General features: G+C 62.4%; 58 protein-coding genes and 1 pseudogene (2 of these 59 cut by a window edge). 32 read left to right on the forward strand and 27 right to left on the reverse strand.

The window, feature by feature from the left end; genetic code table 11:
• Positions 1-405: the 5' portion of a LacI family DNA-binding transcriptional regulator gene (locus NKG60_RS08195; protein ID WP_352862986.1), read on the reverse strand. 702 nt of this gene lie to the left of the window's left edge; the window shows 405 of its 1107 coding nt (coding positions 1-405); the start codon lies at positions 403-405; the stop codon falls past the left edge of the window.
• Positions 406-840: 435 nt separating this feature from the next.
• Here NKG60_RS08195 and NKG60_RS08200 point away from each other — a divergent pair, with 435 nt between their 5' ends.
• The 4 genes from NKG60_RS08200 to NKG60_RS08215 all read left to right on the forward strand — a co-directional run bounded on the left by NKG60_RS08200 (position 841) and on the right by NKG60_RS08215 (position 5161).
• Positions 841-1803 (forward strand): sugar-binding protein, encoded by a 963-nt coding sequence (locus tag NKG60_RS08200; RefSeq protein WP_352663557.1) that lies wholly within the window; start codon positions 841-843, stop codon positions 1801-1803.
• Positions 1804-1915: 112 nt separating this feature from the next.
• Positions 1916-3460: a sugar ABC transporter ATP-binding protein gene (locus tag NKG60_RS08205; RefSeq protein ID WP_352663555.1), complete on the forward strand. Its 1545-nt coding sequence runs from the start codon at positions 1916-1918 to the stop codon at positions 3458-3460.
• A 23-nt stretch (positions 3461-3483) separates the two neighbouring features.
• Positions 3484-4479, forward strand: coding sequence for an ABC transporter permease (locus NKG60_RS08210; protein ID WP_352663553.1), 996 nt, complete (start codon positions 3484-3486; stop codon positions 4477-4479).
• A 151-nt stretch (positions 4480-4630) separates the two neighbouring features.
• On the forward strand, positions 4631-5161 hold the full coding sequence (locus NKG60_RS08215) for a DUF2231 domain-containing protein (RefSeq protein WP_352862987.1): 531 nt from the start codon (positions 4631-4633) through the stop codon (positions 5159-5161).
• Positions 5162-5244: 83 nt separating this feature from the next.
• On the opposite strand, the gene phnN is transcribed toward NKG60_RS08215, so the two are convergent.
• The 9 genes from phnN to NKG60_RS08260 all read right to left on the reverse strand — a co-directional run bounded on the left by phnN (position 5245) and on the right by NKG60_RS08260 (position 14747).
• Positions 5245-5874: a phosphonate metabolism protein/1,5-bisphosphokinase (PRPP-forming) PhnN gene (gene phnN, locus NKG60_RS08220; RefSeq protein WP_352862988.1), complete on the reverse strand. Its 630-nt coding sequence runs from the start codon at positions 5872-5874 to the stop codon at positions 5245-5247.
• Positions 5871-7010 carry an alpha-D-ribose 1-methylphosphonate 5-triphosphate diphosphatase gene (locus NKG60_RS08225; protein ID WP_352862989.1) on the reverse strand — a complete coding sequence of 380 codons (1140 nt, stop codon included), beginning with the start codon at positions 7008-7010 and terminating at the stop codon, positions 5871-5873. Before NKG60_RS08225 ends, phnN begins: the two co-directional genes overlap by 4 nt.
• Before the next feature lie 96 nt (positions 7011-7106).
• On the reverse strand, positions 7107-7814 hold the full coding sequence (locus tag NKG60_RS08230) for a DUF1045 domain-containing protein (RefSeq protein WP_352862990.1): 708 nt from the start codon (positions 7812-7814) through the stop codon (positions 7107-7109).
• Between the two features lie 153 nt (positions 7815-7967).
• Entirely contained in the window at positions 7968-8780 is an 813-nt protein-coding gene (iolB, locus tag NKG60_RS08235; protein ID WP_352862991.1) for a 5-deoxy-glucuronate isomerase, read from the reverse strand.
• 2 nt (positions 8781-8782) lie between these two features.
• Positions 8783-9001 carry a DUF3329 domain-containing protein gene (locus tag NKG60_RS08240; RefSeq protein ID WP_352974778.1) on the reverse strand — a complete coding sequence of 73 codons (219 nt, stop codon included), beginning with the start codon at positions 8999-9001 and terminating at the stop codon, positions 8783-8785.
• A gap of 44 nt (positions 9002-9045) precedes the next feature.
• Positions 9046-9963, reverse strand: a complete 918-nt coding sequence (gene iolE / locus NKG60_RS08245; RefSeq protein WP_352974780.1) for a myo-inosose-2 dehydratase — start codon at positions 9961-9963, stop codon at positions 9046-9048.
• Positions 9964-10004: 41 nt separating this feature from the next.
• Entirely contained in the window at positions 10005-11849 is a 1845-nt protein-coding gene (gene iolD / locus NKG60_RS08250) for a 3D-(3,5/4)-trihydroxycyclohexane-1,2-dione acylhydrolase (decyclizing) (RefSeq protein WP_352862993.1), read from the reverse strand.
• 34 nt (positions 11850-11883) lie between these two features.
• Positions 11884-13818 carry a bifunctional 5-dehydro-2-deoxygluconokinase/5-dehydro-2-deoxyphosphogluconate aldolase gene (locus tag NKG60_RS08255; RefSeq protein WP_352862994.1) on the reverse strand — a complete coding sequence of 645 codons (1935 nt, stop codon included), beginning with the start codon at positions 13816-13818 and terminating at the stop codon, positions 11884-11886.
• 200 nt (positions 13819-14018) lie between these two features.
• Positions 14019-14747, reverse strand: coding sequence for an SDR family oxidoreductase (locus NKG60_RS08260; protein ID WP_352862995.1), 729 nt, complete (start codon positions 14745-14747; stop codon positions 14019-14021).
• Between the two features lie 137 nt (positions 14748-14884).
• On the opposite strand from NKG60_RS08260, the pseudogene NKG60_RS08265 reads away from it, so the two are divergent.
• Both NKG60_RS08265 and NKG60_RS08270 read left to right on the forward strand, forming a co-directional pair.
• A pseudogene (locus NKG60_RS08265) lies at positions 14885-15334 on the forward strand (AraC family transcriptional regulator); the annotation flags it as partial.
• A gap of 67 nt (positions 15335-15401) precedes the next feature.
• A complete protein-coding gene (locus tag NKG60_RS08270) occupies positions 15402-15761 on the forward strand; it encodes a helix-turn-helix domain-containing protein (protein ID WP_352974783.1) in 360 nt (119 codons plus the stop codon).
• A gap of 7 nt (positions 15762-15768) precedes the next feature.
• Here the strand turns inward: NKG60_RS08270 and NKG60_RS08275 are convergent, their stop codons facing one another.
• Positions 15769-16614: a MurR/RpiR family transcriptional regulator gene (locus NKG60_RS08275; protein WP_352663941.1), complete on the reverse strand. Its 846-nt coding sequence runs from the start codon at positions 16612-16614 to the stop codon at positions 15769-15771.
• Positions 16615-16768: 154 nt separating this feature from the next.
• On the opposite strand from NKG60_RS08275, the gene NKG60_RS08280 reads away from it, so the two are divergent.
• Positions 16769-17878 carry a Gfo/Idh/MocA family protein gene (locus tag NKG60_RS08280; protein WP_352974785.1) on the forward strand — a complete coding sequence of 370 codons (1110 nt, stop codon included), beginning with the start codon at positions 16769-16771 and terminating at the stop codon, positions 17876-17878.
• 46 nt (positions 17879-17924) lie between these two features.
• Here the strand turns inward: NKG60_RS08280 and NKG60_RS08285 are convergent, their stop codons facing one another.
• Positions 17925-18626, reverse strand: coding sequence for a helix-turn-helix transcriptional regulator (locus NKG60_RS08285; RefSeq protein WP_352863100.1), 702 nt, complete (start codon positions 18624-18626; stop codon positions 17925-17927).
• A gap of 126 nt (positions 18627-18752) precedes the next feature.
• On the opposite strand from NKG60_RS08285, the gene NKG60_RS08290 reads away from it, so the two are divergent.
• Positions 18753-19388, forward strand: a complete 636-nt coding sequence (locus NKG60_RS08290; RefSeq protein ID WP_352663531.1) for a LysE family translocator — start codon at positions 18753-18755, stop codon at positions 19386-19388.
• A 56-nt stretch (positions 19389-19444) separates the two neighbouring features.
• On the opposite strand, the gene NKG60_RS08295 is transcribed toward NKG60_RS08290, so the two are convergent.
• The 7 genes from NKG60_RS08295 to NKG60_RS08325 form a co-directional block, all read right to left on the reverse strand.
• Complete coding sequence (locus NKG60_RS08295) at positions 19445-20536, reverse strand: 3-deoxy-7-phosphoheptulonate synthase (RefSeq protein ID WP_352862998.1); 1092 nt, start codon at positions 20534-20536, stop codon at positions 19445-19447.
• A gap of 350 nt (positions 20537-20886) precedes the next feature.
• Positions 20887-21681, reverse strand: coding sequence for an SDR family oxidoreductase (locus tag NKG60_RS08300; RefSeq protein WP_352974788.1), 795 nt, complete (start codon positions 21679-21681; stop codon positions 20887-20889).
• A gap of 23 nt (positions 21682-21704) precedes the next feature.
• Complete coding sequence (iolG, locus tag NKG60_RS08305; protein WP_352863000.1) at positions 21705-22706, reverse strand: inositol 2-dehydrogenase; 1002 nt, start codon at positions 22704-22706, stop codon at positions 21705-21707.
• Between the two features lie 63 nt (positions 22707-22769).
• On the reverse strand, positions 22770-23537 hold the full coding sequence (locus tag NKG60_RS08310) for an ATP-binding cassette domain-containing protein (RefSeq protein WP_254815918.1): 768 nt from the start codon (positions 23535-23537) through the stop codon (positions 22770-22772).
• Positions 23538-23539: 2 nt separating this feature from the next.
• Positions 23540-24616, reverse strand: coding sequence for an ABC transporter permease (locus tag NKG60_RS08315; protein WP_292655972.1), 1077 nt, complete (start codon positions 24614-24616; stop codon positions 23540-23542).
• A 115-nt stretch (positions 24617-24731) separates the two neighbouring features.
• A complete protein-coding gene (locus NKG60_RS08320) occupies positions 24732-25673 on the reverse strand; it encodes a sugar ABC transporter substrate-binding protein (protein ID WP_352863001.1) in 942 nt (313 codons plus the stop codon).
• A gap of 309 nt (positions 25674-25982) precedes the next feature.
• Entirely contained in the window at positions 25983-27014 is a 1032-nt protein-coding gene (locus NKG60_RS08325) for a LacI family DNA-binding transcriptional regulator (RefSeq protein WP_352863002.1), read from the reverse strand.
• 118 nt (positions 27015-27132) lie between these two features.
• Here NKG60_RS08325 and NKG60_RS08330 point away from each other — a divergent pair, with 118 nt between their 5' ends.
• Genes NKG60_RS08330 through NKG60_RS08340 form a run of 3 tightly spaced genes read left to right on the forward strand, consistent with a single transcriptional unit; the run spans position 27133 to position 29868 of the window.
• Complete coding sequence (locus NKG60_RS08330; RefSeq protein WP_502911840.1) at positions 27133-28281, forward strand: fatty acid desaturase family protein; 1149 nt, start codon at positions 27133-27135, stop codon at positions 28279-28281.
• A gap of 40 nt (positions 28282-28321) precedes the next feature.
• A complete protein-coding gene (locus NKG60_RS08335; protein ID WP_352974792.1) occupies positions 28322-28636 on the forward strand; it encodes a MocE family 2Fe-2S type ferredoxin in 315 nt (104 codons plus the stop codon).
• A 2-nt stretch (positions 28637-28638) separates the two neighbouring features.
• Positions 28639-29868 (forward strand): NAD(P)/FAD-dependent oxidoreductase, encoded by a 1230-nt coding sequence (locus NKG60_RS08340; protein ID WP_352863104.1) that lies wholly within the window; start codon positions 28639-28641, stop codon positions 29866-29868.
• A gap of 34 nt (positions 29869-29902) precedes the next feature.
• On the opposite strand, the gene NKG60_RS08345 is transcribed toward NKG60_RS08340, so the two are convergent.
• The 5 genes from NKG60_RS08345 to hslV all read right to left on the reverse strand — a co-directional run bounded on the left by NKG60_RS08345 (position 29903) and on the right by hslV (position 34063).
• Positions 29903-30862, reverse strand: coding sequence for a DUF1402 family protein (locus NKG60_RS08345; RefSeq protein WP_352863003.1), 960 nt, complete (start codon positions 30860-30862; stop codon positions 29903-29905).
• Positions 30863-31045: 183 nt separating this feature from the next.
• Positions 31046-32359 carry an ATP-dependent protease ATPase subunit HslU gene (gene hslU, locus NKG60_RS08350; RefSeq protein ID WP_254815924.1) on the reverse strand — a complete coding sequence of 438 codons (1314 nt, stop codon included), beginning with the start codon at positions 32357-32359 and terminating at the stop codon, positions 31046-31048.
• A 4-nt stretch (positions 32360-32363) separates the two neighbouring features.
• On the reverse strand, positions 32364-32960 hold the full coding sequence (locus NKG60_RS08355; RefSeq protein ID WP_352863004.1) for a DUF2585 domain-containing protein: 597 nt from the start codon (positions 32958-32960) through the stop codon (positions 32364-32366).
• Between the two features lie 4 nt (positions 32961-32964).
• Entirely contained in the window at positions 32965-33522 is a 558-nt protein-coding gene (locus tag NKG60_RS08360) for a GNAT family N-acetyltransferase (RefSeq protein ID WP_352663512.1), read from the reverse strand.
• Complete coding sequence (hslV, locus tag NKG60_RS08365; protein WP_352663510.1) at positions 33512-34063, reverse strand: ATP-dependent protease subunit HslV; 552 nt, start codon at positions 34061-34063, stop codon at positions 33512-33514. The genes NKG60_RS08360 and hslV overlap by 11 nt, the downstream gene beginning before the upstream one ends.
• 226 nt (positions 34064-34289) lie before the next feature.
• Here hslV and hisB point away from each other — a divergent pair, with 226 nt between their 5' ends.
• From hisB to NKG60_RS08435, 14 genes are all read left to right on the forward strand, one after another.
• Entirely contained in the window at positions 34290-34889 is a 600-nt protein-coding gene (hisB, locus tag NKG60_RS08370) for an imidazoleglycerol-phosphate dehydratase HisB (RefSeq protein WP_352863005.1), read from the forward strand.
• 4 nt (positions 34890-34893) lie between these two features.
• Positions 34894-35367 (forward strand): DUF2628 domain-containing protein, encoded by a 474-nt coding sequence (locus NKG60_RS08375; RefSeq protein ID WP_352863006.1) that lies wholly within the window; start codon positions 34894-34896, stop codon positions 35365-35367.
• Between the two features lies 1 nt (position 35368).
• Positions 35369-36019, forward strand: a complete 651-nt coding sequence (gene hisH / locus NKG60_RS08380; RefSeq protein WP_352505976.1) for an imidazole glycerol phosphate synthase subunit HisH — start codon at positions 35369-35371, stop codon at positions 36017-36019.
• A gap of 3 nt (positions 36020-36022) precedes the next feature.
• A complete protein-coding gene (locus tag NKG60_RS08385) occupies positions 36023-36313 on the forward strand; it encodes a DUF1330 domain-containing protein (RefSeq protein WP_352464684.1) in 291 nt (96 codons plus the stop codon).
• 2 nt (positions 36314-36315) lie between these two features.
• Positions 36316-37065 (forward strand): 1-(5-phosphoribosyl)-5-[(5-phosphoribosylamino)methylideneamino]imidazole-4-carboxamide isomerase, encoded by a 750-nt coding sequence (hisA, locus tag NKG60_RS08390; protein ID WP_352663500.1) that lies wholly within the window; start codon positions 36316-36318, stop codon positions 37063-37065.
• Positions 37062-37898 (forward strand): arginase family protein, encoded by an 837-nt coding sequence (locus NKG60_RS08395; RefSeq protein ID WP_352663498.1) that lies wholly within the window; start codon positions 37062-37064, stop codon positions 37896-37898. Before hisA ends, NKG60_RS08395 begins: the two co-directional genes overlap by 4 nt.
• Complete coding sequence (gene hisF, locus NKG60_RS08400; protein WP_352863106.1) at positions 37895-38689, forward strand: imidazole glycerol phosphate synthase subunit HisF; 795 nt, start codon at positions 37895-37897, stop codon at positions 38687-38689. The genes NKG60_RS08395 and hisF overlap by 4 nt, the downstream gene beginning before the upstream one ends.
• 36 nt (positions 38690-38725) lie before the next feature.
• Positions 38726-39052, forward strand: coding sequence for a phosphoribosyl-ATP diphosphatase (locus tag NKG60_RS08405; RefSeq protein ID WP_292660336.1), 327 nt, complete (start codon positions 38726-38728; stop codon positions 39050-39052).
• Between the two features lie 18 nt (positions 39053-39070).
• Entirely contained in the window at positions 39071-40030 is a 960-nt protein-coding gene (gene coaA / locus NKG60_RS08410) for a type I pantothenate kinase (RefSeq protein WP_352663496.1), read from the forward strand.
• Between the two features lie 77 nt (positions 40031-40107).
• Positions 40108-41115 (forward strand): glycosyltransferase family 2 protein, encoded by a 1008-nt coding sequence (locus NKG60_RS08415; RefSeq protein WP_352863007.1) that lies wholly within the window; start codon positions 40108-40110, stop codon positions 41113-41115.
• Entirely contained in the window at positions 41115-41885 is a 771-nt protein-coding gene (locus NKG60_RS08420) for a class I SAM-dependent methyltransferase (RefSeq protein WP_352863008.1), read from the forward strand. The genes NKG60_RS08415 and NKG60_RS08420 overlap by 1 nt, the downstream gene beginning before the upstream one ends.
• Positions 41886-41892: 7 nt before the next feature.
• Positions 41893-42288 (forward strand): GtrA family protein, encoded by a 396-nt coding sequence (locus NKG60_RS08425; RefSeq protein WP_023677541.1) that lies wholly within the window; start codon positions 41893-41895, stop codon positions 42286-42288.
• 91 nt (positions 42289-42379) lie between these two features.
• Complete coding sequence (locus NKG60_RS08430; RefSeq protein WP_352863009.1) at positions 42380-43852, forward strand: hypothetical protein; 1473 nt, start codon at positions 42380-42382, stop codon at positions 43850-43852.
• 88 nt (positions 43853-43940) lie between these two features.
• The gene (locus tag NKG60_RS08435) at positions 43941-45554 is read left to right on the forward strand and encodes a hypothetical protein (protein WP_352863010.1); all 1614 of its coding nucleotides are present in this window, start codon (positions 43941-43943) and stop codon (positions 45552-45554) included.
• Here NKG60_RS08435 and NKG60_RS08440 read toward each other — a convergent pair.
• From NKG60_RS08440 to NKG60_RS08450, 3 genes are all read right to left on the reverse strand, one after another.
• Positions 45517-46134, reverse strand: a complete 618-nt coding sequence (locus NKG60_RS08440) for an alpha-ketoglutarate-dependent dioxygenase AlkB family protein (RefSeq protein ID WP_352863011.1) — start codon at positions 46132-46134, stop codon at positions 45517-45519. The two genes, NKG60_RS08435 and NKG60_RS08440, sit on opposite strands and share 38 nt — an antisense overlap.
• Before the next feature lie 130 nt (positions 46135-46264).
• Positions 46265-46702 carry an alternative ribosome rescue aminoacyl-tRNA hydrolase ArfB gene (gene arfB / locus NKG60_RS08445; protein ID WP_352663484.1) on the reverse strand — a complete coding sequence of 146 codons (438 nt, stop codon included), beginning with the start codon at positions 46700-46702 and terminating at the stop codon, positions 46265-46267.
• A gap of 79 nt (positions 46703-46781) precedes the next feature.
• On the reverse strand, positions 46782-48392 hold the full coding sequence (locus tag NKG60_RS08450; RefSeq protein ID WP_352863012.1) for a phosphoenolpyruvate carboxykinase: 1611 nt from the start codon (positions 48390-48392) through the stop codon (positions 46782-46784).
• Positions 48393-48734: 342 nt separating this feature from the next.
• Here NKG60_RS08450 and NKG60_RS08455 point away from each other — a divergent pair, with 342 nt between their 5' ends.
• From NKG60_RS08455 to NKG60_RS08485, 7 genes are all read left to right on the forward strand, one after another.
• Entirely contained in the window at positions 48735-49436 is a 702-nt protein-coding gene (locus NKG60_RS08455) for a response regulator transcription factor (RefSeq protein ID WP_023677547.1), read from the forward strand.
• Positions 49437-49579: 143 nt separating this feature from the next.
• The gene (locus NKG60_RS08460) at positions 49580-51364 is read left to right on the forward strand and encodes a sensor histidine kinase (protein ID WP_352663480.1); all 1785 of its coding nucleotides are present in this window, start codon (positions 49580-49582) and stop codon (positions 51362-51364) included.
• A gap of 174 nt (positions 51365-51538) precedes the next feature.
• Positions 51539-51985, forward strand: coding sequence for an HPr kinase/phosphorylase (locus NKG60_RS08465; protein ID WP_352863013.1), 447 nt, complete (start codon positions 51539-51541; stop codon positions 51983-51985).
• A 164-nt stretch (positions 51986-52149) separates the two neighbouring features.
• Positions 52150-52551 carry a PTS sugar transporter subunit IIA gene (locus NKG60_RS08470; RefSeq protein WP_254815942.1) on the forward strand — a complete coding sequence of 134 codons (402 nt, stop codon included), beginning with the start codon at positions 52150-52152 and terminating at the stop codon, positions 52549-52551.
• Positions 52548-52844 carry an HPr family phosphocarrier protein gene (locus tag NKG60_RS08475; RefSeq protein WP_023677551.1) on the forward strand — a complete coding sequence of 99 codons (297 nt, stop codon included), beginning with the start codon at positions 52548-52550 and terminating at the stop codon, positions 52842-52844. The genes NKG60_RS08470 and NKG60_RS08475 overlap by 4 nt, the downstream gene beginning before the upstream one ends.
• Before the next feature lie 156 nt (positions 52845-53000).
• The gene (ahcY, locus tag NKG60_RS08480) at positions 53001-54401 is read left to right on the forward strand and encodes an adenosylhomocysteinase (protein WP_352863014.1); all 1401 of its coding nucleotides are present in this window, start codon (positions 53001-53003) and stop codon (positions 54399-54401) included.
• A gap of 188 nt (positions 54402-54589) precedes the next feature.
• A protein-coding gene (locus tag NKG60_RS08485; RefSeq protein ID WP_352863015.1) for a sensor histidine kinase crosses the window boundary here: on the forward strand, positions 54590-55976 show its 5' portion. 1175 nt of this gene lie beyond the right edge of the window; only the first 1387 of its 2562 coding nucleotides appear in the window; its start codon is at positions 54590-54592; the stop codon falls past the right edge of the window.

The following is a 55976-nucleotide window of genomic DNA, read 5'->3' on the forward strand; positions in this document are numbered from 1 at the left end:
CACCTCGTCGCCCATGGTCTGCGCCACCAAAAGCACATTGCCGGCGTTCCACGAGGCTTGCCGCGCCCCTTCGATGGCGACGACCGCCTCCGGGCTGGTCGCCAGTTGGTCGACTGCGAAGCCGATCACCCCATCCAGCCCGTCGAATGCGGCAACAGGAGCTCGCAAGGCAGAAAACACCGGGGGCGAATAGCCTAGCGTTCGCGCGGTCTCAATCACCCGCTCTCGGGTTTGCTGCGACAGCCTGATGCCCGGCGTGTTGTTGAGGACGAACGAGACCGTCGCCTGCGAACAGCCTGCGGCCCTGGCGATGTCGGTCATGGTGACGCGGCCCTTGGGTTTTTTCCCGGACGGCTTGCGCCGTCTGGTACCCTGAAGGACCGCATCCCGAAGTGGTTCGTTCATGTTGTTGGTCCTTCGAATTTCGCCTATATAAGGTAAAGCGCTACTAATAGATATAATCGACCCTCTTTGGCGATTAGTCGCCAATCCCACACGGTATCGTGGCGAGAATCCCGATCAACTAATACTCTTTACTAATATCTGGCATCCCTATAACGTCAATCCGTCATGCTCGGACGACATCGGACCGCGCATGTTCGGAACGCAAGCCAGCCTGGTATCGGACCGTTTCCGTCAGCCGAAGCTCGCCTGCCGTTCCGGGGAAATGTCAGACAAATCGGACTATTTACGAACGGCGAATGAGTCTCTAAAGTCGATGATCGCGGCTGGAATGGCGTCGTTCCTCGCTGCCGGAACCCTGAGGAGGAGGAGGGCGTCCAAGCCGCGTCGGCACGTTCATCATCAGCGAAAATCACTGAGTCAAATGGGAGGTTGAACATGAAATCTGTAATACGAAATGCTTCCGTCGCCGCTGCGGCCCTGCTGCTCGGCTTGTCCGCCAGCGCAATTGCGCGAGCCGACGACAAGCCGACACTGGCCTTCGTCGTCAACGGCGCTTCCGATTTCTGGAAGGCGGCCGAAGCCGGCGTCAAGAAGGCTCAAGCCGAACTGCCCAATTACAATCTGGAACTCAAATATCCGGAGCAGTCCTCGGTCGCCATCCAGCAGCGCCTGATGGACGATCTTGTCACGGCCGGCGTGAAGGCGATCATGGTCTCGGCCGTCGATCCCAAGACGTCGACCGACGGACTGAACAAGATCGCCTCGCAAACGGCGTTGTTCACCACCGACAGCGACGCACCGCAGACCAAGCGTGTCGCCTATATCGGCTCGTCCAATGTCGATGCCGGCAAGCAGGCGGCAGAGATCGCCAAGAAGGCAATGCCTGACGGTGGCAAGTGCCTCGGCTTCGTTGGCCTGCTCGGTGCCGACAATGCCAAGGAACGTATCCAGGGCATGAAGGACGGCCTCGCGGGCACCAAGATCGAATTGGTCGACGTGCGTGGCGACGACATCGATCAGGCTCGCGCCAAGAAGAACGTCGAGGACGCGCTGGTCGCCAGCCCCGACGTCACCTGCATGGTCGGCTTCTATTCCTACAACACGCCGCGCATCTATGAAGCGCTGCGCGATGCCGGCAAGCTCGGCCAGATCACCGTCGTCGGTTTCGATGACGATCCGATCACGCTGGGCGGCGTCAAGGAAGGCACCGTCGCCGCCACCGTCGTGCAGCAACCCTTCGAATGGGCCTATCAGGGCATGAAGCTGATGGCTGCCTATCTCGAGGGCGACAAGTCGGGCATTCCTGCCGATGGCCTGATCATCATCCCGACCAAGATCATCGGCAAGGACGATGTCGACGCCTACGCCGCCAGCCTTAAGGCGATGTCTGGAAAGTGAGCGAATTAGGTTACGCCGGCTCAAGGTTCGCCTTGAGCCGGCGTTCTATTGACGGGCTTCGCGAGGCCCGTCAGTCTGAGACCAAACGGCTCACCGGCTGCTGTCAGGCGTGATGAATTATTCCGACCCATCCATCGTTGCATCTACGGACGCTCCGTTCCTGAGCCTCGACGGTGTGCGCAAGACCTATCCCGGCGTCGTCGCGCTGGACGGATTCTCGATCGACGTAAGGCCCGGCGAGGTCATCGGCCTGGTCGGCGAAAACGGCGCCGGTAAATCGACGCTGATGAAGATCCTCGGGGGCGTGACCAGGCCGGACACCGGCACCATCACCGTCGATGGCATCGCCCATGACGGGCTGACCGTCGAGGCCAGCATCGGCTCGGGCATCGCTTTCGTCCACCAGGAACTCAACCTGTTCGAAAACCTCGACGTGGCCGCCAACATCTTCTTCGGCCGCGAACCGCTGCGCGCCGGGCCGCTCAAGCTGGTCGACCGCGCCAGGCTGCGAGCGCAGGCGGCGCCGCTGCTCAAACGCGTGGGCGCCAATTTCTCGGCCGATACGCCGGTGTCGGCGCTGTCGCTGGCGCAGCAGCAAATGGTCGAGATCGCCAAGGCGCTGTCGATCGAGGCACGGCTGGTTATCCTCGACGAACCGACCTCGAGCCTTCCGATCGCCGAAACCGACAAGCTGCTTGGTGTCATCAAGGCGCTGAAGGCAGACGGCATCAGTGTCATTTTCATCTCGCACCGCCTTCACGAGGTCGAGCGCGTCGCCGACCGCGTCGTCGTGCTCAGGGACGGCATGCTCGCCGGAACCTTGCCGAAGAGCGCCATCAATCACGACCAGATGGTCAAGCTGATGATCGGCCGCATGCTGAAGGAGCGCGAGAAGGCCGCGGAATCGGCGCGCCCGCCGGGCTCTGTCGCGCTGTCGGTAAAGGCCATTCGCACCGCCGCCTATCCTGACCGGCCGGTCGACCTCGACGTCAGGCATGGCGAGATCCTCGGCCTCGCCGGCCTCGTCGGCTCCGGCCGGACGGAGCTGGCGCGCGTCCTGTTCGGCATCGACAGGAGCTTTGGCGGCTCGTTCCAGCTTGACGCAAGAGATCTGGTTCTTGGTTCGGCCGCCGACGCAGTGGCCAACGGAATTTTCCTCGTCCCCGAGGATCGCAAGCTGACCGGCATCCTGCTCGACCTGTCGATCGCCCAGAACATCTCGCTGCCCAATCTGCCGGCGCATTCGAGGCGCTCGCTGGTCTCGGCCAGTGCCGAGGCCGCCACCGCCGAGAAGCAGAAGACCGATCTCGGCATCAGGGCGCCCTCCGTGCAGACGCGTACCGGCACGCTGTCGGGCGGCAACCAGCAAAAGGTCGTGCTGGCCAAATGGCTGGCGATGAAGCCGAAGGTGATGATCCTCGACGAACCGACGCGCGGTATCGATATCGGCGCCAAGGCCGAAATCTACGGGCTGATGCGGGCGCTGGCCGATGCCGGCGTCGCCGTGCTGATGATCTCCAGCGACATGGAGGAGGTGATCGGCGTTTCCGACCGCATCGCCGTCATGCATGAGGGCCAGATCTCCGGCATTCTCGACAAGGACCGGTTCAGCCAGGAAAACGTGCTGTTGCTGGCGGTCGGCAAGCAGCCGAAGTAATTCGCAGGCATTGGGAGAAGACGATGAGCAAGAAAGATCTCGGCCTGCTGATCCTGATCCTGGTGGTCGGCGCGGTGGTGGCGATCATCAACCCGCGCTTCCTGCTGCCGATCAATCTCGCCAACACCTCGAACCTGATCGGGCTGTTCGGCATCCTGTCGATCGGCCAAGCCTTCGTCATCATCACCGGCGGCATCGAATTGTCGGTCGGCTCGGTGGTTGCGCTGCTCGGGACGCTGTTCGTCGATTTCATCGCCGTGCGAGAGATGGAGTGGCCACTGGCCTTTGTGCTGATCATCGCGCTTGGCGCCGTCATTGGGCTGGTGCATGGCTGGTTGATCACCCGGCTGAAACTGCAGCCCTTCGTCGTCACGCTATGTGGCCTGCTGATCTATCGCGGCGTGGCGCGCTTCTACACCGCCGACGGCACTGCCGGTTTCGCCTTCGGCCAGAACTTTCCGGAGCTGGAATTCCTGACCGCCGGCCGGTCGTGGGGCGTACCGAACAGCTTTTTCGCGCTGATCGTCATTGCCATCGTCATGTGGGTGGTGCTGCACCGCTCCGTATTCGGTCGCTATCTCTACGCCATCGGCAAGAACGAGGAAGCGGCGAAATATTCCGGCATCCGCACCGGCCGCATCGTCATGGCCGCCTATGTCATCTGCGGCGTGCTGACGGCGCTGTCGGCGATCTATTTCGCCATGTACACACGCTCGATCTCGCCGGCCAGCCACGGCCAGTTCTACGAGCTCTACGCCATCGCGGCAGCGGTGCTCGGCGGCTTCTCGCTGCGTGGCGGCGAAGGCTCGCTGATCGGCGTCCTCCTCGGCACGGTGCTGCTGCAGGAGCTGCAGAACCTCGTCAACCTGCTCGGCATCCCGTCCTCGCTCAACTTCGCCGTCATGGGCGGGGTGATCCTCATCGGCGTGCTGGTCGACCAGCAATGGGGCGTGTTCAGGGCGCGGCGGCGGATGCTGGAAGCTACCCGCAAGGGCGTGGCGGGTGCTGCCGCGGAATGACGCAAAAATAGCTGGATGAAATACGCCGACTGCCATTGGCAGGCATGAAAAGGTCAGCCTGAGCTTCGCGACAGCAGTTCAGGTTAATCTCTATTTGGAACGAAACCCGTATTTGAGCGTTTATTTAAGCTTTGCTACGCGGAGGCGTCCCATGCCCACGAATCCAGTAAGTACCGCAAAGGTAGGAACTCACCCCCTCCACCCGATGCTGATACCTTTTCCTGTCGCGTTTCTTGTCGGCGCCTTTGTCACCGACCTGGTTTTCTGGGGAACTGCCGATGCCTTCTGGGCACGGGCATCGATGTGGCTGATCGGGGCAGCCATCGTAATGGCCCTTCTCGCCGCGACAGCCGGTTTTATCGACTTCCTCAACGAGCCGCGCATTCGCGCCTTGTCGGACGCCTGGTACCACATGCTGGGCAATCTGACCGCGGTCGTCGTGGCACTGATCAATTTCTATCTTCGCTATGCGCAAGGCGCCGAGGCCGCGGTCCGCCCATGGGGTGTGCTGTTGTCGTTCATAGTGGTCTGCATACTGCTGTTTACCGGCTGGAAGGGCTGGGAAATGGTGTATCGCCATCACGTTGCAGTTCTGGATACACCAGCGGATGCGCCCGCGAAGCCTTCGACAACCACTGGCACAGATACTCATCACGCTGGTCGGGACCGGCACGCCGCATGAGGCCATAATCCCGAAAAGTGGATAACCGGTTTCCAAAAAGATATCGGTTAGGCCCATCCCGATTGCATCGGGGTGGGCGCGCTTTAGATAAGGCCCGACATATCGGAGAAGGCCATGGCCTTGCGCAGCACCTCGCCGAAGCGCTCGCCGGCGGCTTCACGAGGACCGCTATTGTCGATTGAGGTGACACCCGGTCCGGATAGCGCCAAATTGGCATTGCGCGCCAGCCGTGCCAGCACTTCGCCGCGCGACTCGCGACCGCGCAATGCCAGCCGCTCGGCCAGGATCTCCGGTGTAGCCGTGATCTCGACGACAGCCAGATTGGCGTAGCGCTCCCGCAGCGCCGGGATGATCGCGCGCGAGACGTTGGCAATCGCGACACGGCCGTGGGCGACCGACCAGTCGACTTCGGCCGGGATACCATAGCGCAGGCCATGCGCCTCCCAGGAAATCGCGAAGGCGCCATCCGCTTCGGCCTCGACGAAGGCCGCGTCGGCGAGCGTATCGTGATCCTCAGTGGCCGCATCGCTCGGCCGGGTGATCACCCGGCGCACGAACTCCAGCCGGCTCTCGTCGGCAAACACGGCGCGCGCATAGCCGATCACCGTGTCCTTGCCGGCACCGCTCGGCCCGACGACGGCGACGAAGACGCCGTCGCGGATCGGAAATCCCGCGGCGGCCAATTCACGTTCGACCGATGCCGACACCATCACGCGACCCGGCGTCCCTGCCGCCAGACCGTGCGGACAACCGGAACATGGTCGTCGACGCGCACGCGAACCAGATCGGCGCGCCGGCCGGGCTCGATGACGCCGCGATCGGTGAGGCCGACCGCCTCGGCCGGGTTCTTCGAGACCATCGCCACCGCCTGAGGCAAGGAAATGCCCTCGACCACGTCGCCGAGGAAGAAGGCCGACTGGACCAGGCTGAACGGAATGTAGTCCGACGACAGGATGTCGAGCAGGCCGTTGCCGGCCAGCGTGCGGGCCGAGACATTGCCCGAATGCGAGGCGCCGCGCATGACATTCGGCGCGCCCATCAATACGCCGAGCCCTGCCTCCTTTGAAGCCCGTGCCGCCTCCTCGGTGGTCGGGAACTCGGCGACGCGCACACCTTGCTCGATCGCTTCATCGACATGGCCGACGGTTGCGTCGTCATGGCTGGCGAGCACGATGCCGCGCTCCTGGCAGGCAGCGGCGATGAAGCTGCGGTTCGGGCTTGAGTTCCTCGCCGATTCCGCCATCCGCTTTTCGCAGAATTTCTGGAAATCGCGATCGGTCAGCTTCAGCTTGCGCTGGTAGTAATAGGCGTAGGTTTCCAAATTGACGAACTGGCGCTGTCCGGGCGCATGGTCCATCAGCGACGCCAGCCTGACCCGCTCGTCGCCGTCGAAATTGGCGAAGGCCGTGAGGCAGTCCGGCGCCGAGACCTCGCAGCGCAGATGGAGGAAATGGTCGGCCCTGAGCCGGTCCTGCTGCACGCTGTCTTCGATCGCGTCGGCCAGCTTGCGTATGTCGGCGGCCGTCAGGTCGGCATCCTCGTCCATGCCGACACGCAAGGCGTCGAGCACGGTGGTGATGCCGGCGGTCGCCACCTGCGCGTCATGGGCGAGCACAGCTGCGATCGGGTTCCAGCGCACTTTCGGACGCGGCGCGTAATGGCCTTCGAGATGGTCGGTGTGGAGCTCGACCAAGCCGGGGATGATGAAGTCGCCGCCCATGTCCTCGCCGCTGCGGCCAGCGCCGGGGGCGATGTCGGCGATCACGCCATCGCGCAGCACGATCGACCCTTCGATGATCTGGTCGGCCAGTACGATGCGGGCATTGTGAAGAACGGTCTCGGCGGTCATTTCAGGCAGTCCTCGGAGCATTTTGCAACCAACTGAAAATGAATCGGCGTCGCACAATGCGGTTGAAGCAAATAGTCATTTAGGCAGTTCTTCTGGTCAGGCAGTTCTTCTGGCCGGGCGGCGCCCGAGCGCATGATGCGACAGCACCATGAACGGCGCACCCGGTTCAGTTTCCACAAACAGCGTCAGCGCGTCCACCGGCACCGGCCGTTGCAGCACGCCCGCAAACAGGCTGTCGATTGCTAGGCGAAGACGAGGGCTTTCCTGTGACGAGACCCGGCCGGACAGCGTCATATGGAAGCGAAACGTCTCGAAGACATAGGGGTAGCCCCACTGGCAGAGATTGCGGAACTCGTCGGGCTTCAGCGAATCGGGGCTGCGCCGTTCGATCTCGGCTTCCGTCAACGGCGCGCGAAAGCGGTCGAAGTCGCGCACCACATCATCGGCGAAGCGGTTGAGCGCCGGCAGCGGTGCTTCCGGCACCAGCGCGAAGAAGCCGTCGATCTGGCTGACGATCAGGCGCGGGATGGTCACCACCGGCGTCGCCTCGGCAAAATCGTCGAGTGTCGCGCGAAGCGACGCTTCGGTCTCGTTGGGGGCCAGTCGAAAGGGCGCCTTCAGCGTCGCATGAAAGCCATAGCGGCGCGCCGAGGCGGTATGGAAGGCAACTTCTGCAGCCGACAGTTCGCCCGCAGCCTCGACCGGCTTTGTGGCGGCACCGAATGGGTCGCGGCCGAGCCAGTTGGCGGCGATCCGTGCCAGCGGTTCGTCCTGTCGGGGGGTGAAATAGATAGCGTAGCGCATCGAAAGTCCTCGTCAGCCCCGCTGCCATAGGCGATTTGCATGACGAAATGACGAAGCTGGTGATCGCTCCTGATAACAAAGTTGTCCAGGCGGGTCATTAGCCGACGATTTTTTCGCCTTGGACCAGCGGATGAAGGTGAGGCGAAAAACCTGTCAGGCTTTCATCAGCCATTCGTGCTCGGGCGCGTTGTGGAATTTCCACGTCCGCTTCGGTCCGGCCATGACGTTGAGATAATAGAGATCATAGCCGTGGCAGGCTGCGCAGGGGTGATAACCCCTGGGGACCAGCACGACGTCGCCGTCCTCGATCGCCATCGCCTCGTCGAGCGAACGAGCACCGTTCTCGTCGGCATCGGTGTAGACGCGCTGGAAAGCAAAGCCCTGTGACGGGTTGAGACGGTGGTAATAGGTCTCCTCGAGATAGGATTCAGCCGGCAGATTGTCCTGGTCGTGCTTGTGCGGCGGATAGCTCGATGTGTGGCCGCCGGGTGTGATGACCTCGACCACCAGCAAGGAATCGGCCGGCTTGCCTTCCGGCAGGATGTTGGTGACGTAGCGCGTGTTGGTGCCTTTGCCGCGAACCTCCTGGCCGAGATCGTCGGGCCCGATGACACGGACCGGCAGACCGCCGCCCAGTCCTGGCGCCGAACAGACGGCAAGTTCGAGATCGGTATCGGCGCTCACCGACCACTCCGACCCCTGCGGCACATAGACCGACCACGGCTTGCCTTCGAAGGGCGACATGCGTTCGCCGAGTAGGCCGAGTTCTTTGCCGCCGGCCTTGGCCTTACCCTTGCCGGTGACGAACACCAGGCAAACCTCACGATCCGCGGTTTGCCCGGAAGCGCTCTCGCCGGGCCTCAGCCGATGCAGATCGAAGCCGACATAGCTCCAGCCGGCGTTTTGCGGCGTCACATGGGCGATGCGGCCGTTGCCCTTATTGGCTTTGATCAGCAGCTTCGACATGGTCATTCCTTCGGTTTGGCGTCTGCCGATGGCCTGTCCTCGTCAGCCGGCTTGTAGAGATAGAAGAATTGCCAGACGGCATAGCCGGCGAAGCCGAGCGCGATCACGCCCCAGAACGGCGTGCCGGTAGCGAATTCGATCACCGACCAGACCAGGCAGACCGCGACAACGGCAACGCGCCGCCACAGCGGCCGGAAAAACGGGTGCTCGGAGTCTTTCATCGGATCACCCGCGGCATCGGATCACCACCTTTCCTCGCGGACCCTCAAGCATTGGGAAAGCCTTGTGTCTCCACCGTGTAGCCGGCTGCCGTCATCACCCGCATCAATTCCTTGTAGCCGACCTGCGCCATCTTGAGCGGCGGGTTCTTCTTCGGATCCTGCTCGGCCTCGACCACGAACCAGCCTTCATAGCCATGGTCGGCGAGCCTCTGGACGATGGCACCAAAGTCCAGCGAGCCATCTCCCGGCACGGTGAAGGCACCAAGCGCCACCGCATCGAGGAAGGATTGCCTGCTACGATCCAGCTTATCGATCACCTCCATGCGCACGTCTTTCACATGCACGTGGTTGATGCGCCGGTGATGGTTATCAATAGCGCGCAGCACATCGCCGCCGGCAAAGGCCAGGTGACCCGCGTCGAGCAGCAATGGAATGCCTTCTCCCGAATAGCGCATGAAGGCGTCGAGCTCTGGCTCGGTCTCGACCACCGCCGCCATATGATGGTGATAGGAGAGTGGCATGCCTTGCTCGGCACACCATTCGCCGAACTGCGTGAGCCGCTTCGCGTAGGCTTTCATCTCATCGTCCGAAAGCCTCGGCTTGGTGGCGAGTGGTTTGGAGCGGTCGCCCTGGATGGAGCGGCCGACTTCACCATAGACGATGCAAGGCGCATTCACCGCCTTGAACAGATCGATCATCGGCTGGATACGATCCTTGTTTTTCGACATGTCTTCGTCGACCAGCGTTCCCGAAAACCAGCCACCGCAAAGCGTCACGTCGGCCTGCCTGAGGATCGGCAGCATGATTTTCGGATCGTTGGGAAAGCGGCGGCCCATTTCCATGCCGGTGAAACCAGCCGAACGCGATTGGCGCAAGCACTCCTCCAGCGACACATCATCGCTGAGTTCCGCAAGATCGTCGTTCCACCATGCAATAGGGGACATGCCCAGTTTGGCTTTCAAGTCGTCACTCCGATTTCTGACATTCGAGGCGTTGGCGGGCGCTAAAATCGCCGCCCGCTCAGCGCTTCCTCATATTTCTTGCGCGCCGCATTCACTTGCGGCCGTGCCGAGACTTCCGGCACTGCGACATCCCACCAGCTTCCACCGGCCTCGGTCGAAACCAGCGGGTCGGTGTCGATGACCAGCACGGTCGTTCGCGTATTCTTCTTCGCTTGCGCCAGCGCCGTTTCGAGCCCGGCGATCGACTGCACTTTTTCGGCAATCGCACCCATGCTCGCAGCATGCGCGGCGAAGTCGATCTCGGGCAAGGTCTCGTGACGAGCGTCCTTCAGCAGATTGTTGAAGTTGGCGCCGCCGGTCGCCATCTGCAGCCGGTTGATGCAGCCATAGCCGCGGTTGTCGAGCAGCACGATGGTCAGCTTGAGGCCGAGCATCACCGACGTCGCGATCTCGGAATTGAGCATCAGGTAGGAGCCGTCGCCGATCATCACCACGACCTCTTCGTCCGGCTTGGCCATTTTGACGCCAAGCCCGCCGGCGATTTCATAGCCCATGGTCGAGAAGCCGTATTCGGCGTGATAGGAGCCGGGCGCACCCGCCTGCCATAGCTTGTGCAATTCGCCGGGCAAGCCGCCGGCGGCATGGAGCAGTACCACGCCGGTGCCCATGGCACGCTGTACTGCGCCGATCACCTGCGCGTCGGACGGATAGGCGGCATTGGTCGACGCCGTCACCTTGCCGGCATCCGCTTGCCAGTCCTCCTTGCCCGTGATCGCATTGTCGGTCCAGCCTGATGGGGCCTTCCAGCCTTTCAGCGCGGCAGCCAATTCGGCGAGCCCTTCCGCCGCATCGGCGACCAGCGGCAGCGCCTGGTGCTTTCCGGCGTCAAAAGGTTGCACGTTGAGCCCGATGATGGTCCTGCCGGCATGCTTGAACAGCGCCCAGGAGCCGGTGGTGAAATCCTGCAGTCTGGTGCCGACGGCAAGCACGACGTCGGCCTCTTCGGCCAGCCTGTTGGCCGCCGAAGTGCCGGTGACGCCGACCGCGCCCATGTTCAAGGGATGATCGTCCGGAAGCGAGGATTTGCCGCCTTGCGTCTCACAAATCGGAATGCCGGCGCCTTGCACCAGCTTTGCCAGTTCCTCGGACGCCTGCGAATAGAGTACGCCACCGCCGGCAATCACCAATGGCTTCTTCGCGCTCGTCAGCGCCGCCACTGCAGCTGCTAGCTCTTGGCGGTCCGGCCGCAGCCGGCGCTGGGTCCAGAGCCGCTCGGCAAAGAAACTGTCGGGGTAGTCATAAGCCTCGGCCTGCACGTCCTGGCACAGCGCCAGCGTCACCGGGCCGCATTCGGCGGGGTCGGTCAGCACCTGCATGGCGCGGTTGAGCGCCGGCATGATCTGCTCCGGCCGGGTGATACGGTCGAAATAGCGCGACACCGGCCGAAGGCAGTCATTGACGGTCGCCGTGCCGTCGGAAAAATCCTCGGCCTGCTGCAGGACGGGATCGGGAATGCGATTGGCGAAGACGTCGCCGGGGAGAAACAGGACAGGCAACCTGTTTACATGCGCAAGTGCGGCAGCGGTCACCATGTTGAGCGCGCCGGGGCCGATCGAACTTGTCGCCGCCATGAAGCGGCGGCGGAAATTGGCCTTGGCGTAGGCGATCGCCGCATGTGCCATTGCCTGCTCGTTATGGGCACGGAAGGTCGGCAGCTCGTCGCGAACCTGGTAGAGCGCCTCGCCGACGCCGGCAACATTGCCGTGGCCGAAGATCGCCCAGACGCCGCCGAAGATCGGCACTTTCTTCCCGTCCACCTCGGTCATCTGCCTGGCAAGAAAGCGGGTCAGCGCCTGCGCCATCGTCAGGCGGATTGTCTTGGTCATGTCGGTTCCTCCGCAGTCCTTATGCCGCGCCTTCTTATGCTGCTTTGCGGCCGCGCGCCGCAAGCCATGCCTCGGTCAGTCGCTCGAAGCGAGCTGCCATGTCGGCAACCGCTTCATCGTCCGACATCTTGCCGGCAAGCCATTGTTCGGCCGCGTTGATGAAGATAGTGCGGCCGACTGCAAAGCCCTTGACGATGGGCGCCTTGGCGGTCGCGGCGAAGGCCGCTTCCAGTTCGTCCTGCGGCGCTTCCAAACCGAGCAGCACAATCCCGCGGCACCAAGGATCGTGCTTCAGGATCACCGCCTCGATCTTTGCCCATGCGCCGGCCGATGCCTGCGGTTCGAGCTTCCACCAATCGGGCTTGATGCCGAGTGCGTAGAGTTCCTCGAGCGCGCGCGGTATCGTCATGTCGTCGAGCTTGCCGTGCTTGCCGGCGATGATCTCGACCAGAAGTTCTCTGCCCACTTTCCGCGCGGCCTCGAACAAAGCGCGCAGTTTCTCCTGCTGTTCGCTCTTCAGCGCCGCCGGATCGTCGGGATGATAGAAGCACAGGCATTTGATGCAATGGTCGACCGGCCATTCGGTCAGTTGCGAACCTATGTCTTGCGAGAACTCGAAGCGAAGCGGCCGCGAACCCGGCAACTCGACCGGCCGGCCGAGCCAGGCGAAGGAATGGTGGGCGAATTCGAACATCGCCTCGCGTCCGTATTTTTCGTCGAGCAGCATGCCGTAGCCGGCGCGGCCAGCTGCGACCTTGGCCGCGGCCTTGACCGTCAGCACCTTGAAAGCTGGGATTCGCGACGGATCGGCGCCGGCTTTTGTCGCGGCATCCTCCAACTGGACGCGGTGGTCGCAGGCGAACGCCATCAGCGAGGGGATGTCGCGCCGGCGCGTGGTCGCCCAATGGATGTGGTTGATCGCCTCGTCCTTGCGCAGCGCCAGATGCCTGCTGCCGTTTTTCAGGAAGAACTGCAATTCCTCGAAAGTCGGGTATTCCGGTGCGCAGAGCAGCCGCGACACGGCAAAGGCGCCGCAGGCATTGGCCCAGGTTGCCGCCGTCGCCAGGCTTTCCTCGCCGAGCCAGCCGCGCAGGAAGCCCGACATGAAGGCGTCGCCGGCGCCGAGCACGTTGTAGACCTCGATTGGAAACCCCTTGCCGACGATACCGTCCTCGAGGTCGTCGCTGATCGGCCCGTCATAGACAATGCAGCCCATGGCACCGCGTTTCAGCACGATGGTTGCCGCCGACAGCGAGCGGATGGTTTTCAGCGCACTCAGGCAATCGTCTGTGCCCGAGGCGATCATGATTTCCTGTTCGGTGCCGACGATGAGATCGCAATCGGGCAGCACCGTCTTCAGCTGCGCCGAGACGCGGTCGGATTTCACATAGCGCTCGAAGCCTTCGGCGTGGCCGGCGAGGCCCCACAGGTTAGGGCGGTAGTCGATGTCGAACACCACCTTGCCGCCCTTGGCTTTCATGACACGGATCGCCTTGCGCTGGGCGGCGTCGCTGTTGGGCCGTGAAAAATGCGTGCCGGTGACGACGACCGCGCGTGCCGAAGCGATAAACGCCTCATCGATATTGTCTTCCGAAAGCGCCATGTCGGCGCAATCGCTACGATAGAAGATCATCGGCGAGACGCCTTCATCCTCGACCGACAGCAGCACCAGGGCGGTCAGCCGCTCCGGATCGGTCTTGAGGCCTTGGACCGAAACGCCCTCGCGGGTCAGCTGCTCGCGGATGAAGCGGCCCATCTGCTCATTGCCGACGCGGGTGAGCAGCGCCGAGCGCAGGCCTAGTCTGGCAGTACCGACCGCGATGTTGGCCGGACAGCCGCCGACCGACTTGGCAAAGGAAGTAATGTCCTCGAGGCGCGAACCGATCTGCTGACCATAGAGATCGACGGAAGCGCGGCCGATCGTGATGATGTCGAGCGGCGCATGTCTCGCTTCCACGGCTTCGCCCATTCGAACCTCCCATCGGCTTTGTTGTCTTGGGTAACACGCGCGAGCGGCAGCGTGGCGCCGACAATATGAAATAATAATTCCAATCCATAGTCAATATGGAACGAGCATTCCCAAGGCTGAAAAGTGCTGTGCAAGGCTCGCGCGTTCAGAAACTTTGAAGTCAGACGGACGTCAAGTGTCTACCACTGAAACCAGCCGATTTACCAAGGAAGCGGCCCATCATCGTTGAAGTACCCGGCGGTCGGGCCATCGGCGTCCAGGGTCGCCAGGTGAATGACGATCTCGGCCGCCTGCTGCACCGTGCGGTGACCTTTATACCCGTTGAGATCGGTGGCGGTGTAGCCGGGCGCCGCGGCGTTGACCTTGATGCCTTGGGGCGCGAGCTCCCTGGCGAAGGCCACGGCGATGGCGTTCAAGGCTGTCTTCGAGCTGCCGTAGCCCATCATATTGACGGCGTGGTTCGCGGTGGCGGGATCGAGCGCCCGGCCGATGGACCCGGTGGAGCTGCTCACCATCACGATCCGGGCAGCAGGTGCTGCCAGCAGCAGCGGCAGGAATGCCTGGGTCACGCGGATCGGGCCGAAGACATTGACGTCGTAGGTGGCCTGGATGTCGGCGATCCGCTGCTGGCTCGGCGGCAGGTCGTAGTTGATGGCGACGCCGGCGTTGTTCACCAGCACGTCGAGACAGGATCTGGCCTGCCTGAATGCCTCGGCTGCCGCCTTCACACTGTCATCCCGCGTGACGTCCAGCTCAAGCCACTCCACGTCGAGGCCTTCGGCGCGCAATGCCTGCGCCGCCGCCATGCCGCGTTCGGCGCTCCTGGTGCCGAGCCAGACCTTGAAGCCCATGGTCGCCAGTCGCCGGGCGATTTCGCGGCCTATACCCTTGTTGGCGCCGGTCACCAGCGCGGTTTTCGAAGTCGTCATTTCAGTGTCTCCATTTTTCTTGTGGAAGACCCACAAATGGCGCGAGGCAGCGGGTGCCGCGCGCCGGAAACTCTCCAGCTCTTGCCTAATCCTCTCACGCTGTTGCGCGGCCGGTACGAATGCGCGATGCTGGCGCAATGAGCGAGGCGCTGCAGGAGTTGATCGAGATCGCCGGCCGCCATGCGTACGGGCGGCGAACAAGAACGGCGATTCCCCGTGTTTCGATCGGCCGCAGCGAAGTTGCCACGACGCCATCACCGGGCGTATGGGGATCGGGGATCTTATTCGTATTGCAGGGCGCGAAGACGGTTCTGATCGGCGACCGGGCTCTTCGTTACAATCCGGCCAGCTATTTCATCTACACTGTCGAGACGCCCACCATCAGCCAGATAGTCGAAGCGAGCGCGGCGCGTCCTTATCTGGCCATTGGCTTGACCCTTGACCTGCAGGCCGTCGCCGCGCTCCTCGTCGAGCACGGGCCGGCCCTCAGTGGCGACAGTTTCGCCACCTCGCCCGTTGATGACGACCTACTCGACGCGTTGCGTCGAATGATGCGGTTGCTTGACCGGCCAGCGGAGATTGCCGTGCTCGCGACCATGATCGAGCGAGAGATGCTGTTTCGGCTCCTGCAAGGCCCCCAGGGCGGAAAGCTTCGTGAACTTGCGCGCCGATGGCCATCTGTCCCGGATTGGCCGGGCGATCGCCTGGATCCGTTCGCATCCCCATCAGCCGGTCCTCGTCGGCGATCTGGCCGAGATCGCCCGTATGAGCAGTGCCGCATTTTATCGTCACTTCAAGGCGGCGACGGCCATGAGCCCAATCCAGTATCAAAAGCAAATCCGCTTGCTGGAGGCCCGCCATCTGCTGATTGCCCAGCCGGGCAGCGTGGCGCGTGTCGCCTTCGCTGTCGGCTATGAGAGTGCTTCCCAGTTCAGCCGGGAGTATGCCCGCCAGTTTGGGTCGCCGCCTGCCCGCGACGCAGCGCGGCTTTTGCAGAAGGCGAAATGGCAATAGAGGTGATCTAAGGCTTGCGCTTCTTGCCGGTATCGCGCCGCTTCTCGCCGACGGCGACAGTCAGCGCCATGGCCAAAGCCATCGTCGCCGACAGCGAGCGGAAGCCGGCGAAATCGGCTTCGGCGACCTCGAACCAGACCCTGGCGAACTGGGCGAGCGGCGAAAAGGAGCTGTCGGTAATCGCCACGATCGGCACGCCTTGCTCCGAAATGACGCGCGCCTCCTCGATGGTGGCCGGGGCATAGGGCGAAAAGCTGATGGCGATGACGGCATCCCTTGGAGAGGCAAAGCCGATCATCTCTGCATTGAGGCCGGCGGCCGATTCGATCAGCTGGTTGCGGATCTTGAGCTTGCCCAATGCATAGGCGATATAGGAGGCAACCGGGTAAGAGCGCCGCTTGGCCAGCACGTAAATGGTTTCCGCCTTGGCCAGCACGGCGATCGCATCTTCGAAATGGTCTTCATTCAGCGTGCGCGAAATGTCGTTGAGCGAGGTGCTGGCTGCGGCGACAAAACCGTCGAAAATCGCCCGGTGGCCGGCGCCTTCCTCGGCCTTGGCGCGCAATGCCGCCAGCCTTTCATCATAGGATGAGTTGCGCTCGCGCAGGCGCTCGCGAAACACCAGCTGCAGGCTGGTGAAACCGTCAAAGCCAAGCTGCTGGGCAAAGCGGATCAGGGTCGAAGGCTGAACACCGGCGGAAGCGGCGATGCTGGCAGCGGTGCCGAAGGCGATATCGTCAGGGTTGTCGAGCGCATAGGCGGCGATCTGGGCGATGCGTTTCGGCAGGCTCTGGCGCCGCTCCAGGATCGTCGCCCGAAGCGTTTCGAAATCGCGAGGCACCCGTTCGTCCATCGTCGCTCCGCCCAGGCTCATCGTCGGTTCCCTCTGTGCCCCATCATAGCGGGCCTGTGCAAGAACACCATAAAAAATGAGACAAGCGTTCCATTCGGAGACAAAATGGACTAATTCATCCACACAAAATTCGGACGCAGCGGAGACAAAGCAGATGGTCGGGATAGGTCTTATCGGCACGGGCTTCATGGGCAAGTGCCACGCCATTGCCTGGAACGCGGTTGGCACCGTCTTTCCCGATGTGGCCAAGCCAAGGCTGGTCCATCTGGGCGAGGTCAACGAGGACCTTGCCAAACGCCGTGCCAGCGAATTCGGCTTCGCCAAGGCGTCCGGTGACTGGCGCGCCGTCGTCGACGATCCGGATGTCGAAGTCATCTCGCTGACCACCCCGAACCAGTTCCACCCGGAAATGGCCATCGCCATCCTCGAAGCCGGCAAGCATCTGTGGTGTGAAAAACCGATGGCGCCGAGTTTTGCGGAGGCGCAAGCGATGGCTGCGGCCGCCCGGAAATCCGGCAAGGTTGCGGCGCTGGGCTATAACTACATCCAGAACCCGGCGATCCGTCATATCGGCGCGCTGCTCGACGAGAAGATCATCGGCGAGGTCAACCATCTGCGTATCGAGATGGACGAGGACTTCATGGCCGATCCGGAGGCGCTGTTCTTCTGGAAGCACGAGGCGGCGTCCGGTTACGGCGCGCTCGACGATTTCGCCGTGCATCCGCTGTCGCTCGTCGCCGTACTGTTCGGCCGCGTTGCCCGCGTCATGTGCGACATGGCCAGACCCTATGCCGACCGCCGCGTCGCCTCGGGCGGGCGCCGCGCGGTCGAGACCTATGACATCGCCAGCATCCTGATGCATCTCGAAAACGGCATCGCGGGCACGCTGCTGGTCAACCGTTCGGCCTGGGGCCGCAAAGGCCGGATCGCCATCCAGATTTTTGGTTCGAAGGGCTCAATCCTGTACGACCAGGAGCGGATGAATGAGTTCCAGCTCTATCTGACAGCCGACCGGCCGACCGAGCAAGGCTATCGCACCATCCTGGTGGCGCCGCACCATACGCCTTATGACGCCTTCCTGCCGGCGCCCGGCCACGGCCTCGGCTTCAACGACCTGAAGATCATCGAATGCCGGGAACTTTTGACGCGGCTTGCCGGCAAGCCGGCGCGGATCATCGACTTCGACGAAGGCCTGGAGATCGAGCGCACCGTGCACGCGATGGCGCGCTCGTTCGCGGAACAGCGCTGGATGGAGGTGCGGTAGTCTCCCGCTTGATAGGTTCTGGCATCCGCTTTTCGCGATGGTTGCTTCAATCGCCGGCAGCAGGGGCGTTCGTCTCCCAGCCGTTTACCCAGATCTGCCGCAACCGATCGCCTTCGCCCTTGAACCGTAGCCCTGTTGCCCGGCAGTCCCTGATCCGGTCGCTGCGGAAATTGCGGATCGCCTGGCGCAACTCGCACCAGGCGACGATGTTGGCGGTTTCTGCGTAATAGATCAGGGCGATCGGGCGGATGAGGCGCTCGGAGGCGCGGCCAAGTTCGTCGCGATAGGATAGGTCCAGCTTCTCCTCGTCGCGGATGGCGCGCCGTACCAGCGCCAGATCGACCGCGCCGGCCGAAGGCGCGGCGAACCCCCATGCATGCAGCGCATTGGCATCGAATGTCTGGCGCAAAGGAGGCGGCACCGCGCCGGCGATCTTGTCGCTGACGCGTTTGGCCGCCTGCTTGAGCTCGGTGTCGCCCGTGCGCTCCAGCAGTGCGAGCGACAGAACGATCGCCTCCATTTCTTCGATCGAAAACATCAGCGGCGGCAGATCGAATCCGGGGCGCAGGACATAGCCGATGCCTCGCCCGCCCTCAATCGGCACGCGCATTGCCTGCAGCGCGGCAATGTCGCGATAGACGGAGCGCACCGTCACTTCCAGCCGCTCGGCCATCATGGCTGCCGTCACCGGTTGCCTGGCCAGCCGCACGATCTGGATGATCTCGAACAGACGCGACGCCTTGCGCATTTCCTCGCCCGCTTCGATCACAACTGACACTACATCGTCAGTTGAGCTGACCTATACCACTGCTTATCGAATTGAAAATCACACATTCCTCAGCGGCTTGACCGGTCGAGGCGACAGGCAACTGACATGGGTTATGCGGAAAATCTCTGGCTGTTCTTCCTCCTCCTGTTCGGCATCATCATCGTGCCCGGCATGGACATGCTTTTCGTGCTCGCCAATGCGCTGACCGGAGGCGGCAAGAGGGGGCTTGCCGCGACCGGCGGCATCATGCTGGGCGGCATGGCGCATACGCTGAACGGCGCTGTCGGCGTCGGTTTGCTGATGCACTTCGTGCCGATCCTCTACAATCCGCTGCTGATTGCCGGCGCTGCCTACATGGCCTTTATCGGCCTGACGCTGATGCGCAGCTCGATCAAGATCGGCCACGAGCGGCTAGCCGGCAGCCGCTCCACTTGGAAGGCGTTTCGCCAGGGGCTGGTGATCTGCCTGATCAATCCCAAAGCCTATCTCTTCGTCTTTGCGGTCTATCCGCAGTTTCTGAAGCCCGCTTACGGCCCGATCTGGATGCAGGCGTCCATCATGGGATTGATGACGATCGCCCTGCAGTTTGCCGTCTATGGTGCACTTGCCCTTACCGCCGGTCGCAGCCGCAATCTCCTGGTCGCCAATCCCCGGGCGACCGCATTTGCCGGCCGGACGGCCGGACTGCTTCTCGTTGCGGTTTCGGTACTAACCGCCTGGCAAGGTCTGAAGGCGGCGTGAAGTCCTGGCTTGAAATCAGGACCCCCGCCTTGTCCTCGCTGGCATCTTCGGCCTCGTCAGGCGGCTCCAGGACGGTCGGCGATCATGGCGCGGCGCACCGACCGGCGCCGCTCGACGGCGTCGGCAAGGCCGTACAGCACCGTCTCAGTGGTTGCCCAGTCGATGCAGCCATCGGTGATGCTCTGGCCATAGACGAGCCGCTTGCCGGGCATGACATCCTGCCGGCCGGCGACAAGGTTGCTCTCGATCATGACGCCAATGATGCGCTCGTCGCCTGCCGCGACCTGGCCAGCCACGTCGGAGGCCACCCCTGGCTGGTTTTCCGGCTTCTTCGAGCTGTTGGCGTGGCTGACATCGATCATCAGCCGCGGCGCCACGCCGATCCGGCCGAGTTCCGCGCAGGCAGCAGCAATGCTGGCCGCGTCATAATTCGGCACAATACCGCCGCGCAGGATGACGTGGCAGTCCTCGTTGCCGGTGGTCGTCGCGATGGCGCTGCGCCCGCCCTTCGTCACCGCCATGAAATGATGCGGCTGGGCGGCGGATTTCACGGCTTCGGCGGCGATCCGCAAATTGCCGTCGGTGCCGTTCTTGAAGCCGACCGGGCAGGACAGGCCTGACGCCAGTTCGCGATGGATCTGGCTCTCGGTCGTGCGCGCGCCGATCGCTCCCCAGGCGACGAGGTCGGCAATATATTGCGGGGTGGCCATGTCGAGGAATTCGGTCGCCGCCGGCAGGCCGAGATTGTTCACGGCGGCGAGCACGTTGCGGGCCATCCTCAGGCCCTTGTCGATGTTGAAGCTGCCGTCGAGGTCGGGATCGTTGATCAGGCCCTTCCACCCGACCGTCGTGCGCGGCTTCTCGAAATACACGCGCATCACGATCTCCAGCCGGTCCGACAGGCTTTCACGCAGCGATGCCAAACGGCTGGCATAGTCTACGGCAGCGGCCGGATCGTGGATCGAACAGGGGCCGACGACGACCACCAGTCGGTCGTCGGTGCCGGTCAGCACGGCGTGGATGGCGTTGCGTGACGCGGCAACGGTGCGCGTTGCCGTCAGTGTGCGCGGTATTTCCCGCATCACCTCGTCCGGCGTACTCAATTCCCTGATTTCTTTGACCCGAAGATCGTCTGTGGTGGTCAACACGGCTTTCTGCTCCTGATTGGGGAGACCTGCCGGCTGAGACAAAAAAGCCGCCAGATCTGGCGGCTGTTCGGATGTTGTTGCTGCAATCTTCAGATCGAGCGCAATCCTCCCGCCGCCAGCGAGCTCATAAAGTACCAATAGGTGGCGGTCAGGTTGATCATGACGGCTGATATAGTCGAAGCGGTTGCGTTTGTCACGTGCCTGGTGAGGAGGAGGTCTACTCCAGCCCATTCGCGATTGGCTGAAGCCCCCCGAACTTCGTCATCCCAGGGCGAAGCAGGAGCGGAGCTCCGTCGCGGAGACCCGAGGATGACGAAGTGATGGGCGGCGTTCCGCTAGACTTGCCGGCATTATTCCGGCGACGCCCCGGCGATGCTCTGATCGTAGTCGACAAGCGACCCGGTCATGACGCCGGACTGCGGGCTGATCATATAGCTGATCAACCGGGCAAGCTGGTCCGGCTTCACCAATTGGCCCATCGGCTGTGCGGCTTCGGCCTTCGCCAGCCAGTCATCCGGCGCGTCGTGCCACTTCTTCTGCACGATGTCCTCGCCCTCGGTATCCATCCAGCCGGGCAGCACCGCATTGCAGCGGATGCGATTGCCGCGATAGGCATTGGCGACATTCTTGGTCAGTGTCGCCAGCGCTCCCTTGCTCGACGAATAGGGTGCCAGGAACGACTGGCCGCAATGCGCCGACATCGACAGCACGTTGACGATCGAGCCCGTTGCCTGGCGCGCCAGCAGATGCGCCACCACGCCCTGCATCAGGAAAAACGGGCCGCGCAGATTGGTCTGGAATATCTGGTCGAAGAGATCCTCGGAGGTCTCGACCAGCGAGCCGCGAGCCGAGGTGGCGGCGGCGTTGACCAGCGCGTTGACGGTGCCGAAATGGCCAATCGCCGTTTCGACCGCACGCTTGCAGTCGGCCACTTTTGAGACGTCGGCGCTGATGAAGACGGCATCGACGCCTGCGCGCTTGAGAGCGGCGACAGCCCTGTCGCCCTTCTCCTGCGAGCGGCCGATCAGCGCCAGCGCCCGGCAGCCCTCATCGGCCAGCGCCTCGGCGACGGCGAAGCCGATGCCTTGTGCGCCGCCGGTGACGATGGCGCGTGTTTCGGAATTGCGACCGGCTGAACCGTTCATCGCCTTGCTCCTGTGCTTGATAGTCAGATTGTTTGGTCGAGGCGGACGGTCTTGCCTTCCTTGGCCGATTTCAGCGCCGCATCTGCCAGCCTCAGCGCCACCAGCCCGTCCTTGCCGCTCGGCGCCGCCTTCTTGCCTGACGTCGCTGCCGCGATGAAGGCAGCGATCTCGTTGGCATAGGCGTCGAGATAACGGGTCATGAAGAAATCGTGCAGCGGCGGCCGCGTATAGCCTTTCTCATTGGCAAGTTCGATCGACACCGGCCGCTGGTTCTCGGCCGCAATCATGCCTTTCGAGCCATGCACCTCGATACGCTGGTCGTAGCCGTAGGTGGCGCGGCGTGAGTTGGAGATGACGCATTGCTTGCCGGAGGCAGTTTCGAGGATCACGCTGACGCTGTCGAAGTCGCCGGCCTCGCCGATCTTCTTGTCGACCAGCACGGAAGCATGCGCGCTGACCGCCACCGGCTCCTCGCCGAGCAGGAATCGCGCCATGTCGAAATCATGAATGGTCATGTCGCGGAAGATGCCGCCCGAGCGGCCGATATAGTCGAGCGGCGGCGGGCCGGGATCGCGCGAGGTGATGGTCACCATCTCGACGGTGCCAATCGCACCGTCGTCGATAGCCTTGCGCACGGCGGCAAAATGCGGATCGAAGCGGCGGTTGAAGCCGACCATCAGGGTCGCGCCGGTCTTGTCGACGACGGCCAGGCAACGTTCCACCCTGGCGGCGTCGAGGTCGATCGGCTTTTCGCAGAAAATCGCTTTGCCCGCTTTGGCGAAGCGTTCGATCAGATCGGCATGGGTATCGGTCGGTGTGCAGATGACGACCGCATCGATATCGCCGGCCCGTTCGATGGCATCGATGCTGCGCACTTCGGCGCCATAGGCAGAGGCCAGATCGGTCGCCGCCTTCTCGAAGGCGTCGGCAACTGCAACCAGCCTGGCCTCAGGATTGGAACCGACAGCGCGAGCATGGACCTTGCCAATACGGCCGGCACCGAGAAGAGCAAAACGAAGAGGCATGAAGAATTTCCTTTGAAGATGGTTTGGAAGAAGGAGTCAGCGCCTGTGGCTCGGCGTTGGCCGTTACGCCGCAAGCTCCGCCTGCCCGGTCTTGGCACCGGTGATGTAGGAGACGATATCGTTGCCGTCAGTGTCCTGCTTGCGCAAATTGGCGACGATGCGGCCGCGCCGGAAAACGACGATGCGGTCGACCAGGTCGAACACCTGGCGCATGTTGTGAGAGATCAGGATCAGCGGTTCGCCATTCTCCTTCAGCGTGCGGATGATGTTTTCGACCTGCATCGTCTCCTGCACGCCGAGTGCCGCCGTCGGCTCATCCATGATGATGAGCTTGGAAGCAAAGGTCGCGGTTCTGGCAATTGCTACGCACTGGCGCTGGCCGCCCGACATGTGGCGGATGGTGTTGGAAAGATTGGGAATCTTGACCGCTGTGCGGACCAACGCCGCCTCGGTCGCCTTGCGCATGAATTTGCGATCGAGGATCGAGAAGGGCCCGAGATTGAAAAGCACCCGCTCGCGGCCGAGGAACAGGTTCGACGGCACGTCGAGGTCGTCGGCCAACGCCAGGTTCTGGAACACCGTCTCGATGCCCGCCTCGCGGGCTTCGATCGGCCCGGCGAAATTCACTTCCTTGCCGTCGAACCACATCCTGCCGCTGGTGCGCTGCTCGACGCCGGTTATCTGGCGCACGAAGGTCGATTTGCCGGCGCCGTTGTCGCCCATGATGGCGACGTGCTCACCCTTGCGCAGCTCGAAGTTGGCACCCTCCAGCGCATGGACGCCGCCATAATACTTGGTCAGGTTTTCGGTCTTCAGGACGATGTCCGACATGATCAAGCCCTCATTGCCCGCAGGCGTTGGCGCCACTGGTCGAGAACGACTGCGCCGACGATGATCACGCCTTTGACCATCTCCTGATAATAGGCGTCGAGGCGCAGAAAGGTGAAGCCGGAGATGATGACACCGAAAATCAGCGAGCCGATCACCGTCCCGATAATCGAACCGCGGCCGCCCGACAGCGACACGCCGCCGATAACCGCCATGGCGATCGCATCGAGCTCGTACATTACACCCATGCCGGCCTGGGCGGTGAGATTTTTCGAGCTCAGCACCACGGCGGCGAGCGCGGCGAGGACGCCGGCAATGACGTAGACGAGGATCTTGTGATTGGCGATGTTGATGCCGGACATGCGCGCGGCGTCCTCATTGGAGCCGATTGCATAGCAGTGCTTGCCATATTTGGTGTAGCTCAGGATCAGCTGGAACAGCACTGCGAGCGATATGAAAATGATGACGGGCATCAGCCCCTTGCCGATGGCGGCGAAACTCTCGGTCGGAAACGAGATCGGCTGTCCCTTCGACCACCATTTGGCGATGCCGCGCGCGGTGACCATCATGCCGAGGGTGGCGATGAACGGCGGGATGCGCGTGTAGGCGATCAAAGCGCCGTTGACCAAGCCGGCCAGCAGGCCGCAGCCGATCGCGACCAGCACCGGCACGATCACCGGCAGGTCGGTCCAGCCTTGGGCGATGAACATCGCCTTGGGGTTCGGGTTGCCATTGACGGTCGCCACCTGGGCGAAGCTCATGGCTATCATCGCCGTGGCGCCGACGATCGAACCCGAGGAAAGGTCGATGCCGCCGGTAATGATCACCTGCGTCACGCCGATCGCAATGATGCCGACGATCGACACCTGCAGGATGATGATCTGCAGGCGCGCTTCGTTGAAGATCGCATCGATATTGTCGCGGGTATTGAACAGGAAGCTGTCGCCCAGGAAAACCCGGCCGATCAGCTCGAAAGCGCCGACGAGGATGACGAGCGCCAGGAAGACGTTGAATTCGGCCGGCCATGCGCGCCGCTTTGCATCATAGCTGAGCCCGCCGACGCCGTGAGATGTCTGTGCCAATCGTGCTTCCTCCGTCAGCCACGGTTCTCCTCTCGGCGCTGTTCAGGCCGAGAGGGAAAAAGCGGAGCGGCGCTGTCTTACTTTGGCGCGCCGCTCCGTATCGGACAGGTCCGCCTCAGTTCTTCTTCAGGAACTTGTCGATATTTGCCGGCGTGACCAGCTGGAACGGGATGTAGACCTTGTGCTCGACCTTCTCGCCCTTCGCCAGCTTGAGCGCTGCGTCAAGCGCGCCGGCACCCTGGCCGGCCGCGTCCTGGAACACTGTCGCATCGAGGTCGCCCGCCTGCATCGCCGCAAGCGCATCCTGGGTAGCGTCGACGCCGCCGACGACAACCGACTTCATGTCGATGTTGGCGGCCTTCATCGCCTGGATGGCGCCGATGGCGCTTTCGTCATTATTGGCGATGACGCCGTCGAACGGCTTGCCGGTTGACAGCCAGTTGGTCATCAGGTTCTGCGCTTCTTCGCGCTTCCAGTTTGACGTCTGCTTGTCGATGATCTTGATGAAGCTGCACTCCGGCGCGGCGATCACGTCGTCAATGTCCTTGGTGCGCTGCACCGCTGCCTGGTTCGACAGCTCGCCCATGATCACATAGACGTTGGCTTCAGTCTTGCCGGCCTCCTTGAACAGGCGGCAGACCTCCTTGGTCTCAAGCGTGCCGGAATCGGCTTCGTTCGAGGCGACGAAGGCCTGGTTGTCGGGCAGCGTGTCGACGTTGACCGGCTCGCGATTGACATAGACCAGTGGAATCTTGGCAGCGGCGGCTGCGTCCGACATCGCCTGGGTGGCCGAGGTGTCGACCGGGTTGACGATGATGGCGTCAACGCCCGAGGCGGCGAAGTTCTTGATCTGGTCGAGTTGCTTGGCGACGTCGTTCTGCGCATCCTCCACCTGCAGCTCGACGCCATCCATGCCCTTGGCCTGCTCGATCATGCCGTTGCGCAGCACGGTGAGAAAATTGTCGTCGAACAACGCCATCGACACGCCGATCTTGGCAGCAAAGGCGGACGAACTCATCAGCGCCGCGAACGCGACGCCCAAAAGCAGTTTTTTCATTTTATTTCTCCTCCACATTGGTGTCCGGCTGCACCGATCTACCCGGAATCCCCGATCTCGCAGGGAATTCTCTCCCGATTGCCATTTTTGGTTCCGGAGGCATTTGCCTGAAACAGATCTTCCGGAACGAAAGAACCAAAATGCTCAGCTGGTGAAATATTTATTCCATTTCGCGTGGGCGTCAAGCGAGATTTCGCCATGAGGAATGGATTTTCGGCATTTCGAGCGCTTTTAGACCGACGCTCAGGCAAGTCAGGCCTGAAAGTGTTCTGATAGATTACATCATGTCTGCCGCCGATGACCGCGACGTCAGATGTTTTCCGGCAGATAAATGTCGAAGGGCAGAAAGGTCTGGCCCGGCGCATTCGCAGCGCCGGTCTCGATGGCATGCGCCATCAGCCCGACAAGCTCGCGGCAAAGCGCCGCCAGTGGCGTCGAGATCACCATGGTCAGAAAATTATCCGCCAGCGCCGCGCGCGAGTCGGGCGTGATCTCATTGCAGACGACCGCCGGCATCTCAGCCGGCTTTGCCTCCCTCAGCGCCGAGATCGCACCTTCCATGCCGCCACCGGCGACATAGCAACCGGCGAGATCGGGGTGGCGGGCCAGAAGCTCGATCATTGCATCATGCGTGATCTGGTTCGCTTCCAGATTGACCAATGTCTCGAGGAGAGTGAATTCCGGCGCCTGCTCGCGAAAGAAGGAGCGAAAACCGATCTCGCGAAGCTCATGGCCATGGAAGCGATGGCTGCCGACGAACAGGGCGACCTTGCCAGGTCTCTTCGCGGCCTTCGAGATCATCCAGGCAGCGGTGCGGCCGACCTTGCGATTGTCCAGGCCGACATAGCCCTCGCGAATACCGGACGCAAAGTCGGAAAGCAGGGAGAACACCGGTACGCCATTGGCTTTGAGAGCCTCGACGGCGACCGTCAGCGTCGGGTGATCAGGCCCGACCAGGGCGACGGCCCTGGATTTGGCGGCCAGCTTGCGCATCCGCTCGACGATCTCGTCCGGCGCCAGCGAAGCGGCGAAGTCGATGGTCGCCACGCCACGAAGCCGAGGCGACTGCGACACCGCCAGTTCAAGCTCGCGGGCAAATTCACTGTAGAAGACGTCCTCCCGCCGCAACAGCAGGAACCCGAGCCGGTATTCGGGCAATTCATGGCGCATCCGCTGCTTGATCAATCCGGCTGCGTGATAGCCGATGCTGGTCGCGGCCTCATAGACGCGGCGCGCGGTTTCCTCGCGCACCGGCAAGCGGTTGTTCAGCACCCGGTCGACGGTGGCAACGCTGACCCCCGAAATGCGTGCCAGGTCGGTGATCGTCGGCCGTTTCGCCATCGCTGCCTCACTCTACTGTCCGGCTCCCTTTTACACCATTCTGATGGAAAATGATAGAAACTATCTTTGTGATATTGAGCCTATCAGGGCTCGGCGCTATTTTGAACGCTGACCGAATATGATCGAGGCCTCCGCCATGGTGGATATTGGACTCCGAACCGGGAATACGAGCTCCGCAGCAGCGTCCCGACGCGACTACAGCCTGATCGGCCGCCACGCGAAGCTTGCCGTCGAGAGCGGGCTGGCGGCGGCCGAGTGGTATCACACCGACGTGCCGCGCAAGCAGATGAAGGAGCTGATGCAGCGCTCCGACGGCCCGGCGATCCGCGATACCATCATCTGGCTCGGCGCCATGATCCTCAGCGGAGCCGGCGCCGCCTGGTTCTGGGGCAGCTGGTGGTGTGTGCCGTTCTTCTTCGTCTACGGCGTCCTCTACGGTTCCTCCACCGATTCACGCTGGCACGAATGCGGCCACGGCACCGCCTTCAGGACGCAGTGGATGAACAACGCGGTCTATCAGGTCGCCTGCTTCATGATCATGCGCAACCCGGTGACCTGGCGCTGGAGCCATACGCGCCACCACACCGATACCATCATCGTCGGCCGCGATCCTGAGATATCGGTGATGCGTCCGCCCGATCTGCTGCGCGTGGTGCTCAACTTCGTCGGTATTCTCGATGCCTGGCATGCGATGAGCGACATGCTGCGCAATGCGGCCGGTATCATCAGCCCGGCCGAAAGAACCTTCATTCCCGACCAGGAGCAGCCGAAGGCAATCCGCATTGCCCGCATCTGGACGACAATCTATGCCGCGACCATTGCGCTGGCGCTCTATACCGGCTCGTTCCTGCCACTGATGCTGGTCGGTCTGCCCAGGCTTTACGGTGCCTGGCACCATGTCATGGTCGGCCTGCTGCAGCATGGCGGCCTGGCTGAAAACGTCACCGATCACCGGCTCAACAGCCGCACCGTCTACATGAACCCGATAAGCCGCTTCATCTACTGGAACATGAACTACCACGTCGAGCATCACATGTTTCCCATGGTGCCCTATCACGCGCTGCCCAGGCTACACGAACTGATCAAGCACGATCTGCCGGCGCCGACACCGTCCATCCTGGCCGGCTACCGCGAGATGGTACCCGCCTTCCTGCGCCAGCTGCGCAATGAGGATTATTTCATCAAGCGCGAACTGCCGCCGACGGCGAGGCCCTATCGCGAGGATTTCCACAACGATAACGCTGCCGCTGCGGTGGCTGCTGAATGAAAAGCCCACGCCGGGGCACCAAGAATCGGGGAAAGCGCAAATGAGCGACTGGGTCGAGGCTTGTGACGCTGGGGACATCGACGAAGAGGACGTGATGCGCTTCGACCATGGCGGTCGCACCTTTGCCATCTATCGCAGCCCCGACGACGAGTATTTCGCCACCGACGGGCTTTGCACGCATGAGAAGGTGCATCTGGCGGACGGGCTGGTGATGGACGATATCATCGAATGCCCGAAGCATAATGGCCGCTTCAATTACAACACTGGGGCTGCCAGGGGCGCGCCGGTCTGCGTCGATCTAAGAACCTATCCGGTCAAAGTCGACGCCGGCAAAGTCCTTGTCCGGATCGGTTGATGATGACGAAGGGAATGGTCATCATTGGCGCCGGCGAATGCGGCGGGCGCGCCGCCCTTGCGCTGCGCGAGCTCGGCTTTAATAGACCGGTGATGCTGGTCGGCGACGAGCCGCATCTGCCCTATGAGCGGCCGCCGCTGTCGAAAGACGCGATGATCGCCGAGGCGCCCCTGATCAAGGCGATCGCCAGTGAGGCGGTCCTGGCCGAAAGATCGATCAGGCATGTCCACTCGGTCCAGGCGGTGGCGATCGACCGCGCGGGGCATGTCGTGCGCCTCTCGGACGGTTCCGTCCTGACTTACGACAAGCTCCTGCTGGCGACCGGTTCGGTGCCGCGCAAACTGGCGATGCCGGGCCTTGGCGGGCGCTGCGTCTATCTGCGGACCTTCAACGACGCGCTGGCCATTCGCGCCCATCTCAGCGCCGGAAATCGCGTCGCCATCATTGGCGGCGGCTTTATCGGGCTTGAGCTTGCCGCGGCGGCACGCAGACTGGGTGCGGCGGTCACAGTCATCGAGGCGCAGCCGCGCATTCTGATGCGCGGCGTCCCGGCCGAGATCGCCGAGATCATCCATCAGGCGCATGAAGCCGAAGGCGTGAAAATCCTGTGCGGCGAGGGCATCGCCGCCATTGCCGATAATGGCGCCGAAGTGCACATCGCGCTTGCCGGTGGACGCGACATTGTCGCCGATCTTGCCGTGATTGGCATCGGCGCCGTGCCGGTGACCGGACTTGCCGCGGAGGCAGGGCTGACCATCGACAATGGCATCGCCGTCGACGCCGAGCTTCGCACCAGCGACCGGGATATCTTTGCCGCCGGCGATTGCTGTTCGTTTCCGCTCGCCATCTATGGCGGCCGGCGCGTGCGGCTCGAAGCCTGGCGCAATGCACAGGAGCAGGGCGCGCTCGCCGCTAGGAATATGCTTGGCGCCGGCGAGTCCCATGCGGCGGTGCCGTGGTTCTGGTCGGATCAGTACGGCCTGACCTTACAGATCGCCGGCCTGTCGGACGAAGGCCGCAGCATCGCGCGCCGCGACCTCGGCGACGGCGCCTTCATCCTGTTCCACCTCGCCGAGGACGGCAGGCTGGTTGCGGCAAGCGGCATCGGCCCCGGCAACGCGGTCGCCCGCGACATAAGGCTGGCCGAGATGCTGATTGCAAAGCAGGCAAAGCCGGCGCCGGAAGCGCTAGTCTCGCAGACCGTCAAGTTAAAGTCGCTGCTGGCGGCTTGATCCGCCGCGTGGATAGTTGGCCGAACGCGTTCGGCTAAAACAGCGCCTTCAGCTCCGACAGCTTGTCGTTGACCAGCCAGCCATAGTAATTTTCCTCAGGCAGCTTTTCCGGGTCGCCCGCAGCGCGGCGCTTGTCGTTCTCGGCTTTCAGTGCATAGGCGCGCTGTTCGGGATTGCCGACATTGTAGAGCGTCGACGTGATGCCGGGATTGCCTGAGATGTCGAAGCCGGCAATGCTTCTATAGGCGTCGATCGACTTCCTGATCGTCGCCGCGACATAAGGCAGTGTCAGGTCAGGGTCCATGATCGTCTTGTAGACCGCGTTCGGGTCGCCGACGTCGAGTTCCGGCAGGCCGGAAACCTTGTGCACGAGGTCGCTCATCTGCAGTGCGGTCAGCGGATTGAGCTGGCCAAGGCCAAAAGTCTGGCCGGCATAATAAGGCTGGAAGAAAGTGGCACCGAAGCGGTCGTTGGGAAAGCTCTCGCCGTTGACAGTTTTGCCGCGGAACGACCGGTTCCACACCTGTTCGCGGCACTCCCACAAATCGTAGCTGTCGGACTTCCCTGCGCATTTGGCAAATTGCGGCCGTTGCATGAAATCGGTGATGTCCTCGCCATCATAGGCAAAGGAGAGCTTGCTCGACAGATACGAGATCGCCTTGACGTAGTAGGTCTGCAGTCGGTCATAGGCGTCGACGTTGTAGGTGTGCTCGCCGACGATGGCGCCGACGATATGCATTGGGTCGATGCCATAGGCCGCGGCCGCCTGCTTGATCTTGCCGCGCAGCTCGGCATCGTTCTGGAGCAGCGCAAAGACCTTGCGGTATTTCGCCTGGAACGTGGTGTTGGTCGCCTGGGTGCGCCGGCTCGATGCGCCCGGTATGTCGGGCTGCTCGGCGTTGCGGTTGCCCGGCGGCACCATCGTTGCCGCTTGCGCGGCGAACATGGCTGCCGCCAGCGTCAGCCCCAAAATGACGAGGATCAGTTTTTTCATGCGCCGCCGCCCAAATAATCGCCGGCAAACTAGGTAATGCTCCGCCGGGAGTCGAGAGACGCCTGCACCGGACGGGACGAAAGCTTGCCGGATGCTTCCATTTGGCCACACATCGGGAATGCCGGGCCGAATTAGGCGGAGGCCGGGAGCAATTCCCCGGCCTCTTCGAGGATGGAGCGTCTCCTACAGGATGAAACGCGACAAATCCGTGTTCCTGGAGAGGTCGCCGACATGCTTCTCGACATAGGCGGCATCGATGGTCACCGAGGTGCCGTTGCGGTCCGGCGCGTCGTAGGAGATATCGTCCAGCACCCGCTCCATCACCGTCTGCAGCCGCCTGGCGCCGATGTTCTCGACGCTGGCGTTGAGGTCCACGGCGATGCCGGCCAACGAATCGATGGCGTCGTCGGTGAAGACCAGGTCGACGCCTTCGGTCTTCATCAGCGCGATATACTGCTTGATCAGGCTGGCTTCGGTCTCGGTGAGGATGCGGACGAAATCGTCCTTCTCCAGCGCCCGCAGCTCGACGCGGATCGGCAGGCGGCCCTGCAATTCCGGCAGCAGGTCGGAGGGCTTGGCGACGTGGAACGCGCCCGAGGCGATGAACAGGATGTGGTCGGTCTTCACCGGTCCGTATTTGGTCGCAACCGTGGTGCCTTCGACCAGCGGCAGCAGGTCGCGCTGCACACCTTCACGCGAAACGCCGGCACCGATGCCGCCTTCGCGCGAGGCGATCTTGTCGATCTCGTCGAGGAAGACGATGCCGTCATTCTCGGTCGATTCGAGCGCCCTGCGCACCACTTCGTCCTGATCGAGCAGCTTGTCGGACTCGTCGCTGATCAACAGCCCGTAGGACTCCTTGACCGTCGTCTTGCGCAACTTGGTCTTCTTGCCGCCCATCGCTTTCGACAGCATGTCGTTGATGTTGAGCACGCCGATATTGGCGCCCGGCATGCCGGGGATCTCGAAACCGGGCATGCCGCCATTGCCGGTATCGGCCACTTCGATCTCGATCTCCTTGTCGTCGAGCTCGCCGTCGCGCAGCTTCTTGCGGAAACTGTCACGGGTGGCCGGGCTCGCCGTCTTGCCGACAAGCGCTTCGAGCACCCGTTCCTCGGCGTTGATGTGGGCACGCGCCTTGACGTCCTCGCGCATCTTCTCGCGCACCAGCCCGATGGCGATCTCGACCAGATCGCGGATGATCTGCTCGACATCGCGGCCGACATAGCCGACCTCCGTAAACTTGGTGGCTTCGACCTTGACGAAAGGCGCACCGGCAAGGCGTGCCAGGCGGCGTGAAATCTCGGTCTTGCCGACACCGGTCGGGCCGATCATCAGGATGTTTTTCGGCATCACCTCTTCGCGCATCTGGCCTTCGAGCTGCTGGCGGCGCCAGCGGTTGCGCAAGGCAATCGCGACGGCACGCTTGGCGTCTTTCTGGCCGATGATGAAGCGGTCGAGTTCCGAAACGATTTCGCGGGGAGAGAAGGTGCTCATGTCACTAAATTCCACTTTGCCACTGCCGAATGGACTCGAACGGATGCAGCAGCATGATCACGTTGAGTGTCAGATTGTCCCGGATGAGATAGCCGACACCGAATTCGAAGATGAGGGCGAGGGTTACGATCACCCATATAGGAAGCCTTCGCGCCATGACAAACCCCAGCACCATGGCCAGCGTGTCCGACACCGAATTGATGATGCTGTCGCCATAATAGTCGAGCGAGATCGTGCCGGCACGATAGCGATCGATGATGAAAGGGCTGTTCTCGAGCAGCTCCCAGCCGCCCTCTATAACCACCGCAAAGGCCAGCCTGAACCCGATCGGCGAGCGCGGGAAAAGGAACCACGCCAGCGAATAGAACAGGAAGCCATGAATGATGTGCGAGAAGCTGTACCAGTCGGAAATATGCTGGGAATTCTCGGAGCTCTGCACGATGCCGTGCCACAGCTTGACGTAGCCGCAGGTACAGATCGGCGTCCGCCCCATGCCGTAGAGAGCCCCGGCCTGGAAGATGACCAGGCCGAGAACCAGCAGAAGCCCCATTCGCCAGCTGTCTTCGTAGGCCGAAACGGTTTTGTCGCTGGAAACGCTCATGCTGCTATTGCCCCTCTTCTGCGTCACCCTGTTCGGCGTCACCCTGTCCGGCATCACCCTCTGGGGCATCAATCGCCATCAGCACGGCATCGCCATATTCCGACTTCCTGCGATCGATAGCCCTGAAACCGGCCTTTTCATAGGCACGGATAGCCCGTGCATTGGCGGGGTCCGGGTCGATGATCACGCGCGGCGTACCTTCCTCGAAAAGCTGCTCGACGAACTGCCGGACGATCGCCGCGCCGTGGCCGATCCCGACAAGCTCCGGCACGCCGATCGACAGATCGATGCCGAGCGTGCCGAACGGCTGGTCGCTATAGGGATGGCCGTCCTCCAGATGCGGATCGTAGCTCTGCAAATAGCCGATGGGCTTTCCGTCGAGCTCGACAATCAGCGGCTCGACCGAAATGCTGTCGATATGTTCGCGAATCTCCGCAATCTCGGTCTCTGGGTCGTTCCACCATTCGGCGACATGCGGCTCTGCAAGCCAGCCGGCGATCATCGGCAGGTCCCTCTCGGTCACCGGCCGAAAACTATAGCGGAGGCTCCGCTCAGGCGGCATCGAGAGTTTCGACGACGAAGCTGTTGTTGGTGTAGACGCAAATGTCTGACGCGATCTGCATCGCCTTGCGGGCGATCTCCTCGGCGTCCTTGTCGCTATCCATCAAGGCGCGTGCCGCTGCCAGCGCGTAATTGCCGCCCGAGCCGATGGCCATCACGCCAAATTCGGGCTCCAGCACGTCGCCGGTGCCGGTCAGCGCCAGCGACACCGACTTGTCGGCCACCAGCATCATCGCTTCCAGCCGCCGCAAATAGCGGTCGGTGCGCCAGTCCTTGGCGAGCTCGACGCAGGCGCGTGTCAGCTGGTCGGGATATTGTTCGAGCTTGGCTTCGAGCCGCTCGAGCAGCGTGAAGGCATCGGCAGTGGCGCCGGCAAAGCCGGCGATGACGTTGCCGCTTTTGCCGATGCGGCGCACCTTCTTGGCGTTGCCTTTCATGATGGTCTGGCCGAGGCTGACCTGGCCGTCGCCGGCGATCACCACCTTGCCGCCCTTGCGCACGGTGAGGATGGTCGTGGCATGCATGGTCAGTTCATTCGACATTTTCTGCTCCGATCAGCACCGATCCCATCGAGGCGATCGGCGCGTTACGAGTGACTCGATCGGCCATATGTATGCATAGGCCCGACGATTGCAAACCGGCCATCCGCCGGGCCGGACTGTGCTCGGCAGCGGTAACTGGCAATCGCAGGATCATGCTGCTAGAAGGCTTTCGTTTTCAGGCATGTGAACGCCTGAATCGTGCAAAATCTGAGACAAGGATGAGGTTATGGCGCCCCGTTCCACCGAGATAAGCCGCAAGACCAGGGAAACCGACATCTCCGTGTCGGTTCAGGTCGACGGCTCGGGCAAATCCGACATTTCGACGGGCGTCGGCTTCTTCGACCATATGCTGGACCAGTTGTCGCGCCATTCGCTGATCGACATGACCGTGAAGGCCAAGGGCGACCTGCACATAGACGACCACCACACGGTCGAGGATACGGGCATCGCGCTCGGCCAGGCGCTGGCCAAGGCATTGGGCGAGCGGCGCGGCATCATGCGCTACGCCTCGATCGACCTCGCCATGGACGAGACACTGACGCGAGCGGCAATCGACGTCTCCGGCCGGCCTTTTCTGGTCTGGAATGTTTCATTCTCGTCGCCGAAGATCGGTACGTTCGACACCGAGCTGGTGCGCGAATTCTTCCACGCGCTGGCGCAGAATGCCGGCATCACGCTGCATGTCACCAATCATTACGGCGCCAACAACCACCACATCGCCGAGACCTGCTTCAAGGCCGTGGCGCGTGCGCTGCGTTCGGCACTTGAGCGCGACCCGCGCCAGCCGGACGCGGTTCCCTCCACCAAGGGGTCCCTGAAAGGGTAGCGCCATGGCCATCTATGTCGTGATGGAGCCGCCAGGCCGCAGCGAAAGCGTGGACACTACCTTTGTCCGTGACGGCTTTGCCTGGCTCGGCTTCCTGGTGCCGCCGCTGTGGCTGGCCTGGCACCGGCTGTGGGTCGAAGCGGCATTGGCGTTTGTCGCCATGGGCCTGCTCTCGATGCTGGACGAAAGGCTGGACCTGGAAACAGCCGGCTCGCTTTTATCCCTGCTTGTCATGCTCTTTGTCGGACTGGAAGGACAGGGCTTGCGGATCGCAGCCCTGCGCCGTCGCGGCTGGCATGAATGGGGCGTGGTCGAGGCCGACAGGCTCGACGATGCCGACATTCGCTATGTAGTGGAAGCCGATGCAGGTTCGAATGCACAAGCTCCTGCGCAGCGCATCGTCCCGGACGCAGCACATGCCCGGCCGGCGCAGATGGGCCTGGCGCTGGGGCTGAACCATATTCCGGGAAAGCCCTGAGATGAGGGTCGCGATCATCGACTACGGGTCGGGCAATCTGCGCTCGGCCACCAAGGCCTTCGAGCGTGCCGCGCATGAAGCCGGCATTGCCGCCGCGATCGAGCTCACCGCCGATGCCGAGCGGGTCAGGACCGCCGACCGCATCGTCCTGCCCGGCGTCGGCGCCTATGCCGATTGCGCCGCTGGACTGCGTGCGGTCGCCGGCATGTGGGAAGCGGTGGAGGAGGTGGCTATCGCCAAGGCTCGGCCGTTCCTCGGCATCTGCGTCGGCATGCAGCTGATGTCGGAGCGAGGCCTGGAAAAGACCGTCACAAAGGGCTTTGGCTGGATCGCCGGCGACGTCAAGGAGATCACGCCGGCCGATCCGACACTCAAGATCCCGCAGATCGGCTGGAACACGATTGACCTGAAGCGCAAGCATCCGCTGTTTTCCGGTATTGCGACGGGCGGCAAGGGACTGCACGCCTATTTCGTCCACTCCTACCATCTCGATGCACGGAAGGAGGATGAGGTGCTGGCGGTTGCCGACTATGGCGGCCCGGTAACGGCCGCTGTCGCCCGCGACAACCTAGCCGGAACGCAATTCCACCCCGAGAAGAGCCAGGCGCTGGGCCTGGCGCTGATCACCAATTTCCTAGGCTGGAGGCCCTGAATCATGAGCAAGAAGGGCTATTGGATGGCAATGGTCGATGTCCACGATCCCGAGATCTACAAGCAGTACATCGAGGCCAATGCCGCGGCTTTCGCGAAATACGGCGCGACGTTCCCGGTGCGCGCCGGGCGGTATACCAGCCCGGAAGGGCCGACAGGCAATCGCCACGTGCTGGTGGAATTCGAATCCTATGAAAAGGCGATGGAATGCTACGGCTCGCCTGAGTACCAGGAGGCCTTGAAGTACAGGCTCGCCGGCTCGACCGGCCACTTTGTCATCGTCGAAGGCGCCTGAAGGTGATTCTGTTTCCGGCGATAGACCTCAAGGACGGCAAATGCGTGCGCCTCAAGCACGGCGACATGGCGACCGCGACGATCTACAATGAAGATCCGGCCGCTCAGGCGCGCGCCTTCGAAGAGCAGGGCTTCGAATGGCTGCACGTCGTCGACCTCAACGGCGCCTTCAAGGGCCAGAGCGTCAACAGCGCGGCGGTCGGCGCCATCCTCAAGGCGACGAGTAATCCGGTGCAGCTCGGCGGCGGCATCCGCACCTTGGCGCAGATCGAGGACTGGCTCGACCGTGGGCTGGCCCGCGTCATTCTTGGCACCGTGGCGGTGCGCGATCCGGATCTGGTCAGGCAGGCCTGCAAGGCATTCCCGGGCAAGATCGCCGTCGGCATCGACGCCAAGGGCGGCAAGGTCGCGGTCGAAGGCTGGGCCGAGGCCTCGAGCCTCGGCGTCCTCGAACTGGCGAGGAAATTCGAAGGCGCCGGCGTCGCCGCCATCATCTACACCGACATCGACCGCGACGGTGTGCTGACCGGCATCAACTGGGACGCCACCATCGATCTCGCCGAGGCGGTGTCGATCCCGGTCATCGCCTCGGGCGGGCTCGCCTCGATCGCCGACATCGTGCGCATGACCATGCCCGATGCGCAGAAGCTCGAAGGCGCGATCTCCGGCCGCGCGCTCTACGACGGCCGCATCGATCCGGCCGAGGCACTGGCGATCCTGCGCGGCAAGCCGATGGCAGGGGCGTCATCATGAAAGTCTCGATTATCCTCGCTCCTTACGACAGCGGGCACTATCACGAAGGGTGCGGCGAGGGGCCGGACGCCATCGTCGGCGGTGGGCTCGTCGAAGCCCTGACCGTGGCTGGCCATGACGTCGCCGTCGAAGATATCGGCAAGGTTGGAGACGAGCAGGGGCGCGAAATCGCAACCGGCTTTGCCGTCTGCAACGCCGTCGCGACCAAGGTTAGCCTCGCCCGCGATGGAGGACGCTTCCCCATTATCCTTGCTGGCAATTGCCTGACCGCCGCCGGTGCGGTCGCCGGTGAAGCCGCGGATTCGATAATCTGGATCGATCAGCATGGCGATCTCAACACGCCGGAGACGTCGGCCTACGGCTTTCTCGACGGCATGGCGCTGGCGGCGACGCTCGGGCTCTGCTGGCGTCCGATGGCGGCAGCGATTCCGGGGTTCCGGCCGATAGACCCGGCGCGCTGCATGCTGGTCGATGCCCGCGACCTCGATCCCGACGAAAAGCGCCTGCTGGAAACCTTGCCGATCGTGTGCAGCGAATGTGCCGGTGCACTCGATAGAGTCGGAAAGCTCACAGCGGCAGGGGCGGTTCGGGGACATCTGCATCTCGACCTGGATGTCCTCGATCCGGATGTGTTGCAGGTGAACCGCTACACGCATCCGGGCGGTCCGAGCCCGGAACAGCTACGGCAGCTTGCCTGCGGACTGGCCAGGTCCATCCCGATTGTCGGCGTGACGCTCTCGGCCTACGACCCGGCCTTTGATTCCCAGTCTGAGGTTCCGCCCGTCGTCGGCCTGCTGCTTGTCGATTTTCTTGCGGAGATCGGGAGGATCTGATGCTGAAAGCCCGCGTCATTCCCTGTCTCGACGTCAAGAACGGCCGCGTCGTCAAGGGTGTCAATTTCGTCGACCTGGTCGATGCCGGCGATCCCGTCGAAGCGGCAAAAGCCTATGACGCGGCCGGCGCCGACGAGCTCTGCTTTCTCGACATCACCGCCTCGTCGGAAAACCGCGAGACCATTTTCGATGTCATCGCCCGCACCGCAGAACAGTGTTTCATGCCGCTGACCGTTGGCGGTGGCGTCCGTCAGGTCGCCGACATCAGGAAGCTGCTTCTGGCCGGCGCCGACAAGGTGTCGATCAACACGGCGGCGGTGAAGACCCCCGATTTTGTCGCCGAGGCTGCCGACAAGTTCGGCAACCAGTGCATCGTCGTCGCCATCGATGCCAAGAAAGTGTCCGCTGCGGGCGAGGCCGATCGCTGGGAGATATTCACCCATGGCGGCCGCGAGAAGACCGGCATCGATGCCGTCGAGTTCGCTTGGCGAGTGGTCGATCTCGGCGCCGGCGAGATCCTGCTGACATCAATGGACCGCGACGGCACCAAGTCCGGCTACGACATAGCGCTTACCCGCGCGGTCGCCGACGCCGTACGCGTGCCGGTCATCGCTTCCGGTGGCGTCGGCACGCTCGACCACCTAGTCGAAGGCATTCGCGACGGCCACGCCGGCGCGGTGCTGGCGGCGTCGATCTTCCATTTCGGCACCTACAGCATCGCCGAGGCCAAGCTGCATATGGCTCAGGCCGGACTGCCGATGCGGCTGGACTCGCCGGGTAATCGGTCCTAGAGCCTTTCCGGCTAAGAAGAGGCTGTAAATGCCGTCATGACTGAGTTCTCGCTCTCCGATCTGGAGAAGATCATTGGCGAACGCGCACGTTCCGGCGATCCGGATTCGTGGACGGCCAAGCTCTTTCAGCGCGGCATGAGCAAGGCAGCGCAGAAACTCGGCGAAGAGGCGGTCGAAACGGTGATCGCAGCCGTTAGCGCCGATAGGGCCGCGCTTGTTTCGGAAAGCGCCGATCTCATTTATCATTGGCTTGTCGTTCTTGGCGTAGCGGGCATTCCGCTGAGCGATGTGCTCAACGAGCTTGAACGCCGCACCGGTCGTTCGGGCATCGCCGAAAAGGCGTCTCGGCTGGACCGGGGCTGATCGCTGCGGAGGAACTCGATGGACCAGCTCGCTCCTACCGAGAAGTATTCACCCTATCGTTTCTTCTCGGCCGAGCAATGGTCGCGGTTCCGCGCCGATACGCCGATGACGCTGTCCGCAGACGAGATCCATCGTCTGCGGTCGCTGAACGATCCGGTCGATCTCCACGAGGTCGAGCGCATCTACCTTTCGATGTCACGGCTGTTGTCGGCTCATGTCGAAGCCAGTCAACTCCTGTTCAGGCAGCGCCAGGCCTTCTTCAACGCGCTGGATGTGGCCAAGACACCGTTCATCATCGGCATTGCCGGTTCCGTGGCGGTCGGCAAATCGACCACGGCGCGCGTCCTAAAGGAGCTGCTGGCGCGCTGGCCGTCGAGTCCCAAGGTCGACCTGGTCACCACCGACGGTTTCCTGCTGCCGAACGAAGTCCTGCGCCGCAACAATCTGATGGAGCGCAAGGGCTTTCCCGACAGCTACGATGTCGGCGCGCTGCTGCGCTTCCTGTCCGGCATTAAATCGGCGCAGCGCAACGTCCGCGCGCCGGTCTATTCGCACCTGACCTATGACGTCATTCCGGGCGAGTTCCAGACCATCGACCGGCCGGACATCCTGATCTTCGAAGGCATCAATGTCCTGCAGCCGGGCAAGCTGCCGAAGGACGGCAAGATCGTGCCTTTCCTGTCGGATTTCTTCGACTTCGCCATCTACATCGATGCCGACGAGGCGCTGATCCATCACTGGTATATCGCCCGCTTCATGCGGCTGCGCGAAACCGCCTTCCGCGACCCGGCCTCCTTCTTTCACCGCTATTCGCAGCTTTCCGAGGATGCGGCCCGCGCCATCGCCGAGGGCCTGTGGACCAACATCAATCTGAAGAATTTGCGTGAAAATATATTGCCGACCCGCGCCCGTGCCGATCTCATCCTGCGCAAGGGCGCCAACCATCTGGTCGAGGAAGTGGCACTCAGGAAACTGTGAAATCCCGGGACATTCCTTAAAGTCATCTTAACCCAGTCTTTCTATTGTCGGGCCTGATCTGCGGGCTCGGCAAACAAATGAATGCGCCATTCCTAAACATTGATCGGCCGGCAGCTGACCGCATCGTACATCCGGGCAGCGGCGCCGCAACGATTGCCCTGATCGTGCCTGTCCACAATGAAGAAGGCGCAATTGCTCCATTCCTGAAGGCGGTGTGCGAAAGCACTGCGCCGCTGAAGGACAAAGGCGTTGCCCTCGAGTTCATCTTCGTCAACGACGGCAGCAGCGATACGACGCTCGAAAAGCTGATCGAAGCACAACAAACCGATCCACGCATCCACGTAATCGACCTTTCACGCAATTTCGGCAAGGAAGCCGCGATGACTGCGGGTCTCGACAGCTGCGATGCCGATGCAGCGATTCCGATGGATGTCGATATGCAGGATCCGCCGCATGTCATTCCGCTGCTTGTGGAAAAGTGGCGCGAGGGTTTCGAGGTCGTTCTGGCCAAGCGAGCCAACCGGTCGAGCGACAGTTTTCTCAAGCAACGCTCCGCCTCGATGTTCTACCGCGTTCACAACTGGATCGCGCAGCAGAAGATCCCGCACGATGTCGGCGACTTCCGTTTGATCGACCGCCAGGTCATCCAGGCGTTGCGGTCCTTGCCCGAACGCCGTCGTTTCATGAAGGGCCTGTTCGCCTGGGTCGGGTTCCGCACCGCAAGCGTCGAATATGTCCGCGATCAGCGCATCGCCGGCCAGTCGAAATTCTCCGGCTGGAAGCTGTGGAACTTCGCGCTCGAAGGCATCACCAGCTTCTCCACCGCTCCGCTTGAAATCTGGACCTATGTCGGCGCGACGATTTCCGCGCTGTCGTTCCTCTACGGCCTGCTGATCGTCGCCAAGACTATGATCTTTGGCGTTGATGTGCCCGGCTACGCCTCGCTGCTGGTCAGTGTTCTTTTCCTTGGCGGCATCCAGTTACTCGGCATCGGCATCATCGGACAATACCTCGGCAGGGTCTATGCCGAGATCAAGCAGCGTCCGATCTACATCGTGCGCCGCAAATATGAGGGAATGAGCTGATGGAGATCGACGCCTACCGACAGATGGCCGCCACCGAAGACGAGCATTGGTGGTTCTGCGGGCGTCGCGCCATCGCCGAGGCGGTCATTCGCAGCATCGGCCTGCCTGAAAACGCGCGCATCGTCGAGATCGGTGCCGGCACCGGTGGCAACATCCGGATGCTGGAGCAGTTCGGCGCCGTGACGGCAGTCGAGATGAGCGATCTCGCGCGCAGGATTGCCCGGGAAAAGACCGGCCGCGACTTCCTCGCCGGACATCTGCCGGACAACATTCCTGTCACGCCGCAAAGCTGCGACCTCGTCTGCCTGTTCGACGTGCTGGAACATGTCGCTGAAGACGAGGCATCGCTTGCCGCGATCCGCCAAATGCTGAAACCGGGCGGCAGCGTCGTCCTTACCGTGCCCGCACACCAATGGTTGTGGAGCACGCATGATGTGGGGCTGCATCATATGCGGCGCTATTCGCGCGATCTGCTGCGTCAACGAATTGAAAAGGCTGGTTTCGCGATCGACCGGCTGAGCTACACAAATGCCGCGCTCTTTCCGGTAGCGGCGCTGGCACGACTGGTGGACAGGTTGCGCAAGTCGGCCTTGCCAGCCGGCCATGCCACGCCGCCGAAACCACTGAATGCAGTGATGAAGGCAGTGTTTTCGGCGGAAGGCCGCATCATACCAAATGCAAGCCTGCCCTTCGGTGTTTCGCTGCTGGCGGTGTTCCGCAAGGACAGCGCCGTCGAAACCGGTCACCTCGACGAGAAATTGGCAGCTTGACCGCGTCATGGGCACCGGCTCGTATCGTCGACTATCGCGCTTTGCGCTGATTGGCATTGCGTCGACGCTGATCTACGCCGTTTGCGCTTTCCTGCTGTCGCGTGGACAGGCAACGGCGGCCCTGCCGGCGGCGCTCACATCGTTTGCGGCCTACGCCGTCGCCGCGCTGTTCTCCTACACCGGGCACAAATATTTCACCTTTACCTCGGGCGGCAGCCACGCGATGGAACTGCCTCGCTTCCTCCTGCTCACCGCTTCCGGTCTCGCTGTCGCGATCGCCCTGCCGGGGCTTTTGACCCAGATGCTCGGCGTCCCTGCCGCAATCCCGATCCTGCTCACCTGCATTGCCGTGCCGGTCATCAACTATGTCGTCCTCGGGCGCTGGGTGTTTCGTGGTCTCTAGCGCGCGATCCCTCAGTGAACTGCTCCCCGGCGCCAACCGTTTCTCGCCCTTTGTGGGCGTAGCGGGTGCTCCGCTGCTGCTGGCCTGCCTGGTGGTCACATACGCCGTCTGGCTATCCACCGTTGCAATTCCGACCAATGTCGACGTGTCGTGGCTTCTGGTCGTCTGCGACCGCCTGCTTGGCGGAGAGCGGCTCAACACGGACATCGTGGAGACCAACCCACCTTTCTCGATCTGGCTCTACCTGCCGCTCATGCTCCTGGAAAAGCTCACCGGCATCCGTGCGGAATTCTGGCTGACGCTTGGCGTCGTTTGCCTGAGCCTGGCCAGTATTTTCATTTCCGTCCGCATTTTCGCGCGCGATGAACCGGTCTACCGGCAGCCCCATGCGCTGTGGGCGGCAGCGGCGGCCCTGTTTTTGATCCTGTGTTTCATGCCGGATCAATTCGGCCAACGCGAGCACTTGGCGTTGATTGCCATTCTGCCTTGGCTGGCGTTGCAATGCACACGTCAGCGGACTCCGGATTTCGCCGCGGGCTCGCCTCTGGAGCACATGGTCGCGGGCTTCGGCGCGGCGGTCGTGGTCATGGTCAAGCCGCCGTATTTTGTGCTGGCCTTCATGTTGCCGTCGCTCTGTCTTGCGCTTGAAAGGCGGTCGCTGAGACCGCTCTTCGTCGCAGAGAACCTGGTTGGCGCTGCGATCGTGGCCGCCTATGCGGCATCCATCGCGCTCTTCGACCGCGCCTATTTAAGCGACGTCCTGCCCTTGGTCAGGGAGGTCTATCTTCCGTTGAGGGCCTCTGCCGCCGATATGCTGGCAAACTGGCCGAAAGTGGTGCTGCTTCTGGCCGCCGCCACCGTGCTTGCGGCCGGCGGCCTGAGAAAGACGAGCTGGGACGTCAGGATTCCGCTTCTGACCGCACTGGGGTTCATTCCAGCCTTCATCATCATGGGCAAGGGTTGGCCCAATCACGCGCTGCCGATGGTCGTTGTTGCAACACTTGCATTTGGCATCCAGCTTCTGCGGTTCGGCACATTCGGCAGTGCAGGCGTCGTTCGTAAGGCCGCCTTGATCTTCGGTAGCGTGCTGGTGCTGCAAATAGCGGTCAGGGCACAGTACGCGGCGCTGACAACGGATAACGGCCCGATCGCCCGCTCTGTCGCCGCGATCCGCGCGACGGTCGAAACCCCGACTATCATGTCGATTGCCGACCAGATGCAGGTCGCCCATCCCCTCGCCAGGCTGGTCGGCGGCAGGTTCATATCACGCCATCCGAGCGCCTGGGCGGTCTCCAACGCGGACACGCTCGCCCGCGTCACCGGCGATCTCGAACGGAGACGGGAACTTGAAAGCATCCGCGATCGGGTGATCGGCGAATACGCCGCCGAGATATCAGCGAGGAAGCCCGATATCGTGCTGTCAGGCTCGCCCGCGTGGACTGCCCTGATGCTGCAGGACAAGCGGATCGCTGCCGCTTTGGCCGACTATCGTCTGCTGCACGCCGAGCCGGAAATCACTGTCTATCTTCGTTATACGGCGGCCGCGCCGCTCCAAACCGATTGAGGAGGCTTCCAGAAACCATGGCACGGCTGGATCCAATCGCTCCGCTCGACGACATATGGCTCGATCTCGAGAGCCTCGGTGCAACATCATGAGCGTCTCGAACGACATTGACGGCTTGAGCCGGTGGCGCGGCCGGGATATCGCGGCGTCGCTGCTTCCTAGCCGTAATGTCCTGGCCATTGCCGCCGTCACGGTCTTCTCGATCGTCTGGCAGCAACGTTGGGGAACTGTTACCGACACCAGCTGGCTGATCACGGTCTGCGAGCGCATGCTGTCCGGTGAGCGGCTTTACTCCCAAATCTACGAGACCAATCCTCCATTCAGCGTCTGGCTCTATCTGCCGCCAGTGGCTGCGGCCAGATTGCTGGGCACCGCCCCGGAAATCCTGGTTGAGGCCTGGACTTATCTTGCCGTGCTCATCGGACTTTCGCTCTCGGGCGTGATCGTCAAGCGCGCGGGTTTCACTGAAACTGCATCGCTGTTTGCACTGGGGCCGGCGTTTTGCGCAATGTTGGTGATCTTCCCCGGCAACGCCTTCAGCGAGCGGGAGCATATCGGCACGGCGCTTTTCATGCCGCTGCTTGCGCTTCATGCCTGGCGCGCGCGCAGAGACGCAGCTGCCCAACCAAGCATCGGGCTTGCCTTACTCGCCGGCCTGTCGGGCAGCATTCTGCTGCTGGTCAAGCCCTACTATGCGATCATGGTGTTGGCGCCGGCGTTGGTCGTTGCAGTGCGCCGGCGCAGTCTGAAACCGATCTTCGCCCCGGAACACTGGGTTATTGGCGCCATCTGCATTGTCTATCTCAGCACCGTCACGCTCATCCATCCGGAGTTCCTGCGCGACGTCTATCCCCTCTTGGCGGATGTTTATGGAAAGATCGGCATCTTTTGGCCGATTGTGACCGGCTACGGTTTCCCATGGTGTTTCCTTGTCTTCCTGATCTGGTGGCTGTGGCCTGCCGGGCGGTTTCCAGAGCTGGCGGCGGTGGCGTTGGCGGCATCGATCGCCGGCATGTTTCCCCTGTTCTACCAAGCGAAAGGCTATTCTTATCATGCCTATCCCGCGATCTTTTGCGCCGTGGCGGCCATTTTCTGCCTGCTGGCGGTGCCCAGGATCGTGCAGCCGCCGTCGAAGCTGTTGGCGTTCGTGACGGCTCCTTCGCGAGCTTGGGCCTTGGCGGCGGTGGCAATCGCTTTCTTGCCGTACTGGAGCACCCAGAAACCAGGGCCGGCGCTGGTTGCCGCCATTCGCGCCGCCACCGATCGACCGACCGTGGCGTTGGTCAGTTCGGATATTTCCTCGGGACATCCCTTGAACCGTATGATCGATGGGCAATTCGTTTCGACCCACGTCAGCGATTGGCTTGGAGCGTTCGCACTTTCCCTGTCCCGGGAGGCAGCCCTCTCGGGTGACACCGCCGAAGCCATCCATTACCAAGCCATCATGGTACGCTACGTCGAAAGCAAACGCGAAGAGTTCGCGCGTCTGCGGCCGGATGTCGTCGTCTTCAAGAAAAACAACACAATGTGGACAAGCCAACTGATGGGGCGTTTTGGCTTTGACGCCATCCTGGCGCACTACCGCATTCTCGTCGAGGACGAGACCGAGCGCATCTATCTGCGCGACGATTATGTCCGCCCGGGCGATCGGCCACCCGAACAGCCTATTTCGGCATCGTCACCCGTCGCAGCGTCAGATTGATGCGGCCGCCAATCCTGAGCAATGCCGAGGTCGACGGGTAGATACGGTCGACGCCGTGAAAGCAGAGCCGGCCTTCGCCGCCAAGCACGACGACGTCGCCGCTCTTCAGCCTGAACGATTTGGTGGCGCCGTCGCGCGTCGTCTGACCGACCCGGAACAGGCAATCGTCGCCGAGCGACACCGAGACGACAGGCGCGGAGAAATCGCTCTCGTCGCGGTCCTGGTGAAGACCCATCTTGGCATCCTGCGAATAGAAATTGACCAGGCAGGCCTCCGGCGGGTGCGCATAGGCGGATACGTCCCGCCACAGTTCGAGCAGCATCTCCGGGATCGGCGGCCAAGGCCTTCCGGTCACCGGGTGGGTCGGCTGGTAGCGATAGCCGTGCTCCTTGTCGGTGACCCAGCCTAGCGGGCCGCAATTGGTCATGCGCACGCTCATCTCCTTGCCGGTACGCGGCATCGCCGGCACGAACAGCGGGGCCTCCTGCACGACCTGCCTGATATCTTCCACCAGCACTTCCTGCATGGCGCGCGACAGGTAGCCGGGCATATGGCGGACGCCTTTGGGCAGTACGAGCATCGCGTCGCTTGATCCGTTGGCCTGGAAAATCAGAATGCCACGGTCAAATGAAAACGGCGACCCGAAAGCCGCCTCCGACGGTGGCTGCGTGCTTTAACCGGCGATCTTCGATCCCAAGCCGCTTCGGCTGTCAGTCATCCTCGACCCGGCCGCGCATTTTCTTGATCGAGCCGCGCCCGGCCTTGCTCTTGAGCCGTCTTTCGACCGCGCCTTTGGACGGCCTGGTCTTCTTGCGCGGCGGTGGTGGTGGTTCGGCGGCCTTGGCGACCAGTGCCGTCAGCCGCGCCCGGGCGTCCGCCCGGTTCTGCTCTTGTGTGCGGAAGCGTCCGGCTTCGATGACGATGACGCCGTCCTTGGTGGCGCGCTGGCCGGCAAGCTTGATGGTCCGTTCGCGCACCCGCTCCGACAGGCCAGCCGCATTGGCGGCATCGAAGCGCAATTGCACTGCCGTCGCCACCTTGTTGACGTTCTGGCCGCCTGGCCCCGACGAACGGATGAAGTCCTCGTGCAGGTCGCCCGGATTAATCACCGCATCGTCGGTAATGATGATCTTGTCGTCGGCGTTCATGCCGCAGTCATGGCGCGGCAGGCGAAAAAAGAAAAGGCCCGATCGAAGCCGGGCCTCGAAGCATCACCAGGGGCGACGGCTATTCAGCCGCGACCTGCATGCGTGGTGCGGCGCCGAGCACGGTGGCGTCGACATGGGCTTCGAACTTTTCGAAATTGTCGACGAACATCCCGACCAGCCTTGCCGCCTGCCGGTCATAGGCGGGCTTGTCGATCCAGGTCGATCTCGGGTCGAGAATGGCGCGGTCGACGCCGGCAACCGTCACCGGTACGTCGAAACCGAAATTGGCGTCGGTGCGGAAGCCGGCCGCTTTCAGCGAGCCGTCGAGCGCCGCCGCAAGCAGCGCCCGCGTTGCCTTGATCGGCATTCGTTTGCCGGTGCCGTAGGCGCCGCCGGTCCAACCGGTGTTGACCAGCCAGCAATCGACACCGTGGCGGGCGATGAGCTCGCGCAGCAGATTGCCGTATTCCGACGGATGCCGCGGCATGAACGGTGCGCCGAAGCATGTCGAAAATGTCGCTTCGGGTTCGGTAACGCCCTTCTCGGTCCCCGCCACCTTGGCGGTATAGCCAGAGAGGAAATGGTACATGGCCTGCGCCGGGGTGAGCCGCGCGATCGGCGGCATCACACCGAATGCGTCGGCGGTCAGCATGATAATGTTCTTCGGGTGGCTGGCGCGCCCCGTCTTGCTGGCGTTCGGAATGAAGTGGAGCGGGTAGGCGCAGCGTGTGTTTTCGGTCAGCCCTCCGTCGTCGAAATCCGGCACGCGGCCTGCGTCGAGCGCCACATTCTCCAGCACCGTGCCGAAGCGCTGGGTGGTGGCGAAGATCTCCGGCTCGGCTTCGGCCGAAAGCTTGATCGTCTTGGCATAGCAGCCGCCTTCGAAATTGAAGATGCCGTGCGGTCCCCAGCCATGCTCGTCGTCGCCGACCAGCGTGCGCGACGGGTCGGCCGACAAGGTCGTCTTGCCGGTCCCGGAAAGGCCGAAGAAAACGGCCGCGTCGCCGGCAGGCCCTTCATTGGCCGAGCAATGCATCGGCATCACGCCTTTTGCCGGCAACAGATAGTTGAGCACGGTGAACACCGACTTCTTCATCTCGCCGGCATATGAGGTACCGCCAATCAACACGATCATGCGCGAAAGATCGACGGCAATCACCGTTTCGCCGCGCGTGCCGTGGCGGGCGGGATCGGCACGGAACGACGGCAGGTCGATGATCGTCAAATCGGGCATGAAATGCTCGAGTTCGGCGGCGGCCGGCCGGATGAGCAGATTGCGGATGAACAAGGAGTGCCAGGCAAGCTCCGTGATCACCCTGGTCGGCAGCTTCAGCTCCTCGTCGGCGCCGCCGACCAGGTCCTGCACATAAAGGTCCTTTCCAGCCGCATGGGCGCGAAAATCGGCAAGCAGCGTATCGAACTGGATCGGCGAAATCGCTTTGTTGTTGTCCCACCATACATGCGGCGCGGTGCTTTCGTCGCGAACCACGAATTTGTCCCTGGGCGAGCGGCCGGTGTGCTGCCCGGTCTCGGCCGCAAGCGCGCCATGCGCGGTGAGTCGGGCCTCGCCACGGCGGATTGCCTCCTCGTAGAGCGCGGCCGCGCCGAAATTATAGCGCACCACGCCAGTGGTTCTCAGGCCGATCCGATCGATTGCACATGCAGGATTGCGTTTGCCGGCTTCCGACATGGGTGTCCCTTCTTCGATTTACCGCGTCTTTACCGGCGAATTCCGGAACTCCCATTGCAGGAGCTAAAAACGTCAAAACCAGAAAAGGCGAATGATATCAAATCATTAATCGATTTAAATATTTTGAAAGTTGTTTAAATCGTTTATATGTGCAAAAACACTGATGGTTGCCCAAAGGATTGGCGATGTTCATTCGTCCAATTCATATCGAGGTACAATTGTGGCCGCCGGCATGCCGCGCGTGACAGCGGATAAAGCCTATGCCACATTTTGTACCTAATTTGTCCTGCAAAAGCCCCTTCTCGACGAAAGAAGGGACAGCTCATGAGGGAGCCGCTTGAAATGGCAACAATCGCGCTTGTCGACGACGATCGCAACATTCTGACTTCGGTTTCGATCGCTCTCGAATCCGAGGGTTATCGGGTCGAAACCTACACGGATGGGGCGTCGGCGCTGGAGGGACTGGCGGCGCGCCCGCCGAACCTCGCCATCCTCGACATCAAGATGCCGCGCATGGACGGCATGGAGTTGCTGCGCCGGATGCGTCAGAAATCCGACCTGCCGGTAATCTTCCTGACCTCCAAGGATGACGAGATCGATGAACTGTTCGGCCTCAAGATGGGCGCCGACGACTTCATCCGCAAACCCTTCTCGCAGCGTCTTCTGGTCGAACGCGTCCGCGCCGTGCTGCGCCGCGCCAGCACCCGCGAGGCGGCGGCCAAGGCGCCTAACCAGCAGGCCCGGTCGCTTGAGCGCGGCCAGCTTGTCATGGACCAGGAGCGCCACACCTGCACCTGGAAGGGCGAGCCGGTGACGCTTACCGTCACCGAGTTCCTCATCCTGCACTCGCTGGCCCAGCGTCCAGGCGTCGTAAAAAGCCGTGATGCGCTGATGGATTCGGCTTATGATGAGCAGGTCTATGTCGATGACCGCACCATCGACAGTCACATCAAGCGGCTGCGCAAAAAGTTCAAGGCCGTCGATGATGACTTCGAAATGATCGAAACCCTTTACGGAGTCGGGTATCGGTTCCGCGAAGCATGAGTTAATGCATGTCGCCCAAAAGTGGTCCCGGTTTTTGGGACAACGACATGCATCGAAACGCTAATGCATGTCGCCCAAAAGTGGTCCCGGTTTTGGGGCAACGACATGCATCAAACTAAAGACTAAGCGGGAGCTGCTATTCGATGGCAGTGGAAGTAGAGCGAGTGAGACGGTCGGGCGCCGCCAGGCGCCCGCCGCGGATTCTGCCCGCCTTCGTGTCGAAAATTACGGTGCCGATGCGCCGGTTTCTCGGCCACCACATCTTTTCCAGCCTGACGCGGCGCATCCTCTTTCTCAACCTTGCCGGCTTGGCCGTCCTGGTTACCGGCATTCTCTATCTCAATACCTTTCGCGACGGGCTGATCGACGCCCGTGTCGAGAGCCTGATGACCCAAGGCGAGATCATCGCCGGCGCGATCGCCGCCTCGGCGACGGTCGAGACCGATTCGATCAGCATCGATCCGGAGAAGCTGCTCGAGTTGCAGGCCGGCGAAAGCCTCGGCCCGGGCTCCGATCAACTCGACAACCTCGATTTCCCCATCAATCCGGAGCGCGTGGCGCCGGTGCTCAGGCGGTTGATCTCGCCGACGCGCACACGCGCCCGCATTTACGACCGCGACGCCAACCTGCTGCTCGATTCCCGCCATCTCTATTCGCGCGGCCAGATCCTTCGCTACGACCTGCCGCCGGTCGAAGAGGAGCAGCCGGACCTTCTGGAGCGCATCCAGAAATTCGTCTTTGATTTCTTCCGCAACAAGCAACTGCCCGTCTATCGCGAGCAGCCGGGTGGCAACGGGGCGGCGTTTCCGGAAGTGGTCAAGGCGCTTACCGGCAGTCCGTCGACGATCGTGCGGATCTCGGAGCAGGGCGAGCAGATCGTTTCAGTGGCGGTACCGATCCAGCGCTTCCGTGCCGTTCTCGGCGTGCTGATGCTGTCGACCGAAGGCGGCGACATCGACAAGATCGTCGCGGCCGAGCGCAAGGCGATCCTGCGCGTGTTCGGCATCGCCGCCCTGGTTACCGCCATCCTGTCGATGCTGCTGGCCTCCACCATAGCCAACCCGTTGCGCCGGCTTTCCGCGGCGGCGGTCAGGGTTCGCCGCGGCGTCAAGAACCGCGAGGAAATCCCCGACTTCTCCGACCGCCAGGACGAGATCGGCAATCTGTCGATCGCCGTGCGCGACATGACCAATGCGCTCTACGCCCGCATCGAGGCGATCGAAAGTTTTGCCGCGGATGTCTCGCACGAGTTGAAGAACCCGCTCACCTCGCTGCGCAGCGCGGTGGAGACATTGCCGCTGGCCAGGAACGACAATTCGCGCAGCCGGCTGATGGATATCATCCAGCACGATGTGAGGCGGCTTGATCGCTTGATCACCGATATTTCCGATGCCTCCCGTCTCGACGCCGAACTGGCGCGGGAAGATGCGGGAACCGTCGACCTCAAGAAGTTCATCACCGATCTGGTCGCCGTCTCGCGCGAGGCCACGCGCAACAAGAAGGCGGTCGAGATCGAATTCAAGGTCGCCAAGCTGCCGCAGGGCGTGAAAGGCTACTTCGTCGTCGGCCATGATCTGAGGATCGGCCAGGTGATCACCAACCTGATCGAGAATGCCCGCTCGTTCGTCCCCGAAGAACGTGGCCACATCACCATATCGCTGGCGCGCGCAGGCAAGTTCAACATCGTTACCATCGACGACAACGGGCCCGGCATCCGGGCCGATAACATCGATCGCATTTTCGAGCGGTTCTACACCGACCGGCCGGCCGGCGAGGCGTTCGGCCAGAACTCGGGCCTTGGCCTGTCGATATCCAGGCAGATCGTCGAAGCGCATGGCGGCACGCTGAGCGCCGAGAACATCCCGGGCACCAAGCCTGGCGAGATCAAGGGCGCGCGCTTCGTGGTGACGCTGCCGGCCGAAGCATGATCCCGGATATCGCGGCGTTACGGTCGTCATCCTCGGGCTTGTCCCGAGGATCTGCCGCGCAACGAGACGATGACTATGGTGCGAACACAATTGAAAGACCGGCAGATCCTCGGGACAAGCCCGAGGATGACGGGGCTGGATCAGGATTTCCAAAATGCATAACCCGGTCCGGTCATGCAGGCTGAAAACATTCACGGCACGGCGCTGTTGATCGGCGAGCGCGGCGTCCTCATCACCGGACCGTCCGGCGCCGGCAAGACAACGCTGGCGCTGACACTCTTGGATCATTGCCGCGCGCGCGGGCTTTTTTCGCGGCTTATCGGCGACGACAGGCTGCTCGCCACGGCTCACACCGGGCGGCTGGTCTGTCGCGTACCGACGGCCATCGCCGGTCTCGCCGAAGTGCCTGGGTTCATGCCGCGCCCGCTGCCGTTCGAGCTGGGTGGCGTGATCGACCTGCATGTCCGGCTGGTGCCGAAGGCAGAAATGGCCCGTTTTCAGGAGGAAGTCAGCGAGCCGGTGGCAGGCTGTCCGGTGCCGCGCATCGATCTTGCCGGGCGCAATGTAGCGGCGGCCTTGCCGGCAGTGATGTCGCGCCTGTCGATTGCGCCTTTCCTGTGATCCGATTTCGATTTTTTGCTGCAATGCGTCAAATTGGCTTGGGCCGGCGCAATTTTGGGCTTGTCAACGGGCCTTGCGTCGACAAGATAGCGCTCCCGCCACCTGGAACGGTCGGCGAGCATAAAATGCGCCTGTGAAGCGGCGATGACGGGAGCCACCAAAGAATGATCGGACTCGTGCTTGTAACGCACGGTCAACTGGCCGCCGAGTTCCGCAATGCCGTGGAACATGTCGTTGGGCCACAAGACAATTTCGAGACCGTGGCGATCGGTGCCGACGACGATATGGAACAGCGCCGCCGCGACATTATCGACGCAGTCGGCCGCGTCGATACGGGATCGGGCGTCATCGTTTTGACCGACATGTTCGGCGGCACGCCCTCCAACCTCGCCATTTCCGTGATGGAATCCGGCCGTATCGAGGTCATTGCCGGCATGAACCTGCCGATGCTGATCAAGCTGTCCAGCGTTCGCAAAGGCGACAACATGACGGCCGCGCTGGATGAGGCGCAGGCTGCCGGCCGTAAATACATCAATGTCGCAAGTCAGCTCCTGAGCAGCAAATGAGTGCCCTGTTGCCGGAAAAGGACAAGATCGTTCGCGACTTTCCGATCGTCAACCAGCGCGGCCTGCACGCGCGCGCCTCGGCCAAGTTCGTTCAAATCGCCAGTGGCTTCAACGCCACGGTCCAGGTCGAGAAGGACGGCGTCAAGGTCGGCGGTACCTCGATCATGGGCCTGATGATGCTGGCGGCGAGCCCCGGTTATTCGATCCGCGTCACCGCTACCGGCCCGGAGGCCGAAGAGGTCATCGATGCGCTGGAGCAACTGGTTGCTTCCCGTTTTGGCGAGGAATGCTGACGTGCTGATCGCTGCTGAAGACATGCACGGATAAAGATTTCTTTATATCCCATTGTCGTCCGACTCCCGATCTGCTAGTCAGGCCGGCACCTCGCGCCCTCCGACACGCTTTCGGGGCGGGCGCGTCCCGCAATCAATTCGCATCGGAGCACTGCCATGACGGGTAGCAAGGACTATGTGGTCGCAGACATCGCGCTTGCCGGCTGGGGCCGCAAGGAGATCGAGATCGCCGAAACCGAAATGCCTGGCCTGATGGCCTGCCGCGAGGAATTCGGCGACAGGAAGCCGCTCAAGGGCGCGCGCATCACCGGCTCGCTGCACATGACCATCCAGACGGCGGTGCTGATCGAAACGCTGAAGGCGCTCGGCGCCGATATCCGCTGGGCTTCCTGCAACATCTTCTCGACCCAGGACCACGCTGCCGCGGCCATTGCCGAGGCCGGAATTCCGGTGTTTGCCGTCAAGGGCGAGACGCTGGAGGATTATTGGGTCTATACCGACAAGATCTTCCAGTGGGCCGATGGCGGCACCTCCAACATGATCCTCGACGACGGTGGCGATGCCACCATGTACATCCTGATCGGCGCCCGCGCCGAGGCCGGCGAGGATGTGCTGTCCAATCCGGGCAGCGAAGAGGAAGAGATCCTGTTTGCCCAGATCAAGAAGCGCATGCAGGCATCGCCCGGCTTCTTCACCAAGCAGAAGGAAGCGATCCGCGGCGTCACCGAAGAGACGACGACCGGCGTCAACCGGCTCTATCAGTTGCAGAAAAAAGGCCTGCTGCCGTTCCCGGCGATCAACGTCAATGATTCCGTCACCAAGTCGAAATTCGACAACAAATATGGCTGCAAGGAATCGCTGGTCGACGGCATTCGCCGCGGCACCGACACGATGATGGCCGGCAAGGTCGCGGTCGTCTGTGGCTATGGCGACGTCGGCAAGGGCTCGTCGGCTTCGCTCAAGGGCGCCGGCGCCCGTGTCAAGGTCACCGAGGTCGATCCGATCTGCGCGCTGCAGGCGGCGATGGATGGTTTCGAGGTGGTCACGCTCGAAGACGCGGCGCCGACGGCCGACATCGTCATCACCACCACCGGCAACAAGGACGTCGTTACCCTCGACCACATGCGCCTGATGAAGGACATGGTGATCGTCGGCAACATCGGTCACTTCGACAACGAGATCCAGGTGGCGTCGCTGCGCAACCTGAAATGGACCAACATCAAGCCGCAGGTGGATATGATCACCTTCCCGGACGGCAAGCGGATGATCCTTTTGTCGGAGGGCCGTCTGCTCAACCTGGGCAACGCCACTGGCCACCCGAGCTTTGTCATGTCGGCGTCCTTCACCAACCAGGTGTTGGCCCAGATCGAGCTGTACACCAAGCCCGGTCAGTACGAGAACCAGGTCTATGTCCTGCCGAAGCATCTCGACGAAAAGGTCGCGCGCCTGCATCTCGACAAGCTCGGTGCCCGCCTGACCGAACTGTCCGGCGAACAGGCCGCCTATATCGGCGTCACTCCGCAGGGACCGTTCAAGCCGGAACACTACCGCTATTAACCACGGCGAAACTTGCCACTAGATATTGAAGCCGGGTGATTGACTTTTCGCCCGGCTTTATTTTTGCGCTGATTGATTCTTCACGCCGATTCGCGCAAGCGCTATGGTGCTGATTCGCGGTCCGGGGACGAGGCCCGGGCGCACGCATCAGGGCGGTCTTGCATTCAGGCGGCGAAGAGGACCAAGACATGCCGGGGGATAACCCGCCTTGCGCGGGACAGGCCGTTTCCGGCGGCCATCACGATTCGATCACGGGCTCCGCTGCCAGAGGCGGCAGCCTTTTATGGCGTGCCGGCAGCCGTGTCGGGGTGCTGCTTGCTTCTTCCGCGCTGGTTGGTCCGCTGCTTGGCTTTACTGCACATGCCCAAACCCGCGTGGCGCAAAAGGCCGGGCTGTCGGTCAGCACGGTCGAGGTCATGCAACTCGCCATGTTCGTCGGCGTCATGGGGGCGGCCTTGCTGTCGGCCATCTTTCTGATCCGCGAAAGGGCGCGGACCTCGGCGGAAAATGCCGAGCTCAGGACCCGCATCGCCGACGTCAATGCAGCGCTGCAGCGCTCGGAGGCGCTGCTCCATTCCCGCGATCAGCGCGTGGTGGTATGGGCGGCCGAGAACAAGAAACCCGAGCTTGTCGGGACGTTGCCGATCGAAAGCGGCGCGCCGGAGGACCGGGCCGCCTTCCTGGCTTTCGGCCGCTGGCTGATGCCGCGTTCGGCGGCCGCACTCGAACATGCCATCGCGGCGCTGCGGGACAGGGCAAAGCCGTTCGATCTGGTTATCGAATCGCAGGCCGGCCAGCCGCTCGAGGTCCACGGCCGCAAGAGTGCGGCGCATGTGCTGGTTCGCTTCGTCTCGCTTTCGGAGACACAGCGAAGCCAGGCCAGGCTGAAAATCGAGAACCAGCGCTTAGCCGCCGACCATGAGACGCTGATCGGGCTTCTCGATGCGCTCAAGATGCCATCATGGCTGCGCACCGTCGACGGGCGGCTGAAATGGGTCAACCGGGCCTACGCCGAAGCGGTCGAGGCCGGGAATGCCGAAGCGGCGGTCCGCGATGGCAAGGAATTCCTCGGCGGCCAGGCGCGCGACACGATCGCTGCGCAACACAAGTCGCACCCCGTCTTCGAACAGACGCTCTCCACGGTCATCGAAGGTGACCGCCGCATGTTTGCCGTGACCGATTTTGCCGGGGCGGATGGTTCGGCTGGTCTTGCCTGCGACATCAGCGCTATCGAGGCCATTCGCGCCGAGTATGAGCGGACCGTGCAGAGCCACGCCGATACGCTCGATCAGCTCAACACCGCCGTGGCGATTTTCGATACCGACGAGAAATTGCGGTTTTTCAATCAGGCGTTCCAGAAACTATGGGGCCTCGACAGTGGCTTCCTGCACAGCGCGCCGGACAACGCCTTGCTGCTCGACCGCCTGCGCAGCGAAGGCAAGATCGCGGAGCAGCCCGAATGGCGGCGCTGGAAAGAGGGTTTGCTCGGCGCTTACCGCGCGGTTGAATCGCAGGAGCATTGGTGGCATCTGCCGGACGGCAAAACCATTCGCGTCGTCGCCAATCCGCAGCCCA

The organism is Mesorhizobium sp. M1428, assembly GCF_040317515.1.
In the GTDB taxonomy this organism is placed as follows: Bacteria; Pseudomonadota; Alphaproteobacteria; order Rhizobiales; family Rhizobiaceae; genus Mesorhizobium.

Bases quoted from the DNA above. Each gene is read 5' to 3' on its own strand.
- NKG60_RS08200 (WP_352663557.1), top strand. From the start codon at position 841: ATGAAATCTGTAATACGAAATGCTTCCGTCGCCGCTGCGGCCCTGCTG.
- NKG60_RS08205 (WP_352663555.1), top strand. From the start codon at position 1,916: ATGAATTATTCCGACCCATCCATCGTTGCATCTACGGACGCTCCGTTC.
- NKG60_RS08210 (WP_352663553.1), top strand. From the start codon at position 3,484: ATGAGCAAGAAAGATCTCGGCCTGCTGATCCTGATCCTGGTGGTCGGC.
- NKG60_RS08215 (WP_352862987.1), top strand. From the start codon at position 4,631: ATGCCCACGAATCCAGTAAGTACCGCAAAGGTAGGAACTCACCCCCTC.
- NKG60_RS08225 (WP_352862989.1), bottom strand. From the start codon at position 7,010: ATGACCGCCGAGACCGTTCTTCACAATGCCCGCATCGTACTGGCCGAC.
- NKG60_RS08230 (WP_352862990.1), bottom strand. From the start codon at position 7,814: ATGCGCTACGCTATCTATTTCACCCCCCGACAGGACGAACCGCTGGCA.
- iolB (WP_352862991.1), bottom strand. From the start codon at position 8,780: ATGTCGAAGCTGCTGATCAAAGCCAATAAGGGCAACGGCCGCATCGCC.
- NKG60_RS08240 (WP_352974778.1), bottom strand. From the start codon at position 9,001: ATGAAAGACTCCGAGCACCCGTTTTTCCGGCCGCTGTGGCGGCGCGTT.
- iolD (WP_352862993.1), bottom strand. From the start codon at position 11,849: ATGACCAAGACAATCCGCCTGACGATGGCGCAGGCGCTGACCCGCTTT.
- NKG60_RS08255 (WP_352862994.1), bottom strand. From the start codon at position 13,818: ATGGGCGAAGCCGTGGAAGCGAGACATGCGCCGCTCGACATCATCACG.
- NKG60_RS08260 (WP_352862995.1), bottom strand. From the start codon at position 14,747: ATGACGACTTCGAAAACCGCGCTGGTGACCGGCGCCAACAAGGGTATA.
- NKG60_RS08275 (WP_352663941.1), bottom strand. From the start codon at position 16,614: ATGGACGAACGGGTGCCTCGCGATTTCGAAACGCTTCGGGCGACGATC.
- NKG60_RS08280 (WP_352974785.1), top strand. From the start codon at position 16,769: ATGGTCGGGATAGGTCTTATCGGCACGGGCTTCATGGGCAAGTGCCAC.
- NKG60_RS08285 (WP_352863100.1), bottom strand. From the start codon at position 18,626: ATGCGCAAGGCGTCGCGTCTGTTCGAGATCATCCAGATCGTGCGGCTG.
- NKG60_RS08290 (WP_352663531.1), top strand. From the start codon at position 18,753: ATGGGTTATGCGGAAAATCTCTGGCTGTTCTTCCTCCTCCTGTTCGGC.
- NKG60_RS08300 (WP_352974788.1), bottom strand. From the start codon at position 21,681: ATGAACGGTTCAGCCGGTCGCAATTCCGAAACACGCGCCATCGTCACC.
- iolG (WP_352863000.1), bottom strand. From the start codon at position 22,706: ATGCCTCTTCGTTTTGCTCTTCTCGGTGCCGGCCGTATTGGCAAGGTC.
- NKG60_RS08310 (WP_254815918.1), bottom strand. From the start codon at position 23,537: ATGTCGGACATCGTCCTGAAGACCGAAAACCTGACCAAGTATTATGGC.
- NKG60_RS08320 (WP_352863001.1), bottom strand. From the start codon at position 25,673: ATGAAAAAACTGCTTTTGGGCGTCGCGTTCGCGGCGCTGATGAGTTCG.
- NKG60_RS08325 (WP_352863002.1), bottom strand. From the start codon at position 27,014: ATGGCGAAACGGCCGACGATCACCGACCTGGCACGCATTTCGGGGGTC.
- NKG60_RS08330 (WP_502911840.1), top strand. From the start codon at position 27,133: ATGATCGAGGCCTCCGCCATGGTGGATATTGGACTCCGAACCGGGAAT.
- NKG60_RS08335 (WP_352974792.1), top strand. From the start codon at position 28,322: ATGAGCGACTGGGTCGAGGCTTGTGACGCTGGGGACATCGACGAAGAG.
- NKG60_RS08340 (WP_352863104.1), top strand. From the start codon at position 28,639: ATGACGAAGGGAATGGTCATCATTGGCGCCGGCGAATGCGGCGGGCGC.
- NKG60_RS08345 (WP_352863003.1), bottom strand. From the start codon at position 30,862: ATGAAAAAACTGATCCTCGTCATTTTGGGGCTGACGCTGGCGGCAGCC.
- hslU (WP_254815924.1), bottom strand. From the start codon at position 32,359: ATGAGCACCTTCTCTCCCCGCGAAATCGTTTCGGAACTCGACCGCTTC.
- NKG60_RS08355 (WP_352863004.1), bottom strand. From the start codon at position 32,960: ATGAGCGTTTCCAGCGACAAAACCGTTTCGGCCTACGAAGACAGCTGG.
- NKG60_RS08360 (WP_352663512.1), bottom strand. From the start codon at position 33,522: ATGCCGCCTGAGCGGAGCCTCCGCTATAGTTTTCGGCCGGTGACCGAG.
- hslV (WP_352663510.1), bottom strand. From the start codon at position 34,063: ATGTCGAATGAACTGACCATGCATGCCACGACCATCCTCACCGTGCGC.
- hisB (WP_352863005.1), top strand. From the start codon at position 34,290: ATGGCGCCCCGTTCCACCGAGATAAGCCGCAAGACCAGGGAAACCGAC.
- NKG60_RS08375 (WP_352863006.1), top strand. From the start codon at position 34,894: ATGGCCATCTATGTCGTGATGGAGCCGCCAGGCCGCAGCGAAAGCGTG.
- hisH (WP_352505976.1), top strand. From the start codon at position 35,369: ATGAGGGTCGCGATCATCGACTACGGGTCGGGCAATCTGCGCTCGGCC.
- NKG60_RS08385 (WP_352464684.1), top strand. From the start codon at position 36,023: ATGAGCAAGAAGGGCTATTGGATGGCAATGGTCGATGTCCACGATCCC.
- NKG60_RS08395 (WP_352663498.1), top strand. From the start codon at position 37,062: ATGAAAGTCTCGATTATCCTCGCTCCTTACGACAGCGGGCACTATCAC.
- NKG60_RS08405 (WP_292660336.1), top strand. From the start codon at position 38,726: ATGACTGAGTTCTCGCTCTCCGATCTGGAGAAGATCATTGGCGAACGC.
- coaA (WP_352663496.1), top strand. From the start codon at position 39,071: ATGGACCAGCTCGCTCCTACCGAGAAGTATTCACCCTATCGTTTCTTC.
- NKG60_RS08415 (WP_352863007.1), top strand. From the start codon at position 40,108: ATGAATGCGCCATTCCTAAACATTGATCGGCCGGCAGCTGACCGCATC.
- NKG60_RS08420 (WP_352863008.1), top strand. From the start codon at position 41,115: ATGGAGATCGACGCCTACCGACAGATGGCCGCCACCGAAGACGAGCAT.
- NKG60_RS08425 (WP_023677541.1), top strand. From the start codon at position 41,893: ATGGGCACCGGCTCGTATCGTCGACTATCGCGCTTTGCGCTGATTGGC.
- NKG60_RS08435 (WP_352863010.1), top strand. From the start codon at position 43,941: ATGAGCGTCTCGAACGACATTGACGGCTTGAGCCGGTGGCGCGGCCGG.
- NKG60_RS08440 (WP_352863011.1), bottom strand. From the start codon at position 46,134: ATGCTCGTACTGCCCAAAGGCGTCCGCCATATGCCCGGCTACCTGTCG.
- arfB (WP_352663484.1), bottom strand. From the start codon at position 46,702: ATGAACGCCGACGACAAGATCATCATTACCGACGATGCGGTGATTAAT.
- NKG60_RS08450 (WP_352863012.1), bottom strand. From the start codon at position 48,392: ATGTCGGAAGCCGGCAAACGCAATCCTGCATGTGCAATCGATCGGATC.
- NKG60_RS08455 (WP_023677547.1), top strand. From the start codon at position 48,735: ATGGCAACAATCGCGCTTGTCGACGACGATCGCAACATTCTGACTTCG.
- NKG60_RS08460 (WP_352663480.1), top strand. From the start codon at position 49,580: ATGGCAGTGGAAGTAGAGCGAGTGAGACGGTCGGGCGCCGCCAGGCGC.
- NKG60_RS08465 (WP_352863013.1), top strand. From the start codon at position 51,539: ATGCAGGCTGAAAACATTCACGGCACGGCGCTGTTGATCGGCGAGCGC.
- NKG60_RS08470 (WP_254815942.1), top strand. From the start codon at position 52,150: ATGATCGGACTCGTGCTTGTAACGCACGGTCAACTGGCCGCCGAGTTC.
- NKG60_RS08475 (WP_023677551.1), top strand. From the start codon at position 52,548: ATGAGTGCCCTGTTGCCGGAAAAGGACAAGATCGTTCGCGACTTTCCG.
- ahcY (WP_352863014.1), top strand. From the start codon at position 53,001: ATGACGGGTAGCAAGGACTATGTGGTCGCAGACATCGCGCTTGCCGGC.